The organism is Pseudidiomarina indica, assembly GCF_900104245.1.
Lineage (GTDB): Bacteria > Pseudomonadota > Gammaproteobacteria > Enterobacterales > Alteromonadaceae > Pseudidiomarina > Pseudidiomarina indica.
Genome location: NZ_FMXN01000001.1, coordinates 1 through 57,671 on the forward strand (window position 1 = coordinate 1; position 57,671 = coordinate 57,671).

Sequence of the window (57,671 nt, forward strand, 5' to 3'; positions counted from 1 at the left end):
GTTAGGGGCCAAGCCTAGCTATCGGCAATATAACTTTTGGAGAAAAAAATGGCATATAGAAACGGAAATTACGCGGCCTTTTATGTTGCGGAACCTTTCAACGCAAGCGCACTAGGGGCACATGCCACAAAAGACTTTTGCTATTACAACATGCTACGAGCTTGGAAGGGTAAGGACTCTTCTTTCCCTTTCAATGACTCGCATGACAAAACATACAACGTCCGCGATAACAGTGACTGGGAATTAACGTTAAAACCAAGGCTAAGAGAACGACTTAGAAGTTCAAAAAACATCGTTCTTTTCCTTAGTTCCAATACAGTAAGTTCAAGGGCACTAAGGGAAGAAATTGATTATGGGATTAATGACCAAGGGCTGCCAGTCATTGTGATATATCCCGAATATGACTCCAAAGAGAGTCTTCTAACAAACGGAAACCTTAAAACAAGCGTTAAAAACCTATGGGATAAGCTTCCGATATTCAGAGATTCAATGGGTGAAGTTCCAACACTCCATGTGCCATTAAAACAAAGCCTCATTAAGAGCGCCCTGAATGACACGGACTTTATGCTAGCAACCAAAGTTGATCCAGGCATTTTTCGGTATAACCCTTAATTATCTGACGGGCACATAATCAAGTGATGACAAAAGTAAGCTTCTTTGACAAAAGGGTTTTTGAAAACTTTCTCAAGGTCACTTCATATATAAGTGTAACCTTGTCTCTCATTGTCTTATTCGTTGATATTCCGAAGGACTGTAAATCTTTATATGGATGGATTTTTGTAGGATTGTTGGTGGTAATTTATATTTTAATTTGGATTTGGGCCAATACCTTAAACAAGATTGATATCAAAGTTGAAGGAAGCGATGTAACAATTAAAGTTGGTGATATTTTTCAGCAGAAAGGTCTGAAAGCGATTGCATTTAACGAGTATTTTGACACGCAGGTAGACAATAAAATAATTGCCGAGAACTCGCTTAACGGCATATTTATCAATAACCATCTCGGTGTCCCAGTTTCTGATCTGGATGACTACATTAGAAACTATGCATTTGAAAGCGATGAATTTATTGAAAGCAACCCAAATAGAGCGCAGGGCAAGGTTGATCGTTACCAAATAGGAACCATTTGTATACATGGCGACTATCTATTAACTGCATTCTCCAAGTTCGATAAGAATAACAAAGCCTTGCTCACTATGCCTGAGTACTTAGAGTTCTTAATTAACTTTTGGGATAAGGTCAATAATGTATATGCCCAACAAAATGTGTCCACGCCAATATTTGGTTCAGGAATTACTCGAATAAAAGGCCATAAATCCATATGTGATGAGGACCTCTTGAAGATCATGCTTTGGACTTTCCGGATTAGCGAAATGCGATTCAAATATCCAGCACGGCTTACTATCATCATTCATAAAGACAAGATTAATCAGATAAATCTTCTCGATATTAAATCAGCAAGGAACGGGGTATGAATGCCCCTAACAAGCGCATGTTGTCGGACTGGTTTTCCGCTGCGCTCCAAACCAGCCGCAAATGCGGGCGTTAGGTGAACAGGGAACCCCTTGAAAATATTGAAATCTTTTATATTTGGTATTGCACTTGTTTTAGTTGGGTGTACTACAGGCCAACTTTATTACTTGGATAAAAATGGTGAAAGAAAGCTAGCTTGCGATGTGGAGTTTACAGGGCTCCCGTGGGTAGATAAGTATGCAGTAGAATACTCACTTAGTCTGTGCGCAAAAAGTGTCGTGAAAAAAGGTGGCACGGTTAAAGAGGTACATCTCTTAGAGATTGATACTTCAATTCCCAGTCCACCGTGTGGAGCCAAATGGAATCATGCCATTGCTAAACAAATGTACAGATCTGATGAATTGACTAAAAAGGAGTACGGCTACATAGTGGCACATATAGATTTGGGCTTGGCAAAAGCTAATAAATGTTCACCTAACAAGCCAAGTCAGTCGGATTCGTAACATTGGCGCGCTTTTTTCTCACCCGCTCCGCGGGCAAAAATCCCGCCAATGTTCCTCACCGCTGCTTGGGGCGTTAGCTGTAATCGAGAGAAATGTGTCACCCAAAAAAATTGGTTTAATCAACGGGCTATTTACTTTAATAACTTGGTCAGTAATAGGGATGTCGCTCGCTTCTTACTGGTGGGGGGCTTTACCTATTATTTTATTTATTTTGGTGCCTGTATCAGCGTTGGTATCTTATCGTACATCGGCACTAGCTCAGATATTGCTCCAGGGTAAAGCTACTGTATCTTTGTATGCAATAGACGGATTTAAGTGGGCTTTCATAGCTAGCTGTATCTTTTGGGGTTGGTCTATATCCTCTGAGGCGCTTGCTGCTGGCGGTCCGCTACTTGGTGCAAACGGGTGGCAAGTATTGGAGTACATTTTCACTATTGCAATACCTTCAAGTTTGGTTGCTGGACTTATTGGCAGTTTGCACGGTGTTGTATTTTATTATCTAAATCGGTGGCAAATTACAGCTAACAATCAACTAAAGCGGGACTTCTAACAGTTGGCTCGGTTCCGCTTCGCTTCACATTATAGCCAACTATTAAAAGCCCCTTAGTGTGGGCGTTAGATTGCTAGGGAGTACGAAGAACGAATGAGGTTTCGAAACTTAAAAAAATGGACCGCTCCCGATCAAAGCAAGGAGCTGATCTACTTCGCGCAACTTTTAGAAGAAATGCTGTTTGATTACTCTTTAGATACATACAAGCCGTCGGCATTAAATACAAGTCTTCTATGTAGAGAAGCCTTGTACGTAATTGAAGACATAGAGAGTGGGGTGATTAAAAGGCCGAATCTAGATCATGTTCTTGAAGAGCTAACGAGTAACTTGAAAAGTGATGAAGTGGCTCAGTCCTTAATGTTGCTTGATGTTTCGACAGTGCTCGCAACCCTTCAAAACAAAACCAAGCCACTGGCAGAGCATCGTGTGGTTCTGGAGCTACTTTGGTCGCAGATTGAAATGCCATCCTATCGTAGGCGAAATGAGGAGTTACTCATAGCGGCCATCAACGAGAAGCGTGACATCAAGGCGATCAGAGCTCTAGCCAGAACATATGTAACAACACTCAAGAATTTTGGTTTTAGCTCTAAATGGCTGCACGATACTACCCTAGACTTCTTCTACACTGGAAGAAATAAAATTACCGGAAACAGTGCAGTTAGCGAGTACATCGAAGCTTTTAATATTGATCGACGAGAGTATCTGGCAATTTTTAGGGCTTCGGGGCTGTTCCGAACGATTGCCGACTCTTGTGAGAAGCTGAATATTGAAGTGTCAGACAATCCCGAAGGGCATCAAGACCAGATCGCTGCTAACAATTTCGTTATTGGAGGCGATGAGACATACGTTGTCGTAAAGAAGCTGAGCGAAAAAGAACCACATTCAGCCCGCGAATCGGCCGACGCACGGATGGAGGTGATTCAAACACTCTTAACTCTCTTCCATCACAAAGAGCACCCAAGTTGGTCAGATGAGTGTTTGCTCATAAACGTGGAGAACAACGAAAGTAAGATCGTTAGCAAGCCAGTCAACCCCATGCACAAATGTATTGATCTGCGCGCCCAAAAAGCTTCAAAAAGGCTGAACAGCTTTATCTCAGAGTTTTCAATGGATCATCAATCTTTTCCAAAGTTTATTCGTAGCTCAGAGTTGCATTCGCTTGCGCTTAGTAGCGAGTCGGAAGAGAATCAGATGATAAATTTATGGATAGCGCTTGAATCGCTCGTGCCGCCATCGTCTGCAGATAGATCAACAATTGAGAATGTTATTGAATCCTGCACCCCGTTCTTCACACTGAATTATATAAATAGATTGCTGGATCGCTTTAGCGCAGACCTGCTTAACTGGAATAAGATTGAGCTGAATCGCTGCCTGCGTGGTATAGCTGGAGATAATATTCGAGCGAAGCTCGCAAAGTTTCTTGTGCTAGATGAGTACGCTGGTAGGCGTCAGGCTCTGGATATAGCGATTAGGGACTTCCACTTGCTGCGCTCAAGGTTATTCTATTTAAGCTATGTGCTGGCAGATCCCAAGAATATTCTTGATTTGTTATCCTCTCATAAGCAAAGAGTTGGTTGGCAGATGAGACGGATATATAGAGCGAGAAACGTAATTGTACATTCGGGAAGAACTCCTCCGTATACAGGGACCCTTATTGAGAACGTGCATGATTATCTAGATCTGGTTATGTCGACCTTGGTATCGCTCGCTTCAGAGAACGGCACAATAACCTCTGTTGAACAAGGCTTCAAATTTATTGAAATCAACTGTTCTGCTTTCGAGAAGTCGTTGAAGAACATGAGTCGCGAGACGTACGTAACCGATATTGATGCTGCCATCTTCAAGTTCGCAATCTAACAATGCCAAGCACAGCGACGCCTTTTTCGCTGCGGCTGCGCCTCCACTACAAAGCCGTGCGTGTTGGCGGCGTTAGTTTTTGTAGAGATGGAGCTTAGTATATGTTTAAGAAGTTTATTTTTGCACTAGGCATTATTGTGTCACTTACTGGTTGTAGCGCAACAGGACCTAAGTTTACTGAAACTGAAGCACCAGAGGTAAATAAGGCTAAAGTGTATTTTTATCGGCCTTGGGCTATGTTAGATGGTGCTGCATCGCCAGTAGTGCAGATAAATGGCGTAGATAGTTTTGAGATAGGTAATGGTGGCTTCCATGTAATAGACCTTAGTCCAGGCAATACAATAATTGCAGTTAAAGAGGGTGGCTTTATGTCCAATTGGCGTGCCGGTCCGTTACAGATATCTTTCGATGCACAAGCCAATAACACTTATTTTGTTCGCTTAACTGCGGCTCTTGATAACGCAGCTTATGTTGGTGGCGTAGCCAGTATTTCTGGTAACTACTCGCTTGGATTGGTTAATCCAGAAATCGCCAAGCAAGAACTGCGTGAAACTAAGAAAAACTAACAAGGCAAGTCAGCATCGCACCTTCGGTGCTGGACTCGCTAACGCTCGCCGCTGCTTGCGGCGTTATGTGAATAAAGCGAGATCGTAGAATGGATTTTTCACCAATCGTCAATCAAATAGTCAGTGCGCTTTGGTATCTTATACCAATTGCGATTCTCGCTGGAGTTCTTAAATCACCTTGGTTCAAAGGCGTTGTTGGCGAGTTTATCGTCAATTTATCAGCAAAGTTTTTACTGGATAAAGAAAAATACCAACTGATCAAGAACGTAACCCTGCCAACAGAAGATGGAAGCACACAGATAGATCACATCATCGTTTCTGAATTTGGCGTTTTCGTTGTTGAAACAAAAAATATGAAAGGCTGGATATTTGGGGGCCCCAACCAGAAAACATGGACTCAGAAGATTTATAAACATTCAAACAAATTTCAGAATCCATTGCGTCAGAACTATAAGCATGTAAAAACCCTTGAGTCATTGTTGGGCCTAAATGAGCAGCAAGTACATTCGGTGATTGTTTTTGTAGGTGACAGCACATTTAAAACAGAAATGCCTGAAAATGTGACCTATGGCAGAGGCTATGCGAGGTATATCAAATCAAAGAAAACGCCAGTTCTAAGCGAATCACAAGTAATAGAAATCGTGAAACAAATAGAACAGGGAAGGCTTACTCCATCATTTAGAACAAATCGCGAGCATGTTAGACACGTAAAGAATATCGTGTCCGAAAAAGAAAATAGAAATGTCCCGAGTTGCCCAAAATGCGGTAGTGAAATGGTTCTGCGAGAAACCAAGAAAGGTCAAAATATCGGTAAGAAATTCTGGGGTTGTACAATGTTTCCTCAATGCAGAGGAATCATGAATGTCACATAACAATCACATACACTCGGACAACCAAAAGCGCCGCTCGTTCCTCGCTCTGCTTTTGGTTGCAGGTGATGTGAAGCGTTATGCTCTTAAAAATCAGGGATACCAATGTCAAAACTTAATGTAGATCAGAAGGCCATTATCGACCCAGGGTGAGATCACGAACGTTTTTTGACCAGTTGGGCGAAAACTAAACGATCCGTTTGACGATCTAATTTAGTCGTGATCTTATACTCTCTTTTAGGAGAGTAAAGCCATGTACATCGAAGCCTTCACCACACACTTTGGCGAATTATCTGACACTCGTCAATCAGCTAAAGTAACCTATCCACTTGAGGATATCCTGTTTATTACCTTGTGTGGTGTTGTCGCCGGTGCCGAGGGCTGGAGCGAGATCCGTGACTACGCCGACGGCCACATTGAATGGTTTCAGCAACATGGTTACCTGCACCATGGCGTGCCAGTTGACGACACCATTGCTCGGGTTATCTCGCGTATCGACCCAGAGCAGTTCAGAGCCTGCTTTATCAACTGGATGCAGGCCGTTCACGAACGCACTGAAGGGCAACTGATTGCGATTGACGGTAAAACGTTGCGTAGTTCGTACCAGCGCGGTAACCGACAATCAACGATACATATGGTTAATGCGTTTGCGTGCGCTAATAAGGTGGTGCTTGGTCAGGTCAAAACCGCTGAGAAATCAAATGAAATCACGGCGATACCAGAGCTTATTCAGTTACTTGATATCCAGAATACGTTGATATCGATTGACGCCATGGGCTGTCAGACCAGCATTGCAGAGCAAATAGTCGAGCAAGGTGGTGATTACCTGTTCACGCTCAAAAGCAACCAAGGGAAGCTCTGCAAAGTGGTGGAAGATGCGTTTACTGAGACGCGCAAAGCCCCACTTGGCGGCTTGAGCTTCGAACAAAAACATGGTCGCATAGATGCCCGCACATACTATGTGTTGAATGCAGATGAAGTGAGCAAAGCGTTCCCGCAATGGCCACAACTTAAAACGCTCGGCATGAGTATGAGTTTTCGCCAACAACAAGGGAAAGCGCCAGAACTGACGTACCGATATCATATCAGCTCAGCGGCTCTGAGTGAGAAGCAACTCGCCGAAGCCGTACGTTCCCACTGGGCTGTAGAGAACAGCCTACATTGGGTGTTGGACGTCAGCATGGGTGAAGACGATTGCCAAATCCATCAGAATCACGGCGCGGAAAACTGGTCGATGTTGCGTCACTTGGCGTTAAACATGTTGCGCGCTGAGTCGTCAAAAGGCAGCATTCCAGCCAAGCAGAAACGTGCGTGGATGAAAGCGAGTTACTTGGAAGCTGTATTAATAGCGGGATTTAGCAGCGTGGTTAATTAATGAACACTCATGCGGTTGCCCTGGTTGCATATTGGGTGGGGGGATTTGAATAGGCGCCCATTTAGAGCGCCTATTCGATGACTAATAGTTTGACGGGCTATTAATCGAAACGTTCTTAATCCTTACTTGATTATTTTTACTGAATAATGACTCCGGTGCAAGTTAAGATGCCGCGAAAACAATAAAAATATAAGGGATAACATCATATGGAAAAGAAGGTATGGCAGGCTGGACTGGATGTTTTAATGGAGACTACTCCCATTCTGGGGCCTGCAATTGTTGCGATGACGCGAGCGTCTCGTCAGTTGGAAGTCGCTTCTGATTCAAACAATATTGTAACTTTAAATGATGAGGCAAACCGGCAGCGAGTTGAGTTGTCAATGGCAGAAATGCAAGCAAAAGTAGCTCAAGAAGTGGCAATCGCACGTCGTATTGAAGAAGCTGATGAAGTCGAAATTGAAGAGTATTATGAGGGAGAAGCCCAGGGCAATGCTGGCTTAGAAACGGATGGCTCGAGCGTTTTATTCGGAGTTAGCGGAAAAGGGAGCCGAGTAACCAAAAGAGTCTATCGTTTCAAGCGTTATCCGTCATAATTAATCAAGCTATCTAGCTAGCACTGATAAGAATTTCGATGCTTGCCGCACATAAGCTCCTAATCCATTGATTAAAACCCGCTCCCGGCACATCCTTGATATTATCAAAATGATTGCATAACCCCATTGTAAGCATTAGAGTACGACATAGAGTAAGAACATAAACACAACAACTATAAATAGAAGGGAATCGGGGTGCTTAACGAGTTGAGTCACGGGCAACGAGAGCGGCTATGTTACATAGATTTTTGCCTGCAATATTATGGAGATATTGCACGTAGTGATCTCATTCAACGCTTCCAAATGGGCTTGGCGTCAAGCTCCCGTGATTTTGCAACCTACAAAGAAATAGCGCCTGACAATCTGATATTAAAGCACGAAACGAAGCGCTATCACCGAACTCAAAAATTTAAGCCGTTGTTTGCTCACAGCAGTGATAAAGCACTGGCTGAATTTGCAGAGAATAACAACTTTGGTAACTCCCTTAATAGCGACCAAGTTGTCAGTTCAGTGAGTTTAATCAACGCGCAGCCAGAAATCATTGCGGCTATTACTCGAGCTATGTGCTCCTCAAGCGCATTAAAAATGAAATACGCTTCACTCAGCTCCGGGGTGAGCGAGCGAGAAATTGTCCCGCATGCATTTTTGAATACTGGGCACCGTTGGCATGTGCGGGCGTTTGATCGCAAATCACAAGAATTCCGAGATTTCGTGTGCACCCGCATAATAAAAACAAGCGAAGCGAAACAGAACCCGAAAGAAAACGAGCTTCAAACGCAAGATTTAGAATGGCAAAGCCAAGTAACGCTGCAATTAGTGCCACACCCAAACCACAAATTTCCCAAAGCCATTGAGCTGGATTACCAGATGCAGAATCAACAGCTTGAGCTGACATTAAGAGTTGCTGAAGCAAAGTATTTACTGCGGTTTTGGAATGTGGATGTGACTGCGGAGCATTCGAACTCTCCTGATTTACACCATTTGTGGCTTAAAAATACTGAGGAATTGCGCCACAACAATAGATTAGCTCAGGCGCTTAGCCTAGCACTACCGACCGAACAAGCAGTAAACCAACAAAGAAGTACCTCATGAACGTAAAAGAATATATCGGAGATATCATTGGTGGCAGTTTATTTGTTGCCGAGAGTCGCACCATAGCTGAATTGCTTCTAGAAAAACCAAGCGAAGCAGAGTTTAAGCGTGTGGTGGAAGACGACAATGTTATGCAAAAAAACTCCGCGAAAACGGCAATACGCTATGCACGTACTATTCGGTTGCGTATTGAGCCTATGGGCGAAAGTTTTCTTGAGTTTCTTGTTCGAGCTAATGAAACCTGCGCTAAGCAACTGCTCATGGCCGCCTTCTTGCGACAGTCACCGATAGCCATCGACTTCATGCGACACAAACTGTCGGATGCGCGGCGTATGTTTGATGAGCGATTGTCTGACTATGCGTGGAGTGACTTTGTTGATGAGCGGATAAGATCTATTCCAGAACTTGCTAAGTTCAGCGAATCAAGCATAAAGAAAATGGGTAACAACATGATCAAGGCGTTATCCGACGCTGGTTATCTTAATAGTGCGCGGCAAAAGCGGTTGCAGGCAGTCTATCTCGAACCCGACGTACATGCGTGGTTAGTACAAAATGGTTTCGACAAAATAGCTCAAGTGATGGAGATTTAGTCATGTCTGCATCCGTAAAAGTATTAAAAGAACGATTGAATCAAGTACTTGAACAAATTGAGAGTCCGCGGTTTTTAAGTAGCGACGGCCTAGGTAACGAAATTGGTTTCTGGATCTTTGATTATCCGGCAGAGCATGAGCTAATTGTTCGCGAAGAACTGCAACATATTACCAAACGTCTGCAGAAGCGTTATAAATTTGAGCACTTAAATATCTTTCAAGAGATCGTGGCGCTTCTGGATGAGCGGGGCTTATTTGAAAGGGCTTGCGCACGCGAAAAACAGGTTGGCTTAGAAGCTTTAAAGAAAAATCTGTCGGGGCCGCTGCAACAAGACAAAATTGCCCGTTATTTGGCTGATAAATATAACTTTGCCGAACTTGATTTCGTTATTTTATCTGGACTTGGCAATGCATGGCCGCTTATTCGCGGACATGAGCTACTGAGTGCCTTACAAGACGTGATGGGGCATACACCCTTGATATTATTTTACCCAGGAACCTACAGCGGATTGAACTTGCAGCCATTTGGCGAAGTTGAGTCGCGTAATTATTACCGTGCGTTCAAGCTTGTGCCGTAAGTAAGTCACATAAATAAGTCACAGGTAAACAAGCCGCACGCTTAACGAATAATAAATAAAGAATTCACGAGAGCAGGAAGCAAGCAATGAATATCGAGCAGATTTTTACCAAGAAACTTACACGCAACATTAACGGCGTCGTTAAAGCCGAACAAAAAGACGAAGAAAGCGTGTTCGTTGAATTGGATGAGTATGTTGTAACCCAAGAGCTCAACCGTCATATCACGGATTTTTTCGATGCTTACACGCCAGAAGCTGGTGGTAAACCAAACGAAGGTGCCCGCGGTGGCAAAGTTGCCGTTTGGATATCTGGTTTCTTTGGCTCAGGTAAATCGCATTTACTGAAAATTCTAGGTTATCTGCTTGAAAACAAAAAAGTCTCAAAAGATGGTGCTAAGCGCGAAGCCATCGATTTTTTCCGTGAAAAAATCCAAGATGCATTGTTACTTGGCAACATTCAACGCTCAGTAGCACAAGACACCGATGTTATTTTGTTTAACATCGACTCGCGCGCCAATACCGAAGACCGCGAGGACGCTATTTTAAAAGTATTCCTGCGTGTATTTAACGAGCGAGTTGGTTACTGCGCTGAATACCCATTTATTGCGCATTTAGAGCGTGAATTAGACAAACGTGGCCAGTACGACAAATTCAAAACTAAGTTTAACGAGCTTTCCGGCTCAACCTGGGAGCAAGAACGCGATGCCTTTGACTTTTATCGTGACGATATGGCAGAAGCACTCGCATTTGCCAGTGAACAAACCCTTGAAGCAACGCTCAAATGGGTGGATGGACTTGAGAAAAACTTCCCGCTAGACATTCGCAATTTCTGTCGTTGGATCAACGAGTACAGTGAAGCCAACAACAATCGCAATGTATTGTTCATGGTGGATGAAGTAGGGCAGTTCATTGGTAAAAACTCCAAGATGATGTTGAAGCTTCAAACCATCGCAGAAGATCTTGGCACCTATTGTGGTGGCCGCGCTTGGTTAGTTGTAACCGCTCAAGCCGATATCGATAAAGCCATTGGTCACCTCGATAAAATACAAGGACAAGATTTCTCAAAAATTCAAGGCCGCTTCGCCACGCGCATACAGCTTTCGAGCACGAACACTTCGGAAGTTATCCAAAAGCGTCTGTTAGAAAAAACACCTGAAGCACGCGCTGAACTTGAAAAAGTATTCGCACAAAAGGGCGACATACTTCGCAACCAACTAACCTTTGATGACACCACCACGGCGACACTTAAACGCTACGAAGATGCCGAAAGCTTCGTCATTAACTACCCCTTTGTGCCATATCACTACGAGCTGGTGCAAAAAGTATTTGAAGCGATTCGAACCAAAGGCGCAACAGGTAAGCATCTAGCTATGGGGGAGCGTTCGTTGCTTGATGCTTTCCAGCACGCTGCAAAACAAATCAAAGACAAAAACTTAGATGTTTTAGTACCTTTTTACAGTTTTTACTCACCGATTGAGAGTTTCTTAGAGCCAGCAGTGAAACGCACGATTGAACAAGCAGTAAACAACAGTGCGTTGACGGAATTCGACGGTAAAGTGCTTAAGGTACTGTTCTTAATTCGCTATGTTGATGTGGTGAAAAGCACACTCGATAACCTCGTAACGCTTTGTATTGATCAAATTGACGCAGATAAAATCACCCTGCGTAAAACCATCGAAGAAAGCTTAAACCGTTTAGAGCGGCAGGTGCTGATTGCGCGAAACGGTGACGAATTTGTGTTCTTAACCAATGAAGAAAAGGAAATAGAGAACGAAATTCGTCATACGGATATTGAAGGTGCGGAAGTTACTAACAAGCTGTCTGAGATCATTTTTGACGAAGTATTAAGACGTCAAAATAAATATCGTTATCCAGAAAACAAACAAGATTTTCCGATTGCTCGTTACTGCAATGGCCATCCGCGAGATGGTAGTTTGCAGGCTGACTTAATACTCAAAGTCATTTCGCCGCTCGATTTAAGCTATGACCAATATAGTCATGATCAAGCGTGCCGAACCGCGAGTAACAACGAGGGCGCAATTTTGGTGAAATTGCCCGCGCATGATCGGATTTACGATGAACTGCGCATGTTTATTCAAACGTCGCGTTTTATTAGCTTGACCGGTGGACAACGACCTGAGCAAGAGCACTTGCTGCGTGATAAGCAACTTGAAAACTCACAACGAGGCAAACGTTTAGTTAGTGAAATTGAAGAGTTGTTTAAAGAATCTGAAGTATTCGCGATTGGTGAAAAGCTACAAATTAAAGCCAATAGCCCACAGGGTATCGTCGAAGAAGCTTACAAGTATGTTATTGAGAATAGTTTCAGCAAACTACGCATGCTCAAACCAACACCAGGCGATGTATCGCACGAGTTAAGAGCGGTATTAACTTCTGATGATACGGCGCAAGAGTCACTAGACCTTGATGATGAGGGCATAAACCCAGAAGCGATTAAAGATATTGAGCAGTTTTTAACAATCAAGAATGATCGCAACGAGAAAATATTTTTAACTGACATTGAAAACCGATACACCCGTCGGCCTTACGGTTGGCCAACAATTGAAGTGTTGTTAATTATTGCGCGTTTGGGGTTAGCTGGGCGTATAACTTTGATGCGTCGCGGTGAAAATCTAAGATTGCGTGATGCCTTTGACCCCATGACCAGTGTGCGACAGCGCGCAGAAGTTCAAGTAGTTAAAGTACGCCAGCACAACGAAGCTCAATTACGCAAGGCCACGGCACTTGCTAAGCAAGTGTTTAATCGCAGCTTTACTGGTACGCAAGAAAAAGAACTTGCGACCTTTATTCGAGACAACTTAACCAAATATCAGACTGATTTAAACAAATTCAAATCGAAATCAGAAACCGGCAAGTTTCCGGGCAAAGACCTTATCGAAAGCTCACTCACTGTTGTAAACGAAGTGCTTTCGAACGACAACCCATATGCCGTGGTTGAAAGCTTTGTTGAGCAACAAAATGATTTACTGGATCTGGTTGAAGATTTTGAAGATCTCGATGATTTTTATAACGCGCAGTTCCATACATGGCAAAGCCTTGCAAAAGCACTCGGGCATGAGTTTCAGGTCAACGACACTATGTTACGTCGCGACGACCAAGCGGCTCAAGCGCTTGAAAAACTGCAATCAATTTATGACAACAGCCAACCATACAGCCAATTGAACCAAGTTCAACCGCTTATTGAACAAGTACGAGCTGTGAACGATAAACTTGTACAAGAGCAACGCGAAAAAGCATTGATTACTGTGGATGCATGCATTGATAGAGTGCAGAAGGTTTTAGATAACGCTGATGCTGATGCAGAATTCAAAAATAAAGCCCTGCGGCCATTGCAACTAACCAAGCAGCGCATGCAAGCAAGTCATTCTATTCCAAGCTTAATTGCCGCTATGGCTGAGTTGCCAGACCAAGAAGAAAACGCTTATGACAGCATTAATGATTTGATTGATAGTCGAGCAGCGCTGCTTGAGAAAGCTAATCAGCAAGTCAATCAAGCTCAACAAGATCAACAAGATCAATCAAATAGAGCTTCTGGTATACAAGAGGAAAGCCCAGTTGTACAACCTGAGCCAGCGAAGCCGCGCCCAGTCATCAAGAAAATTGTTACCGTAGAGCCAGGTAAGGAAGTGCCAACGGCACAATTTTTAGAGTCAGAAGATGACGTAAAGGAATATCTAGAGGCTTTAGAAACCAAGTTGCTTAACGAAATTCGCAGCGGCAACCGCGTGCGCTTGAAATAATAAGAGGGATTTTAAGACATGAATACCAAGCACGTAAAAAGCTATGCACCAAAAGCTCGCAACCAATTTAAAAAGGCAGTTGAGCAACGCTTGAATTTATTAGGTATTTTTGCGCCCGAGAAACCTGCTAAGGGGACAAAAGCGGAAGATGCACCCAAAGCCAAGGTAACTGAAGCCGTGCAACAAGGCTCTGTGCTAACAATTGGAAGTACCACGCTAGATGCAAAGCTGGCACCACAAAGAGAACGCCTCGCAAAACGCGCGTTGAATATCGGATTTGATACCTTATTAGAGAACGTAGCTTATACATGGTTTAACCGTTTCTCGGCCATTCGTTTTATGGAACTCAAAGAAGGCTACCTTGAGCATGGCTTGCGCGTGTTATCGCACCCAAACAAAGAGCAAGGCTATGAAATTCTTGACCATGCCATTGATGCAGCCGCTAGCTTAGGTCTCGATAGACAACAAATCGAAGAATTAAAGTTAGAAGGCGACCAAGACGAAGCTTTGTACCGCAAACTAATTCTTGGGCAGTGCCATCAGTTGCATGAGGCCATGCCGTTCTTATTTGAAAAGATCGACGATGAAACTGAGCTGTTATTACCAGATAACCTGACTCGCACCGATTCAGTGATTCGAGGCTTAGTCGACGACATTCCAGAAGAAGACTGGCAAGACGTCGAGATTATTGGCTGGTTATATCAATTTTATATTTCTGAAAAGAAAGACCAAGTGATTGGTAAAGTGGTTAAAAGCGAAGATATTCCGGCTGCCACTCAGTTATTTACTCCGAACTGGATCGTTCAGTACTTGGTACAGAACTCGCTGGGGCGTCATTGGTTATTAACTTATCCAGACTCACCACTTAAACAACAGATGCAGTATTACATTGAGCCAGGTGAACAACCTGAAGAAGTGATGGCTCAGTTGAAAGAAATAACACCAGCAAGCATTGAGCCGGAAAGTATAAAAGTACTCGACCCTGCGTGTGGTTCAGGCCATATCTTGGTTGAAGCCTACAAGGTGCTTAAAGCAATTTATGAAGAACGAGGCTATCGTACCCGTGATATTCCGCAGCTTATTCTCAAACATAATTTATACGGACTAGACATAGACGACCGAGCAGGGCAGTTGGCTGGGTTTACCCTAATGATGCTAGCCCGAGAAGATGATCGTCGGTTATTTAGTCGCGTTGCAACTGGTGATGTTCAATTGAACATTGCAGCGCTGCAAGAAACCAAACACTTAAACGTTGATAAATTATGGCAATCACTCAATTTGAGCGGCGATTGGCACAAGGGTACCTCACAAGGTTTGTTTGAGGATGACCAGCAGTCGCTAAGCAGTGCTAACGCTGACTCGCGTTATAAGTTACTTAAAGAAACACTTGCGCGTTTCCACGATGCTAAAACCTTTGGCTCATTGATTGAAGTACCAAGTGAGCAAACGAAAGACCTAGCAGATTTACTAACAGAGCTTACACGTTTAAGCACTGACGGCGATGCCATGCAACGCAGTGCTGCGAGCACGCTGTTGCCATATATCAAGCAAGCTTGGATTCTGGCACTACGCTACGATGCTGTGATCGCTAACCCACCGTATATGGGCAGCAAAGGAATGAATGCCGCGTTGAAAGACTTTGCTAAAAAAGAATACCCGAACAGTAAGTCGGATTTGTTTGCGATATTTATGGAGCGCGCGTTCAAGTTACTTAATGACCGTGGCTACAACGCACAAATCAATATGCAGTCATGGATGTTCCTCTCGAGTTACGAAAAGCTGCGTGGCTGGCTACTAAGTTCAACAACAATCCTTTCTATGGCTCATCTTGGTGCTCGAGCATTCGATAGCATTGGTGGAGAAGTTGTATCAACAACAGCTTTCGTAATAGAAAACCGTCATTTCCCTGGCTACCAGGGGGCGTTCTTGCGCTTAATTGATGGGCGCTCGGAAGCTGAGAAGCGAGAGATGTTCCTCAACGCCATTAAAGGCACAGCATGAAAAAGAAAATAAAAGTATTCGTTTCTTACGCCAAACGTAACAAAACTGCCAAGGAGCAGTTTATGGCCATGCTGAATGATTATGCTGGGGCGGATGCGCGCTTTGAATTTGAATTTTGGCAAGACAATCAAATAGCCATAGGCGCTGATTGGGATGAGAGTATTCACACTGCTATGGCACAGTGCGATGTTGGTTTATTGCTTTTATCGCCAGCGTTTTTGCAATCTCAGTACATCACCGAAAAAGAACTGCCAGTATTGGTGAAGAAGCCAATGCTGTTTCCTATCGCATTGGCACCTATCGACTTTAAACGACATGATTTGAAAGGGCTGCAGGCTAAGCAAATATTCCGCCTCGATGCAAAAGGACTGGAACAGCCCCGTGCATTCAGTGAGCTCAAATCCAAGCGTCGCCAAGAGTTTGTCATGCGCTTGTACGAGGCTGTGCATGATAAGCTGGTTGAGCAGTTAGGTGACAGCAAAAGCTCGGCAACGAAAAAGAACAAGGATTAAAGCCATGGATATCAGCTTCAGCAGATTGGTAACAGCCTACCGCAAGGCAAAAGTGGACTTGTATTACTCCAGTAACCCATCGTTGCTCGCGATCGCGGATTATGAAGATGATCTTGAAAACAACCTCAAGAGATTGCAGAAAAAGATTAATGGCAAATCTGTTGCTTGGACAAAAGAAGAAAGCTTTTTGGGTTCCTGGAGCTTAATTCCGAAAAGTTATTCAGTTAACCAAGCTAAGCAAGATTGCAAAAAGTGTAAAGATCGTAGTGAATGCAAGTGTGAATTTGTGGCGAAAGATGAATCTGGCATCGTATTCGCTTCGTCTGCACGTTCGCAGGGTAAATATAAGCAATGTGAGGGCGGATCAAAGGAGCACACCGCAACATTTCGTTTGATGGCCGAGTGTACGATGGATTTCCACGTGCTTGCGGCACTTTGGATTATGGAAGTTGGTGCCGAGTTTGATTCAAAGTTAAGTGATAGTGTTCGTGGTAGTCGCTTGCGTAGGCAAGAAAAAGGCGAGAAGAAGTTCAATGAGTTATCCCTTGGTTCCTTTAAGCCTTATCTTAAGCCATTCAAAGACTGGCGCGATGATGGCATTCAAGCGATGCAAGAGGGCTTAAAGGCAGATAAAAAACTAGTAGCTTTGACAGCTGATGTCACCAGCTATTACCACTGTCTTCAGCCGGACTTCATGCTCGATGAGAAGTTCCATAAAGTCATTGGTATTCAGTTAAGCCCAGATCAAAGTGCATTAAATAAGCTATTTATTGGTGCATTGAAAGCTTGGGCTCAACTGACCCCACTGGGGAAAGGCCTTCCAGTCGGCTTACCAGCCTCCGCCATTATCGCGAACATGGCGTTGTTTGAACTCGACCAAATCATTGAAGAACAGCTGCGGCCCATATACTACGGTCGATATGTCGATGACATTATGCTGGTGTTGGAGAACTCGACACAAATTACTAATCAAGCTGACCTTTGGAAGTTGATTGCAACTGCAGCGGCAGAAAAGTTAGAGCTTACGGACTATGAGACGAACGCAAGCTTCTCGGCCGGCTACTTGGGCGATTCAGAAATCATCTTCAAAAATGATAAAAATAAGGCCTTCGTGCTTGATGGCCTTGAAGGTAAAACGCTAATCAATGCAATCGCCGAACAGATTAATCATCGTGCGAGTGAATGGCGCTCGTTACCCAAGTTACCAATGAACACCATTGAAGTGGCTACTGACTTAATGAAAGCGACAAACAGCAATGGTGAGCATGCCGACAGCTTGCGAAAAACGGATGCGCTATCGCTTAACAGAGCCAGCTTTGCCTTAAAGTTACGTGATTTTGAAGCCTACGAACGTGACCTACCGCCAAATGCTTGGGAAGATATACGTCATGCTTTCTACGAAGCAGTCATTACCCATGTATTTGTGCCTGAAAAGTATTTTCAGTTGGCCGCTTATGTACCGCGCATTATTCGCTTGGCAGCAGTTTGTGAAGACTTTAAGTACCTCGGCAAAATGATGAAATCACTGCTCGATCTTATCGGTAGCGTGTCCGACCTCGATAAAATCAAAATTGCAGGTGTTGAGAACGACTCGGGCACTGACGACAAGAGCCAACGAATTAACCGGTGGAAGAATAAGCTGTTGAGTGAAGTGCTTGAGCACATCATTGCAGCATTTCCATTTAAGATAAGTGCTACCGCGAAGAAAGTTTGGTACGAAGAAATTAAATTCGATTGGTTTAAAGTTAACGAGCATCTATGGTTTTATTTTGGCTATAACGAGCACTTCATTACTTCAATAGTAGAGCTCCAGAAGCAAACGCTACGGTTATTCGCATACGACCTTGCTCACAATCCGCTTCGGTTTATTGGCTTGCCGCGAGAGCTTATTCAAGCTAGGCATGTGCCAGCAAAACGAAAGCTTAAAGAGTCCGTTGAGTTAACTTTTGCTCAACTAGATCATGAGCGCTTCGAACCTGTCAAAGCACTTGCGAACTGGATGAAAATGAAAGTTGTGCCTTCTGGGCTTGTATTCAGCACAAGACCGTATTCATTAAATGAACTCAGTCTGATTTGCCCAAATCCATTCGACAGCAAACAGACAGAAGAGCTGAAGCGCGTTATGCGGGCGCTACGCGGTTTTGATCTTGGTGAGAAGATGCCGACATTTAAGACTGAAAAAGGCAATCAAGTGCTGTCCGTTCCGGACGGTGAAATCAAGAGCAAACAAACCATTGCTGTGTCGAGCTGGAAAACCGAGGATGAAAGTTTAATTGCTGCGGTTACCAAGAATGTCGATCCGGACGCACTGGGTCGGTATCAGCGGTTGAACCGCATGCTGAACCATTTGCTTGATTATCCTGATGGCGCAGGCTATTTGGTTTTGCCTGAACTGGCCTTACCCGCGAAATGGTTTATTCGTGTTGCGGATAAGCTCAAAGGCAAAGGTATTTCTCTCATTACTGGTATCGAGTATTTGCACGACACTAAAAAGCGAGTCCAGAATCAGGTTTGGGTATCATTAACTTATGATGGCTTAGGCTTTCCTTCACAAATAATTTATCGCCAAGACAAGCAATCACCAGCGTTGCATGAGGAGCGTGAAATTTATCGGTTAAGTGGCGTGACCATGCAACCAAAGCAGACTTGGAAGACACCACCCATCATAGAGCACCGAGGCTTTCGCTTTGCATTGATGATTTGCAGCGAACTAACCAATATTCACTACCGAGCGGCGTTGCGCGGTAAAATTGATGCCTTGTTTGTACCTGAATGGAATTCTGATACAGAAACATTCAATTCATTGGTTGAAGCCACAGCGCTAGACGTTCATACCTATGTTATTCAGGCCAATGACCGCAAGTATGGTGATAGCCGAGTACGGTCACCTGCCAAAGAACGCTACCAGCGTGACGTATTACGAGTAAAAGGTGGCATTTACGATTACTGCGTAACCGGTGAAATTGATATTCAAGCATTGCGTGAATTCCAATCAAGCCACAGGTCACCATCGAAACCATTTAAACCTGTCCCCGACGGTTTCAATACCGATATGGCGCATGACCGCAAAGCATTACCCAAAGGAGAAGCATAATGAGCGAACAAACAAATACGGACATGAGCAAACACTTTTATCGCGCTTCTGCTGCGGATTTTATGAAGATACCGGGGAGTCCGGTGGCTTATTGGTTAACAGAGAAATGGCTTGAGATGTTTGAGTCAACGTCTGCAATTTCAGAGTACTCATATGCATCCGAGGGGATAAAAACTGGCAATAATGATCGATTTCTCAGATATTGGTTCGAAGTTAATTGGAATGATGTAGGGGCCTTAAATCAAGAGAATTCGAAGTGGGTATTTCACCACAAAGGTGGGGAATATAGGAAGTGGGCTGGTAATAGAGAGTTTGTAATCTATTGGCTGAATGATGGGAAGGCTGTACGAGAAATGCCAAACTCGGGAATTCAAGGTGAAAGACTATTCCGCCAAGACGCCGCTGTTTGGTCAGATATAACTTCCGGAGGATTTTCCGCCAGGTTAAAAAACAAAGAACATTTATTCGATAGCGCTTGTCCCGCAGCTGCATTTATAGACGGTCAATCTATCGAGGTATTGCTCGGATTCCTCAACTCCTGTGTAGTCAAATATTTAACACCGATAATTAATCCTACGCTACATTTTAAAGTAGGAAACTTTAGAGCTTTACCATATGTAAGGGCCCATGCGGACGTCGTTAATAAACTGATAGATATATCACTTTGTGATTGGAATTCAGCTGAAACATCTTGGGACTTTACATCACTTGATATTTCTAAGAATGTGTCAGATGACTATTCCATGATTGCGTCAGCATATGATGATTTTAAGAAGAAAGGTGATGCTACCATTCAAGAAATGAAACAATTAGAGGAGAGTAATAACAGGACATTAATCGAACTCTGTGGTTTACAAAAAGATCTAATTGCAGAGGTTCCAATTAATGAAATAACGATAAATTGTAATCCTTATTACCGATATGGGAATAAGCTTCGTGATATAGAACTTGAAAATCTTTATAGGTGCGACACTCTGAAGAGCCTTGTATCTTTTAGTGTTGGCTGCATGATGGGGCGTTATTCTCTCGACAAGCCTGGCTTAATTATCGCCAGTCAAGGCGAAACGATCCAAGATTACTTGGCGCAAATCCCATCACCGAAGTTTATGCCGGATGACGATGCAATTCTGCCATTAACAGATCAAGAATGGTTTGCGGATGACGTCACTAATCGTTTCCGTGAGTTTGTCAAAGTGGTGTGGGGTGAAGAAACCTTGCAAGAGAACTTAGATTTCGTCGCTGAGTCACTTTACTTGCATGCGATTAAGCCCAAAAAAGGCGAAACGTCAATGGAAGCCATTCGTCGTTATTTGTCGACGCAGTTCTACAAAGATCACATGAAAACCTACAAGAAGCGGCCGATTTATTGGTTGTTTAGCTCAGGTAAACAAAAAGCATTTGAGTGTTTGGTGTATTTGCATCGCTACAACGAAGGCACGCTTTCGCGTATGCGTACCGAGTATGTAACCCCGCTGATGGGCAAATACGAGAGCCAGATTCGTCATATCGAAGAGCAGCAAACGAGCGCAAGCGCCGTTGAAAAGACCAAACTCGACAAAGAACTCAAAGATTATCAAAGCAAACTCAATGAGCTGCGTGAATTCGACAGCAAACTCAAGCATTATGCGGATATGCGTATCTCGCTCGATTTAGACGATGGGGTGAAAGTGAATTACGGCAAGTTTGGTGATTTGCTTGCGAACGTGAAAGACATTACAGGAGAAAAGCCAAATGTTACCTGAGATTGATTTCACACCTGTTTGGGCTCTAGTGGGAACAAACCTTATTGCGATCCTTGCTGCGGTATTTTGGTTGCCTAAGCGAATTTTCGAACATCAGCTCGCCAAGCGTATGGCGGAGATAGAGCAAAAGCATGATGTTTTGATAAAACAATACGATCATTATGCAAGTTTTTCTCAATCAACATTTGAGCGGCTTTTTGAGAAGAAGGTAGCGACTTACGAAAAATTGATGAATTTACATCAAGAGCTTATAGGGATTCTGGAAGAGGGGAAGCGAGGAGACGAACCCGAGGACATTCAAGAAGGCGTTACTAGAGTGATGCTTGAGACTCGTTCTGTAATTGAAACATCGAGACTTTATATTTCATCATCACTAGCGAATGCTTATGAGACTTGGTACGAAGCTGGGAAAACTATTTTTGAATCAGCGAACATCGCTAGTATCGATGCATTTCGGTATTCATATGGTAATGCAGAAGATGAGATGAATGCTGCGATGGTTGAGGACATTACTCTGCAAGCGTTAGCAGATAAATCCATCGTCGAGTTTCTCGATCTCTTCAAGCAAGTTGATGAAGATGTACAAATGATTCGTAAAAACCTCGAACAATCGCTTATTCAGGAATAAAGGCTATCTGGCAATGCAATTAGAAAAACTCGCAGAAGGCATTAAAAAGAAGTTTGATCAGGGCCGTATCGTGTTTTGGCACGATCCAGAGCAAAGCTTTGTCGACGACTTGCCAGAACTCACTAACGTGCTGGAAAGTGGCATTGATAACTTAAGCGTGGTGAATTTAGCTGAAGTCTCAGTGTTTGGTACCAAAAAGCGTATGGAGCTAGACGAACCAACACAGAAGTTTCTGTTGTATTCACCAGAAGCCGCGCCCGCTGTCACTAACGATTGGCTGTTTGATATTCGTAAATACAGCCCTGAGTTTTACGCTGACCAAAGCTCGATATTGATCACCGAACTTGGGTTGCAACGCATGTCCTTGCGAAGCCACATTAGCCAGCGTAAAGAGTTCTTCGCTAGTAAAAAACGTACTAGCGACCTGCAGAAGCGTTTAGTCGGTGACGAAGACGAGTTACAGTTTGATTTGCGCATGATGGCCGTGCTGACTAAAGCTGAGGGCAATAGCTTTGAGTCAATCCTGTTTAGCTTATTTGCGCATTATGCCGAGGTGGTTGTTGCTCCTGAAGTTCAAGAAGAAAGCGCTGACAGTACCGATCAACGCCTACCAATGCTTAAGCAGCTCGCCCGTTTTGAGCTTGATGTGCCGCTGTTTGAGTTGTTGAATAAGCATTATGGCTACGAAAGTGATAAACCGAGTATCAAAGAGTTCGTGCTACGTTTATTTTGCACTGAATTTTATACCCAGCTGCAAGCTGCCGAATCAGAGAAATCGTGGCTAAAACATAATGTATTAAAAACACCGGCAGGGCGCGCAACGGCCAATGCTCTTATGAGCAGTTGGCGTGATAGTAAAAAGCACTCGAGCTCCTATGAAGTGATCGCTCATGAGTTACAGCGCATGTTAGAACTACCACGCCAGTTAGAACGCTATGAACCCACTGCGTTGTTAGAGTGCGAAACTTTTGAAGGCATTGAACAAGCGCTTATTCGGGGCTTAGTGCGCGTCTTGTTAACCGAAGGCGAGCGTTTAGAGCGGGTAGAATTTGAGGCTGTATTATCACGGCGTTTGATGGCCCATTGGCCGCAGAGCAAACCTGAGTACAGTTCGATTTACCAAGCATTGCGCTACGGTGAATTACTGCTTCATTTGCGTCATACCCACAATGATGGCTTTCATTATGATAGCGCCAAAGCCATGTATCGTGCCTATGAGCAAGACTTGTATCAGTTTGACCAAGCCTACCGCTTGTTTAACGAATACGCCCACCACGTGCAAAGCAAAGGCGCGGATATTCTTAGGGCCCTCGACGATGAGGTGGAGCGAATCTATTCCAACTGGTATTTGGCGCAATCAGCGATGGCATGGGATGGGTTGCTGGAAAAAGAACAATTGCTCAGCCATTGGAAAATTACTGGCATAAATAATCAGTATGACTTCTACCAAAACGAAGTGCGTGAGCGTTTAACCAACACCCAAATCAAACGCATGTTCGTGATTGTTTCCGATGCGCTGCGTTACGAAATTGCCGATGAGTTAGCGACAGCTATTAATGACGAAAAACGCTTTAAAGCAGCGCTTAACAGTCAATTAGGAGTACTGCCAAGTTACACCCAGCTGGGCATGGCCTCTTTGCTTCCGCGTCAAGCGGGCGGCACTGGCATTGCCTATGAAGAACGCGCAGGCTCTGCAGTTGTGACCGTTGACGGTATGTCCGCGCAGGGCTTAGACAACCGCGGTAAAATATTAGAGCGCGTAAACGGTATGGCGGTAAGCTTTAAGGAGCTTATGAGCTGGACCAATCAACAAGGTCGTGATGCCGTGCGAGACGCTGAGATTGTTTACATCTACCACGACACTATTGATGCAATCGGCGACAAAGCAGCCACTGAAGAACGTACTTTTCAAGCCTGTCGAGATGCCATTGGTGAGTTAAAAGACCTAGTTGGCCGAGTGATTAATCGTTTGAATGCTAGCCGTGTCGTGATTACCGCTGATCATGGCTTCTTGTTCCGTCAGCAATCGCTAGAAGAACACGAAAAAACCTCGCTGGATATTAAAAAGCCTGAAGGCGCGCGTGAAGCGAAGAAACGTTTTATCGTTGGTGAAGGCTTACCGGTTGCAGATGCAACTTGGACAGGCTTGCTGAAAAACACCGTCGGCGGTACTAGCGAAACCCAGTTTATGTTGCCTAAAGGCATGCAGCGTTTCCATTTTGTCGGTGGTGCAAAGTTTGTACACGGTGGTGTAGCGCTGCAAGAGATTTGTGTACCTGTGCTTGAAGTACGCGAGCTTGACAAAAAACAAGCTGAAAAGCACGAGCGTAAACCGGTAGATGTTATGGTGGTTGCAGCGCAGCAGCTTAAGCTAGTGAATAACATTGATTCGATACGCTTTATTCAAGCCGATGCCGTAAGCGAGCGCTTAAGTGCACGCCAGCTTAATATTTTTATTCGTGACCCAGACGGCAACGTCGTTTCCGCCATAGAAACGGTGAACTTTGACGGCACTGGTAGTAAAGTGGAAGAACGCACCAAGAACGTCATGATCAAGCTAAAAGGCTCGAACTTTGACCGCACTAAAACCTATACGTTGGTGCTACAGAACGATGATGCAGCGAAGACTGAATACAATACTTACGCTGTGCGCATAGATTTGGCAATTCAGGATGATTTTTTCTGAGAAGAATAAGAGACCAAGCATGGAACAAATCGAAACACATGATGAGCAAAGCGGCTTAGATCTCGATAAAAAGTTAAATAACTTTTTCAAAGGCCGAGTGGTTCGCAAAGATCTGACCAAACAACTCAAAGAAGGTGCAAATGTGCCCGTATATGTACTCGAGTATTTGCTCGGGATGTATTGTGCGTCTGATCACCCTGACATTGTCGAAGAAGGCCTTAAAAACGTCAAAAAAATACTCACTGACAATTATGTGCGCCCTGATGAAGCTGAGAAGATCAAGTCGCTTATTCGTGAACGCACGATTTATAAAGTAATTGATAAAGTCGGCGTGAAGTTAAATCAGAAAAAAGATATCTACGAGGCTCAGCTTTCAAACCTTGGCGTGAAAGACGCGGTAATTCCAGCTCGATTAGTAAAAGAGAACGAGAAGCTATTAACCGGCGGTATTTGGTGCATTATTACGGTGAAATACTTCTACGAAGAAGGCCAAAAGACGTCACCGTTTACGATTGAAAAACTCGTACCGATTCAAATGCCATCGATGGATATGGACGAGGTGTTTCAGGCTCGTTCGCAGTTTAATACTGACGAATGGATGGATGTGTTGTTGCGGTCAGTCGGTATGGAGCCAGCCAACCTTGAGCAGCGCGTAAAATGGCACTTGATTGCGCGCATGATCCCGTTTGTTGAGAATAACTACAACGTCTGTGAACTTGGACCGCGAGGCACGGGTAAATCTCACGTTTATAAAGAATGCTCACCGAATTCGATACTGGTTTCAGGTGGGCAAACCACCGTTGCAAACTTATTTTATAACATGAGCTCTCGCCAGGTCGGTCTGGTAGGTATGTGGGATATCGTAGCTTTTGATGAAGTAGCTGGTATTAACTTCAAAGACAAAGACGGCGTGCAAATCATGAAAGATTACATGGCATCGGGCTCGTTTGCTCGCGGCCGTGACTCCATTGAAGCTAAGGCTTCGATGGTATTTGTGGGGAATATCAACCAGAGCGTGGATACGCTGGTTAAAACCAGCCACTTGCTGGCCCCATTCCCTGAGGCCATGATTGATACGGCTTTCTTTGATCGTTTTCATGCCTATATTCCGGGTTGGGAAATTCCTAAAATGCGGCCAGAGTTTTTCACAAACCGCTATGGCTTGATCACCGATTACCTTGCTGAGTACATGCGCGAGATGCGCAAACGCGGCTTTGCCGATGCTATTGATAAATTCTTTAAGCTGGGTAACAACCTGAATCAGCGTGACGTGATTGCTGTGCGCCGGACAACGTCTGGCTTGTTAAAGTTGATGCATCCTGATGGCGCGTTTACTAAAGAAGATGTGCGCACCTGTTTAACGTATGCGCTTGAGGTTCGCCGCCGCATTAAAGAACAGTTGAAAAAGCTCGGTGGTATGGAATTCTTCGATGTTCACTTTAGCTACATAGATAACGAGTCATTAGAAGAGTTTTTCGTTAGCGTACCAGAGCAGGGCGGTAGCTCGTTAATACCTGAGGGAATGCCGAAGCCGGGCGTCGTACATGCTGTGGGTCGCGGTGGTCCAACCGACCAACTTGGCTTGTATCGTATTGAAACCCAAATGATGCCAGGCAATGGCAAACATTCAGTCTCTGGTGTTGGTTCAGGCGCTTATGCTTCGGCTGCTAAAGAAAGTATCCGTGTCGGTTATGAGTACTTTAAAGGCAACTTATCGCGTATTAGCGCTACGGCTAAATTTTCTGAATCTGAGTTTCATTTACATGCCGTTGAGCTACACCATACCGGGCCTACGGCGAGTTTAAGCATTGCAAGCCTGATTGCGTGCTGCTCGATGCTGTTGAAAAAGCCGATGCAAGAGCAAATGGTGGTGCTTGGCAATATGAGCTTGGGCGGTGTGATTTCACCGGTAGAGAGCCTAGCAGACACTTTACAGCTAGCCTTTGATAGCGGCGCTAAACGCGTGTTGCTGCCCATGGCTTCTGCTTCTGATATTCCAACGGTGCCAGCCGAGCTGTTTTCTAAGTTTCAGATTAGCTTTTATTCTGACCCTGTGGATGCGGTTTATAAGGCTTTGGGTGTGAGTTAATGATTGGGAGGGTATTAAGCGACAATTACGGTGACCGGTCTAGCGTCAATTACTTTGGCCGGCCACCGTAATTGTCGCTTAATAAGAGGGAATGATTATGACGAATACACAGGCAACATTGATGCTAATTGCTCCGTTGATAATGATTGTTGGCGATGTTTTATTGGTCGAGAAAAAATAAATAACATCAAGCCAACCAACACGGCTGCAAGTCAATAAAATTGAGGGATTTGAAACTTCAAGAAGATGGTGCGTCCGAGTAGACTCGAACTACCGACCCCTACCATGTCAAGGTAGTGCTCTAACCAACTGAGCTACGGACGCACTTTATTGATGGGTTCGTCTGGTGACGAACGGCCGCTATATTAGTCATTTGGTTGCGGGGGTGCAAGTACTTTTTGCGCCCCCGCGGTTCGACTGGGCAAGTTTTAGCCAGAATGGGTGAGAACTAGAAGCCGAGGGGAATTCCGAAGCTGAAGAACGTGACTAATAGGGCGCTCCACACGACTAAAAATGCGAGTGAGTAGGGCACCATCATGGCAATCATCTCACCGAATGTGAGTTGGGGGTTGTATTTGCGCATGAACGCTAAAATAATTCCTGCATAACTCATCATTGGGGTAATAATGTTGGTGGATGAGTCTGCCACGCGGAAGGCGGCGGCGACTAAATCTGGGGTCATTTGGTTGTTCACCAGGTACAACATTGGAATGAAGATGGGGCCTAGCAGCATCCATTTTGAGGTTAAACCGCCCACGAACAGGTTGATGATGGCGGTCACCAAAATAAAGCCAATGAGTAACAAAATGGGGTAGCTTTGAAGTCCTAAATGGGTCAGCAAGGTGGCTCCCAAATAGGTCACGTAGGCACCTAAGCCGCTATAACTCAGTATGCCTAAGAAGTTATAACAGAAGAACGTCAGCACTAAAATGTAGCCCATGGTATCCATTTGCTTCACCATGGCGGTGACTACGTCTTGCAGCGATTTAAAGTTACCGCTGGCCACTCCAAAAGCAACACCCATGGCAATAAAGACAAAGGTGATTAATAAGATCACGTTGTTTAGGTAGGGCGTTACCATCACCCCTTGGGCGTTTTCATAGGGCGCTAAGGGACCAACAGCAAGGCCGTAAACACCAATTAATGCAAGGACCAGTGCGATACCGGCGGCGCGTAATCCTCTTATTTCAGCCGCACTGACTTCAAAATCTGTCAGCTCTAACTCTTTAGGAATTATAAAAGGTTTTTGCTCTAAACGAGGCTGCACAAATTTTAGAGTTACCCAGGCACCAACGCCCCCTAAAACAAAGGTTGAAGCCAGGATGAAATAGTAGTTCATGGTGGCTGGGGTCAACGCTTCGCCGGCTGCGTTAACGAATGGAATGCCTTGCGCTTCGGCGAATACTTTCGCATTCACGCCTATAATCACATCAATGGGGGTGGCTGGAATTAAGTTGGCACTAAACCCTGCGGATACCCCAGCAAATGCGGCGGCCATCCCGATTAATGGGTTTTTGCCAAGCCCGGCATACAAGAGTCCGGCTAGGGGAATAAGAATGAGGTAGCCGGCGTCAGTCGCAATGGAGCTCATGATGCCAATAAAGACCAAAAATAGGGGCAACCAGTTTAACGGCAGGCTGCGTGATACTTTTTTGAGAACGGCAGAAAATAAGCCAGAGCTTTCTGCGACGCCAACCCCCAACATCACAATTAGAATGACGCCTAATACGCCCCCACCAAAACCGAGCCAGTTGGTAAGCAGTGCATTATCAAACAGCCAGACCACGTTTTCGCTGGCTAACATGTTCCGAATTTCGTATTGAATGGGTTGCCCATCGCCACCGTAAGTGGTGAATCCTAAGTCGCCGATGGCCCAAGTAAGAATGAGGGCTGCGGCTAAGAAGTAAATAAAGATAATGATGGGGTCGGGAATGCGCTTGCCAGCACGTTCAATAAATGCAATAAAGCCACCGGTTTCGGTGGCTGGCGTTGGTTTTGATGACACGGGAGTTTCCTATTATTGTTATCGAATCTGATTAAAATGTGGTTCGATAATATTAAAGATTCTTTGGGGTGTCGAGAACTGCAAAGCTGAATGCAACGTAATGAGTGCTGAATCATTAAATTATGAGGTGAAAGCATGGCATATGCTGGAGTGTGGTTCCGCGGCGATGTGCGGTTAGCGGCAAATCCTGCGGTGGCGGCAGCGAGTCAAGTTAATGGAGTTGAACGGCAAATTCCTGCGTTGCTGTTGTTGGCGCCGGGGCAAATGCGTGAGCACAATTGGGCGCCACGTAAGTGGGATTTATTACGGCGTCATTTGGATCATTTTGTGGTGGATGCGGCACAACATGGGGTTGCGCTCACAATCAGGGTCATCAATTCGTGGGCTGAGGCGCCCGCTGCTGTGGTGCAGTTTGCGCAAACCCATGGGTTAACGGAGGTTCACGTGAATGCTGAGTATCCGGTGGATGAGCAGCGTCGCGATCAGGCCGCCGAGCAAGGGCTCGCTGAGCAGCAGATTATCATGCGCTACCATCATGGGAGTGTGGTGGTTCCTCCTCGATTAACCACGGGGTCGGGCGGGATGTATCAAAAGTTCACCCCCTTTGCGCGGGCGTGGCGGGCAGAAGTAGCAGCCGTGGGCGTGCCGCGAGTACCGAGTTTGCCACAACGGTCGCCAGTGACCGTGGCCGATATACCTCCCATCGATTATCCACGTCAAGACTCCAGTGCTTGGGTGGTGGGGGAAGCTGCGGTACGGCAATTGTTGGCTGATTATGTGGCACAGCAGGTGGAGCGTTACGCGGCGGAGCGCGATTATCCAGGGCTGGAAAGCACCTCCAGACTTTCCCCTTATTGGGAGCTGGGTATTTTATCTCCTTGGCAAGCGACGCAAGAGTTAGCGCAATGGAGCCCGCACTTTCCCGCAGCGTTAGAGCAGGGCGCTGACGTGTGGCTCAACGAGCTGATCTGGCGTGAGTTTTATTTGCATTTAATGTGGCATGTACCGCGGTTGAGCTACGGCAAAGCCTTTTTAGAGCACACGGATCGCATGCGGTGGCGTCATGCTCCCGATGAGTTTGCAGCTTGGTGTCGGGGTGAAACCGGCTATCCCATTGTGGATGCGGGCATGCGGCAATTGGCAACCGAAGGGTGGATGCATAACCGCGTGCGTATGATTGTGGCTAGCTTTTTAGTCAAGGATTTGCTGATTGATTGGCGCTGGGGCGAGCGGTTTTTTATGCAGCATTTAATTGATGGCAGTTTTGCGGCCAACAATGGCGGCTGGCAGTGGAGCGCCTCAACAGGAACGGATGCGGTGCCGTACTTTCGCGTCTTTAATCCTACTCTGCAAAGTGAGAAATTTGATCCAGAGGGGCACTACATTCGCAAATGGATCCCTGAGTTGGCAACTTGCCCAAGCAAAGTGATTCATACGCCCGCAGCATGGCTGCAGGCGCACGGTCGCAGTGATTATCCGCCACCTATGGTGAATCATAAGTTGGCCCGTGAACGCTTTTTAGCCGCGTTTAAAGAGCTATAACGCCTTCGATTTAACCCCGTAACTCATGCTTCAACACTTTGCCGTTGGCGTTGTGGGGCAGGGAGTCACGAAATTCATAACTGCGCGGGCGTTTGTAATCCGCTAACCGAGTGGCCACATAATCTCTCAGGGCTTCCTCGGTGAGTGGTTCTTTGAGTACCACAAAGGCTTTGACTGATTCGCCCCATTGGTCGTGAGGCACGCCAATCACTGCGGCTTCAAGAATGGCTGGGTGGCTGGCTAACACGTCTTCAACTTCACGGGGGTAGACGTTGACGCCGCCGACAATGATTAAATCTTTCAAGCGATCTTTGATCCAGAAAAAGCCATCCGCATCTCGTACGCCAATATCACCGGTTTTAATCCAACCGTCATCGGTTAGGGTTGTGGTGGTGGCATCCTCGTTGCGCCAATAGCCGCGCATCATGCCTTCGCCCCGAATCTGAATTTCACCGGGTTCATCCACTGCGGCGATAACGCCGGCGTCGTTCACCACCCGCATTTCGGTAAACAGAGCGGCACGGCGTCCTACCGATCCGGCTTTTTCTGCGTGATCTTGAGGGGCCAAAAAGCTGCCGGTGGGGCCTGCTTCCGTTAATCCATAAACGCAGTAAAACTGGTCGCTGTTAAATGCTTTTTGGACCAGCTTGGCATGGTCAGCCGCCATGGGGCCGCCACCATAAATCCAATGGGTCATGCTGCTTAAATCGGCCTTTTGTATGGCTGGGTGTTGGGCCGTCAGTAAGTAGGCCACGGGCGCTCCGAAAAAGTGCGTGGTACGTTCTTGTTGGACCAGCTGTAAGAGTAAATCCGGTGTGAACGTTGGGGCGATTACGTGGGTTGACCCGACAATGCTGCCGCCCACTAAAGTAAGGTTCAAGGGAGCGGAGTGAGTCAATGGCATCAGTGACAGTAAACGGCTTGCTGGGGTGTACTGCATTTCGGTGGCAAACATCATGCCGACGAACAAAATCGCTTGATGATCAAACAAGACGCCTTTGGGGCGGCCGGTGGTACCCGAGGTGTAGAGCAGGGTGGCTGGGGTTTTTAAGGCGCTATCGCTCAGCTGATGAAATGAACGCCCTTGGCTATGGCTGGCTGCATAGGTGGGCATGTCATTGATAATGAGCAGGGGCAGCTCCAGTTGCTGGGCCGCGAGCTCGGCTTGTTGCTTGGTGAGGTCGCAGCTAATAATGAGCTTGGTTTCGGCGTCACTAAAGATATAGTGCAGCTCGTCGGCAGTTAATTTGACATTAATGGGGGCCACAATGGCACCAATGCGCTGCACCGCAAAATGGGCGACAATAAAGGTGTAGCTGTTAGGCAGAACTAAACAAACGCGATCACCGGCTTGAATGTGATGGTCACATGCTAAGTGCTCGGCAAACTGCTCCACATGGTCATTGAGCTGGCTCCAGTTGATGCGCAAGGTGCCGTCAATGACGGCTTCTTGTTGTGGGTATTTGCGTGCATTGCGAGCAATGTAAGCTGGAATAATCATAGTGCTTCCTTGATGTTTTTCTTCTTATAAGTGGTACGAAAAGCTACGTTCGATCATGGCATCGGCAGCAATACCGGTTGGTAAACAGCCGTAATTCGATGCGGTTTCTGGCGTTAATCGAGCGGTACAGAATGCATCAGCCACTTCGTTGGGTGCATGTTGTAACAGCAAGGCACCTTGCATGACTTTGGCTAAATGATCGGCTAAATAGCGCGCACGGTATTGATACTGATCCGCCAACGTCGCGCTGAACAAGGTTTTTAGCGCAATCACGGCTTGGTCAAATTGAGCATGGCTGCCCATGGCTTGTTCGACTTCGGCAAAATAAGCATCGAGCACAGCGGGCTCTTTTTCAATGGCGCGTAAAATATCAAGGCACTGTACGTTGCCGCTGCCTTCCCAAATAGCGTTGATGGGGGATTCGCGGAACAGCCGCGGCATAATGGTATTTTCCATCACACCCATGCCGCCAATCACTTCCATGGCTTCATAGGCGTGTTGCGGGGTGCGTTTGCAAATCCAGTACTTGCCAACTGGGGTCAGAATACGAGTGAGCAGCCGTTCATGCTCATTTTGTTGATGATCAAGGCTGCGCGCCACACGCATGGTGAGGGCGAGGGCGGCTTCACTTTCTAGCGCTAAGTCAGCCAACAGGTTTTGCATGAGTGGCTGGTCCACTAATTTCGCACCAAATGCATGGCGGTGGCGGGCGTGGTGAATGGCTTGAACCGTTGCTTGGCGCATGCCTGAGCTGGAGCCAATCATGCAGTCGTAGCGTGTCATGGCAACCATTTCGATAATGGTGCGGACGCCCCGTCCTTCTTGCCCCACCAACCACGCAAATGCGCCGCGTAATTCACATTCGCTGGAGGCATTGGCCACGTTCCCCATTTTATTTTTTAGCTGTTGGATCTGCATGGCATTTTTGCTGCCATCGGGTCGCCAGCGCGGCATTAAGAAGCAGGATAAGCCGCCCGGCGCTTGAGCGAGCACTAAAAATGCATCACACATGGGGGCAGACACGAACCATTTGTGCCCCACTAATTCATAAGCTTCGCCGGGACCATGGCGGCCGATAGGAATTGCCCGCGTGGTGTTGGTGCGCACATCCGAGCCACCTTGTTTTTCGGTCATGGCCATGCCGATGGTGAGGCCCCGCTTTAGCGTATCGGGAACGTTACGGCCATCGTAATGATTGGCCATAATTTTAGGGCCAAAGCAGTCCAACAGTTCGGGTTGATGTTGCAGGGCAGGAATGGCAGCAAAGGTCATGGTAATCGGACAACCGTGCGCAGCCTCCACTTGGGTATGCAAATAATATTTCGCCGCTCGCGCCACGTGTGCGCCTGGGTTGGGCTTGACCCAGGGGCTGGAATGCAGGCCTTCACTCAAGGCAATGTCCATTAGCTCGTGGTAGCTGGGGTGAAACTCAATGGCATCAATACGATGCCCAAAGCGGTCATGAGTATGCAACTGCGGGGCATTGGCATTGGCGGCAAACCCGAGAGCAATGCGTTCGGGTAGCCCGCACTCAGCGCCAAACCGTGCAATATCTTGTTCGGCGGCACTGGCACCTTCGCGATGAACGGCCTCTTGCAAGGCTTTATCTTCGGCATACAGGTTGTAATCTTCGAGTGCAGAAGGCTGATTTTCGACTGCGTGCGTTTGGGCATAGTATTTATCAAGGTTGCTCATGCTAACACTCCTGGTCTGGGAAAATGGTTGGGTAGGGCTTGGCGGTAATAGCTTGTAAGCAAAATTGCACCGCAGCGGCAATGGTTTGGTTGAGATGTTGCGGTTGTTGCTGTGCTAAGGGGCCAATCAATGCTTCAGCAATGGCTCCAACGAGCGCATGGCTGCTAAGGGTACTGTTCTGCGGAGGCAGGGACTGCTGGGCAATGCCGTCATCAATCGCGCGGCTAAATAAGGTTGCGTATTGTTCACGATAACGCAAGCGGGCATGGTTCACCGCGGGCTCCACCGGCTCGGCAATTAAGGCCCAAGCGGCAATGGGAGCACGGAGTGCGCGTTTGGCAAAGGTCGTGAGGGCGGCGGCAATGTGTTCAGGGGCAGTGAGCTGTGGCTGTTGCAGCTGGGCAGCAACACGGCCTATTTCGATATCGGTGGCATACTCAAACACCGCGGTGCAAAGCGCTTCTTTGGAGCTGAAATAGCGGTATAAGGTGCCGGTGGCGAGCTGACACTGACGTGCCAGCGCTGCCATTTGAAGGCCGCTGAATCCTGATTCATTCAGCATGCGTAAGGCATTGTTTAAAATGGCCTGCCGCGTTGCTTGTTTACGTTCACGAACCCGTGATGTTTCACGATATGCCATGGTAGTTCTCGGTAAAGGATCATCGCTTTACCAAGAAGTGAACCATGATTCAGTTCTTAAATCAATGGTTAAATAGTATCCATAATTGCTGATAACCCCCTCGAGGTGGTTGGGCTCTTACGGCATCCGTTGGGGCCATTTCAATGCGTTTAAATTGCTGTAATAAGGCATGGGTTATTTGGCAGAGTTCTTGTTGCGCCAGAGCTTTGCCGGGGCAATGATGAGGCCCAGAGCCGTACAGTAAATTTAGCTCAGGATCCCGCGTTAAAGAGAAGTGCTGGGCATGATCAAACACGGCTGGATCGGTATTCGCGGCTTGCCAATCAATCTGTAAGATCTGTTCCGCGGGCCATTCTTGATCAGCGAGTCGTACAGGACAGGTGGTGCGTCGCCGATTATGAAGCAACGGCGCATCGATGCGTAAGATTTCTTGTATGGCGGCATCAAGGAGCTTTGGCTGTTCGCGTAACGAGTTTTGAATTGCAGGGTGCTGGGCTAAAAACCCAATGATGGAGCCAACAGCAGCGGCAATGGTTCCCAGTTCACCCACGGTCCAGTTGCGAATAATGCTGACCAAATATGCGTTGGGCAGAGGTTCGCCATGCAAGCGCAGCTGCGTGAGTTGTTGGGTGATGGAGGGTGCCGCATCTGGAGCGGTAGTGGCCTGGTCTAATTGGGCGGTCACGAGGTCTGAGAACTCTTCCGCAAGTTGTTTGAGGCGAACTCGGTCCATCGCTAGGCTGGCTTCGTTTTGTGCCTGCATCCACTGCGTGAGCTGTTGTGCCATCTGCGCCGGCCACCCCATAAACGCGCATTGCGCTTGGACGGCAAAAGGGTGGGCGATAACGCTCATCACCTCAATGGGTTGGTTGGGTGTGAGCGGGGTTATCAGCCCTTCAATAAGCTGCTGCAGTCGCGGTTGAAAGGCAGCCACTTGGCTGGTGTCAAAAAACGGTTCGATCAAGTCCCGATACACGCGGTGTTCCTCACCATCCATGCCATTGGGAACATTGAGGTGTTGGGATACTACATTGCTAAATAGCTCGGGCGAATGCAGGGCTCTCAGTACATCGTGGTGACGACTTAATGTTGCGGACATAACTTCCTCCCATCGTGTGTCACTGCAGTATAACGCGATAGCGAGCAGAAACCTTGATGTTGGTCAAACCATTTGCCCAGCTTGGATTAATGAAGCGGTTGCCCGAGTTGGTTTTGGGCTATCAAACGCACCACATAGGCCAATTTAAAGAGTCCCGCGAGGAGAATTTGCAGAAAATGGAGAATGGCCGTGAGCAAGAGCGGAAGGTTCGCTTCCAGACCCCACGCACAATAGGCAACGATGAGAAACAAGGCGAGAAAGATCACCATGGCTCGGTTTGCACCCTTCAATAATTTATCGGCAAATTGTACTTCGATCATAACCCACATCTCCAATGTATGTTTATAAGACGCATTATGAATGTATGATTGATGGAGATCAAGGTTTCTTGTACTATAATGCGTAGAAAATGCATCTTTTGGATACTTTTATGCAGCTCAAAAAATACACGGATTATGGGTTACGAATATTAATGTATTTAGCCAGTCACGATGCGGATGAATCGCAGGAAGGGCCTAAATTGGCGACCATTCGCGAAATATGTGACACCTTCGATTTGTCTGCAAACCATGTGAATAAAGTGGTTCATCACTTGGGACGGCTTGAACTGATTGAAACGCGACGAGGCAAAAACGGTGGGTTTGTTCTCGCACAACGGCCAGAAGATATTTCGTTGGCGTTTGTGATTCGTCAGTTAGAAGGAGATGAGCGCTGGATTGAATGTGAAAATCCATACTGTGTGGCACTGCCAGCGTGTGAGTTACGCGGCATTGTCGCGCGTGGGAAAGAGTTGTTTTATGAGTATCTGGATCAATACACGCTGAAAAGCTTGATGGTTAAAGCCCCGCAGCTACGACAAATTTTTGCTGCAGGGCGCTAAGGATTACTTCAGACCTTTCACTAACTGGTTCGAGGCTTCGATGTATTTGGCGCCTTTCGCCTTCACTTTATCGAAGTCCATGCGCTCAGAACCTTTATGAACATCTTCAAGGTCATCTTGCATGTCATCGATTTCTTCTTCGATGCGCTCTAGCGCATTTTCCAGGGTGTAGGTGAGTTGATGAATTTCAGCCATTTTTTGTGGCGTTAATTCACCGTTTAAGATCTCAGCTAACTTTTGGTTGTACTCTTGTAAGTTGGCTAAGGCTTCAGCCAAGTTGGCTGCTGCTTTGCCTTCAAAGTGATCGTGACGATCGTCGTGACCTGCAGCGAAGCTAGGCATAGAAACGGCCATGGTTAAAGCGACTGCAGCAGAGAGGAAAGTCGGTTTCATAAATACTCCTTGTCTATCGTGATGACATTGTTAATGAGAATCGTTATCAACAAATTAGCACTTTTTCCAGCATTGTGCCAATCCTTTATTGTGAGCCTGGTGTAAAGCCACAATCGCTAAATAGCTGTTGCCAATAATGCACATGCTGCTTGGTGGTGGCGGTTAAGGTGTCATCAAGCTGCATGAGCTGCGTTAAATAATCATTCCAACTGGCAAAGTTCGGATAACTCTGTAGCACGCTTGACGGGGCGTGTAGCTCAGATAAATAGGGTTCAAGCTGCTGTGCTTGATGGGTCAACGTGCTGATATGGTGTTGCACGGGGCCGCCAAAGCGACTGACAAACACCTGCCGCAGTATTTGCGCACGTTCAGGAACGGCAACGGCCGTGCAGCCGGCCTGGACACTCAAGGTGCGCGCGCGGGGAGCCATTCGCGTGAGATATTGCTCGTTGTCGATTAACGCCCGCCACAATTGACCGGCATAAGGGCTTTTCTCAATCAGTTCGAGCGCTTGCAGTAATTCTTGTTCGTCAGGAAGCTCTTGTTGTGGGTCCAAGGTTTTTAAAATAGGAGGGAGGGCTGCCAGCAGCGGTGCGAGCACGGCCGCATCGGGGTTTGCTAAGGGGCGATCGCCAACCCGTAGCAACTGTTGCAAGCTGTTATCCGTGATAATGGCTTGCATGCGTAATAACGGTAATAACTCCGTTTTTGCATCAGCCTGCGCCAAAATGCGCTCAGCAAGCTCTGCTTGTTGACCATCCATTTCGGCCACACATTCATAGAGCGCCGCTAACAACTTACGATCGTGGTAGTGGCGTTGTACACCGCGCATTAAGCGGCCTAAACTGCTGTTGCGCTCGGCAATCAGAGCCCCGGCGGAGCAGGCATCGAGGCGCATTGAGTCGAGCAAAGAAATCTGAATGCTGGGTAATTCCATCCGAAATTGGCGCTGGGTGGGTGCTCGTAACGGGCTGACCGGAGTAAAGGTAATGGGTTCTTGTTCCAGCGTGTTGGAAACTCTGAGTTGGTAGTCATGCAAATCTTCTAAGCCCACCGGCGCGGGGTGACAGCCAGCTAAAGAAAGCGACGGTATCACGAGTAGTAACGCCTTTTTGGCATGGTCAAAGCACGCTTTAATCGGTACAATCGGTTGCATTGGTCAGCCTTGTCTCGAGTGATTATGTTTACAGGAATTGTGCAAACCCAGGGTACGGTCACCCAAATTCAAGAAGGCGAGTCGTTTCGCCAAATTACTGTTACGGTCGCACCTCGTCATTTGGAGCAGGTTGCGCTCGGTGCCAGTATAGCGATTAATGGTTGCTGTTTAACAGTCGTTGCCTTCGATGAAACGAGGGTTATCTTTGATATTATTGACGAAACTCTACGTTTAACCAATTTAGGAGAACTCAAAGAAGGGGACCTCGTCAATTTTGAGCGCTCCCTGAAGGTTGGTGATGAAATTGGCGGGCATTATGTCTCCGGGCATGTGCATTGCACCGGGCAGGTTGTTGAACGCATCGAAAGCACTGACAATTTAGCCTTATGGATTGAGTTTCCTGAGCAGTATCAAGCCTATGTGTTGGCAAAAGGGTTTATCAGTGTCAATGGGGCCAGCCTCACTATCGGCCAAGTGATAGGAAACCGCTTTAGCTTGCATCTGATTCCAGAAACCTTGCGGTTAACTAATTTGGAGCAAGCACAACGGGTGAATCTTGAGTTTGATCAACAAACGATCACTATTGTGGAAACCGTTGAGCGGGTGCTTGCGGCTCGTCAATAGTAGTTTTCATCATCGCTGGCAACCCGCACAAAAATCTTTTCGTTCACTTCATCGAGTCGAACTAGCAGGTGGATGTCGGCCCCACAGGCACGGCATTCATCTTGGTAGTCTTGGTCGCCCCCCGATGCGTCAATACTGATGTGAACATGGTGACCGCAATAGGGACATCGTAAGCTGGTATTATATAATTTGTCGGCGTTCATTTGAGCCTCCTCAACAATGCGAAAGAATTGCTATGAGTATGGCTCAAAATTCAAATATTGCGCACTGGTGAAGGGTTTTCATGGCCCGTGTCATGCGTTATAGTGTCGCCTTTCGTAAAGACAAGTGACACTTGGTAGGTGTCACCACTGTATTAAAGGATAAGCACTCATGCCCGTAGTAACACTCCCTGACGGTAGTAAACGTTCGTACGACAACCCGGTATCGGTATTGGATGTGGCGTTAGACATTGGTCCAGGCTTAGCGAAAGCCACCGTGGCAGGCCGCATCAATGGTCAATTGGTGGATGCTTGTGAGCTGATCACAGACAACGTTGACCTGCAAATTATCACCCCTAAAGATGACGATGGCTTACACATTATTCGTCACAGTTGCGCTCACTTGTTAGGTCATGCGCTCAAGCAACTGTTTCCGGATGTGAAAATGGCTATCGGCCCGGTTATCGACAATGGGTTTTACTACGACGTTGATATGGAGCACACGCTCACCGCTGACGATCTGGAGCGGTTAGAGCAACGGATGCTTGAGTTGGCGAAAACCGAATATGACGTGGTGAAAAAGAAAGTCAGCTGGGCTGAAGCGCGGGAAACCTTTGTGGCGCGGCATGAGCCTTATAAAGTGGAAATTTTAGATGACGACATCAGCAAGGATGATCGTCCTGGCTTGTATCATCACGAAGAATACGTGGATATGTGCCGTGGCCCGCATGTGCCGAATATGCGCTTTTGCCAACATTTGAAAATCATGAAAGTGGCGGGTGCCTACTGGCGTGGTGACTCGAAAAACAAAATGTTGCAGCGGATTTACGGCACCGCATGGGCTGATAAAAAGCAGTTAAAAGCATACCTGCAACGGTTGGCTGAAGCAGAAAAACGCGACCACCGTAAAATTGGAAAAACCCAAGATTTGTTCCATTGGCAAGAAGAAGCACCAGGCATGGTGTTTTGGCATCACAATGGCTGGACGGTATTCCTTGAGCTGGAACGTTTTGTCCGTGAAAAATTACGCGAGTATCAGTATCAAGAGGTGAAAGGCCCCTTGATGATGGACCGCGTGTTGTGGGAGCGTTCAGGGCACTGGGATAAATTCTCGGACTTGATGTTTACCACGGCATCCGAAAACCGCGAATATGCCATTAAACCAATGAACTGTCCTGGCCACGTGCAAATTTTCAATCAAGGGTTGAAGTCGTATCGTGATTTGCCGTTGCGGATGGCGGAATTTGGTTCGTGTCACCGAAATGAGCCGTCAGGTGCGTTACACGGATTAATGCGGGTGCGCGGCTTTACTCAAGATGACGCTCATATTTTCTGTACTGAAGAACAAGTGCAAGAAGAGGTGAGCGGCTGTATTCAGATGGTTTACGAAATCTACAAAACCTTTGGATTTGAAGATATCGTGGTGAAACTCTCAACCCGCCCTGAACAACGCTTGGGAGACGATGCTACGTGGGACCGTGCGGAGCAGGCGTTAGCGGAAGCTTTGAAGAATCACGACATTAAGTTTGAGTACTTGCCCGGTGAAGGGGCGTTCTACGGCCCGAAAATTGAATTTACCTTGCATGATTGCTTAGGCCGAGCGTGGCAATGTGGCACCGTGCAATTAGACTTTGCACTGCCAGGTCGTTTGGGCGCCACTTATGTGGGTGAAGATAACGAGCGTCACACGCCGGTGATGATCCACCGCGCGATTTTAGGTTCGCTCGAGCGTTTCATGGGAATTATTATTGAAGAATACGCTGGTTATTTCCCAACTTGGCTAGCACCGACGCAGGTGGTTGTCATGAATATTACGGATAATCAGCGTCAATATGCCATCGAAACTGTAAAAGAATTGAATAAACTTGGATTTAGAGCCATTGCCGACTTGAGAAATGAGAAGATAGGCTTTAAAATCCGTGAGCACACATTAAAGCGTGTTCCATACTTATTGGTGGTCGGCGACAAAGAAGTCGAGAACCAAGCCGTTGCGGTACGTACTCGTCGGGGTGAAGACTTGGGTGTCAAAACGCTGCAGCAATTTATTGCTGAGCTCACCGACGAAGTAAATACGCGCAAAATTACTTAATTGATTGGAGGAATGACCCATTAAAGGCGGAAAAAGAACTCAGAAAGCTAGTGACAAAAATCGGATTAACGAAGATATTCGCGTTGATGAGGTACGACTCATTGGCGTTGAAGGTGAACAGATTGGCGTCGTAACTATTCAAGAAGCTCTTACTGCAGCCGAAGAGGCTGGTGTCGATCTGGTGGAAATTAGCCCCAATGCGGAGCCACCAGTTTGTCGTCTGATGGATTATGGCAAGTTCCTCTACGAGAAAGCGAAAAACGCTAAAGAGCAAAAGAAAAACCAGAAACAGATCCAGGTGAAGGAAGTTAAATTCCGTCCTGGAACTGATGAAGGCGATTATCAGGTAAAACTGCGCAACCTGAGTCGTTTTCTGGAGGGAGGTGACAAAGCGAAAGTCACCGTCCGTTTCCGTGGCCGGGAAATGGCACACCAAGAGTTGGGAATTGAACTGCTAGAGCGCATTCAACAAGATCTAGCCGATATCTCAACTGTGGAATCGTTCCCAAAACGTGCTGAGGGTCGCCAGATGATTATGGTGCTGGCCCCTGGTAATAAGAAGTAACTGTGGTTTCAAGTAGGGCGGTACTTGGTACTTCTCTCACCCTGTTACACTTTTAATTGACAATGCGGAGTAATTTCATGGCTAAAATGAAATCCAAAAAAGGCGCGTCAAAGCGTTTTAAGAAAACCGCTTCAGGCGGCTTTAAATGTAAACAGTCTCATTTGCGTCACATCCTGACCAAAAAGAGTTCAAAGCGGAAGCGTCACTTACGTGCCAAGAGCATGGTTGCAGCTTCTGATGTTGGCTTAGTTCAGCGTATGTTACCGTTCGCCTAAGGGAAGGAGATAGCAAATGGCACGAGTTAAACGTGGTGTGATTGCGCGCGCGCGTCACAAGAAAGTCCTGAAGCAGGCGAAAGGTTATTATGGTGCTCGTTCACGCGTATTCCGCGTAGCGAAGCAAGCTGTTATCAAAGCAGGTCAATACGCATACCGTGACCGTCGTGCGAAGAAACGTCAATTCCGTCAATTGTGGATTGTACGTATCAACGCTGCAGCGCGTCAAAACGGTTTGTCATACAGCCGCTTTATCAATGGCTTGAAAAAAGCATCAGTAGAAATCGATCGTAAAATCCTTGCAGATATCGCAGTTCATGACCAATCTGGTTTTGCTGCGTTAGTAGAGAAAGCGAAAAGCGCTCTATAAGCAAGTTGAATGATTGAAAAAGGGAGCCTAAGCGCTCCCTTTTTTTATGCTTTTTCGGTATCATTGAACCCTTTATTAAATTTTGAAAATCTTCATCAATTCGCATGAGTCATATCTGAGGACGAACATGGCGTTATCTGACATCGTTACTGCTGCTGAAGCAGCTGTTGCAACAGCGACGACCGCGCAAGAACTTGAAAACGTTCGCGTGGAATTCATGGGTAAGAAAGGCCTTCTTACTGAACAACTGAAAAGTCTCGGTCAATTAAGCGCAGAAGAGCGTCCGGCGGCAGGGCAAGCTATCAACGAAGCCAAGCAAAAGGTGCAGGCGTTGATCCAAGCACGGACGCAGGAGTTGAAGCAAGCTGAGTTGCAGCAAAAGCTCGCCGCTGAACGTATCGATGTAAGCTTGCCGGGGCGCCGCAACCAAGTGGGTGGGTTCCACCCGGTCACCAAGACCATTCAACGCATTGAAGCGTTTTTTGGTGATTTAGGTTTCGCCGTGGTTGAAGGTCCTGAAGTTGAAGATGATTTTCATAATTTCGATGCATTAAATATTCCTGCTAATCATCCTGCGCGCGCGGATCATGATACCTTTTATTTTACGCCAACCACCATGTTGCGAACGCAAACCTCTGGGGTGCAAATTCGGACCATGCAAAAGCAGCAACCACCGCTACGGATTATTTCTCCTGGCCGCGTTTATCGAAATGACTACGATCAAACCCATACCCCGATGTTCCATCAGGTGGAAGGGTTGATGGTGGACACCGATGTAAGCTTCACCCAGTTGAAAGGTATTTTGGAAGATTTCTTGGTGAACTTCTTTGAAGAAGAGCTTGAAGTCCGTTTCCGTCCGTCTTACTTCCCATTTACCGAACCGTCTGCAGAAGTTGATGTGCGCCGTAATAATGGTGAGTGGTTGGAAGTATTAGGCTGCGGGATGGTGCATCCAAGCGTGCTGCAAGCAGTGGGTATCGATAGTGAAAAATACACTGGGTTTGCGTTCGGTATGGGCGTCGAGCGATTAACCATGCTCCGCTACGGCGTGAACGATTTACGTGCATTTTTCGAAAACGATGTTCGTTTCCTGAAACAATTTAACTAAGAAGCCGGGTAAGCAGATGAAATTTAGTGAACAGTGGTTACGTACCTGGGTCAATCCTGCATTAGATAGCGTGGCGTTGTCAGAGCAGCTTAGCATGGCGGGGTTAGAAGTGGATGGCATGGCGCCGGTGGCAGAAGCCTTTCATGGCGTTGTTATTGGTGAAGTGCTCAAGTGCTGGCAACACCCTGATGCAGATAAGTTGCAAGTCACCGAAGTGAATGTCGGTGCTGAGGAGCCAGTGACGATTGTTTGTGGTGCACCGAATTGCCGCACCGGTCTAAAAGTGGCTGTGGCGACCGTGGGTGCCGTGTTACCCGGTGACTTTAAAATTAAAAAAGCCAAGCTGCGGGGGCAACCGTCCCATGGCATGTTGTGTTCCAGTTCAGAGCTGGGCCTGAATGATGATCATGATGGCATCATTGAACTGCCTGCTGATGCACCCATTGGCATGGATTACCGCGACTACTTACAGCTGGATGACACGGTTCTCGACGTGGATTTGACGCCGAACCGCGCGGACTGCTTGGGGCTTCGTGGTATCGCCCGTGAAGTGGGAGTACTGAATCGGTTACCAGTCAATGCGCCAGAAATACTGCCTGTCGCGGCCCAGCATGACGAGCAGCGTGAGATTGTATTAGATGCACCGGCGGCGTGCCCGCGCTATTTGGGTCGGGTGATTCGCAATATCAATATTGCGGCGACTACGCCGTTGTGGATGCAAGAACGCTTACGTCGCAGTGGCATTCGTAGCATTGATCCCGTGGTGGATGTTACCAACTATGTGTTGCTAGAGTTAGGGCATCCAATGCATGCCTTTGACTTAGACCAGTTGCAAGGTGCCATTCATGTGCGTCATGCGGTTGCCAATGAAAAGCTTACCTTATTGGATGGCCAAGAAGTGACGTTGGCCGATGACGTGTTGGTGATTGCGGATGAACAAAAACCGCTGGCGATGGCCGGGGTATTTGGCGGTGAAGGCAGCGGTGTCACGGCAACCACTAAGCATGTGTTTTTAGAGAGTGCTTTCTTTAGTCCGGCGGCAATTGCGGGGCGTGCGCGCCGTTATGGCTTGCATACGGATGCTTCTCATCGCTATGAGCGCGGTGTGGACCCAGAGTTACAACGCACTGCCATGGAACGTGCCACTGCGTTATTGTTAGAAATCTGCGGGGGCGAAGCAGGGCCGATTACTGAAGCGAAAAGTGATGAGCACCTGCCGGTTGCACCGCGGGTATCCTTACGTGCAGAGCGTTTAAACAAAGTATTAGGCATTGAGATTGCGGCGGCAGAAGTCACTGAAATTTTCGAACGCTTAGACTTTACCGTCACAACCACCGAACAGGGATGGGATGTGGTGGTGCCTAGCTTCCGCTTTGACATTCAAATTGAAGAAGATTTAATTGAGGAAGTTGCTCGTATTTATGGGTATCACCGTATTCAAGCAGCCGCACCAGCAGCCCAGTTACGGATGATTCCGCGCCGTGAGGGCATGTTAACGCCAACGCAATTGAAGCGGGTGCTGATTGATCGCGGCTATCAAGAAGCAATTACCTATAGCTTTGTCGACCCCAAACACCAAGCCATGTTGTTCGACGAAGCGGCAGCATTGACCTTACCTTTTCCAATTTCGTTGGAAATGTCCTCCATGCGCGTCAGCTTGTGGCCAGGTTTAATTGGGGCCGTGGCTCACAACCAGAAGCGTCAGCAACAAAGCTTGGCTTTCTGTGAAACAGGATTACGTTTTATTCCTGATGAACAGGGTGAGAATGGCGTGATTCAGCAGCCAATGATTGCTGGTATTCGGGCCGGGAAAGCCTTCCCAGAGCACTGGCAAGAAGGGGAGCGAGCGGTCGATTTCTTTGATATCAAAGGGGATGTCGAAGCTTTATTGGCCTTAACAGGCAATGCGGCTGAGTTCCGTTTTGTGGCGGATCAACACTCCGCGTTGCACCCTGGCCAAAGCGCTGCCATTTTCCGTGGCGAACGCCGAGTGGGTTACGTGGGTGCGGTGCATCCCCAATTTGAGAAAGCGTTAGGCTTAAATGGGCGCACCTTTGTGTTTGAAATGGAGTTAGATGCCATCACCCAACGGTCGATTCCTGTGGCTCAACCGGTGTCGAAATACCCATCCATTCAACGTGACTTAGCAATTGTGGTGAAGGCCTCGATTCCGGCTGGGGAAATTTTTGCTGCCATTGAAAATATTGGCGTAAATCATTTAGTTGACCTACACTTATTCGATGTTTATCAAGGTGCTGGAGTGGCGGAAGGTTATCGGAGTTTAGCCTTATCCTTGACCCTGCAACATGCAGAACGCACCCTTGAAGACAATGAAATTAATGCAGCCGTTAAAATGGTTGTTGAGATGTTAACATCTGAATTTGGGGCAACCCTAAGGGAGTAAGCTATGGCGCTGACCAAAGCAGAACTAGCTGAGCACTTATTTATGAAAGTAGGAGTAAGTAAGCGCGACGCCAAAGATCTGGTCGAAAACTTCTTCGAAGAAATTAGACGTGCGCTAGAGAGTGGTGAAGAAGTCAAGTTATCGGGGTTTGGTAACTTTGAATTGCGTACAAAAAATGAACGACCAGGTCGCAACCCTAAAACGGGTGAAGACATTCCGATTTCTGCGCGCCGCGTGGTGACGTTCCGACCAGGACAAAAGCTGAAGCAGCGGGTCAGTAACGCAAAAATCTAATGGCCGTAACACCTTTTAAAAAGCCGCTTGATGCGGCTTTTTTTTCATTCGAACCTGGAACTAAAACCTAGAGGAGAGAGCTGCGTTGACGATTCAAGTAGGCATTAGTGCCTGTTTGCTCGGTGAACGGGTGCGCTATGATGGCGATCACAAACGCTCGAGTTTTTGTGCTGACGAACTGAGTCAGTGGGTGCAGTATGTGCGGATTTGTCCGGAAGTATCGGCTGGAATGTCGGTGCCACGGCCCACTATTCGACTTGAGCAACATCAGGATAGGGTGCTGGCTGTTATTCCATCCACGGGGGCGGATGTTACCGATGCGCTTATCGCGGTGGCGGATCGTCATCAACCTCAGCTAGCCGCGCTTAGTGGTTACATCTTATGTACCAAATCGCCAAGCTGTGGCATGGAGCGGGTTAAATTATTTGATCCTAAAACCAACGCTTATGAACGCGTTGCTCAAGGATTGTTTGCGCGCCGCTTGCAACAGCTCTTTCCTGCGCTTCCAGTGGAAGAAGATATTCGCTTAGAAGATGCCGTATTACGGGCCAATTTTATGTTGCGGCTGTTTATTTATGCGGGCTGGCAACGGCTTGAGCAGGGGCTGAGTGCGGCTCAATTGAGAGAATTTCACGCCTGCGTGCGCCCATTACTTACGGCTCAGCCACAGTCATTGGCAGCTTTGGATGAGCTCACAGAGAAGGCTGCGGCGATGACTCCAGCGCTGCGGGTGAATTATCTAGAGAGTTTGATGAAGGCGTTGTCGAATCCGGCGAACCTTCCTGCGGATTCGAGCAACGCCTTGGTGCCATTAAACGAGTACTTTGAACGGTATTTACCGCGTGAGCAAGCCGCTGAACTGGCGTGCCTTATTCGTGATTTTCTACCGGTGGCGTAATCCAGCGGAGCGCCACATCCCGTGCGTGAGAAAGATTTCGACAATAGGTCAAGCGCCCGGTCTGTTTTTTAATGCCAGCACGACTGAGTTTTACCATAAGCCGTGCTGGTAGCCCCACCATGATTAAGCCCACTCGATCGTGTTGTAACTTATTGACCAATGATTGCAGCGCCACAATGGCAGTCGCATCGATGGTCGGCACATCCTGCATATCAAGAATGACCGTTTGGACTTGTTGGTCAATGCCTTGAATGGTAGTGATGGCTTTTTCTGCAACACCAAAGAACAAAGGACCATTCACATCGTAGACCATCACTGAGCTAGGTAAACCTTGCGTGGCAGGGTGGGATTCATTACTGCGCGATTGTGAATTGGTAATGGCGGCCATGCGCTGAATAAAGAGCGCGCCGGCAAGACCAATCCCCACTGCCACGGCAACCACCATGTCAAACAACACGGTTAAGCCGAAACAGACCAATAAAATTGCCACATCACCACCGGGGGCGTTGCGTACCACTCGCACTACATGGCGTGCTTCACTCATATTCCAAGCGATGATAAAGAGCAGTGCAGCAAGGGCGGCCATTGGCACCATGCCCAGTAAGCCTGCGAGCGCAAGCACTGCACCCAGAACCACCAGCGAGTGAATTACGGCGGCAATGGGCGAGCGTGCTCCACTGCGAATGCTGGTGGCAGTTCGTGCCAACGCCGCCGTTGCGGTAATTCCTCCGAAGAAGGGGGCAACAATGTTCCCAAGCCCTTGGCCAACTAACTCCGCATTAGGGTCGTGCTTGGTTTTGGTTAAGCCGTCGGCAATCACGGCGCAGAGGAGTGATTCAATGGCCCCTAAAATGGCGATGGCAAAGGCCGGTCCTGCTAAGTCGACAATTAAGCTGAAATTAACCACGAGTGGCTGGCCATCCGGACCGGGTAAGGTCCAGGGGGCGGTAAAGCTGGGTGGGATTGGCGGGATCCCATAGCCAGTTACACCATCTACGCTCCAGGTGAAGCGCGAGGCAATGGTATCGATGAGTTGTCCATCAACACTTGAATTCAGCCAATACCCTAAAACTGCTGCCGCAACTAAGCCAATTAAGGGGGCGGGGATCGGCAGGTTTAATCGTGGCCAAAAAATCAATAGCGCCAAGGTCGCCACGCCAATGCCAAGCTCGTAATAATCGAGTGATGGCAGGGCGAAGACGAGATGAATCATGTTGGCTAAGAAGTGATCGCCATTTTCATCCACGGTTAATCCTAGAAAATCGGGGATCTGCATGCTGGCAATGACCACGGCAATCCCGGCGGTAAAACCGAGTACCACGGGGTAAGGCACAAACTGAATCAAGCGTCCCATGCGGGCGAGGCCTAAGATCACTAAGATGAGTCCTGCCATCATGGTGGCGATTAACAAACCGCCTAGGCCATATTGCTGCACAATGGGGAACAGGATCACCACGAAAGCCGCTGTGGGGCCTGACACGTTATAGCGTGAGCCACCGGTGATGGCGATAATGGCCCCCGCGACAATGGCGGTGTAAAGCCCGTGTTGGGGCGGCACACCGGTGGCGATAGCAAGAGCCATTGACAGGGGAAGTGCCACGGTCCCGATGGTCAACCCCGCGAGAATATCTTGACGCAAATCAGCGAGGCCGTAACCACTTTGCCAGGCTGCTCGAATCCCACTAAAGATTGGAATAGAAAATTTCGAACGACGTCGTTTTGCCATAGGGTGTGCTACTTCCTGTACCAGAATGAACGAAAATTGGGGTGAAAACAGAGTCTTATTATAGCAAATTCGACAAAAAAGCCGACCTCTTGCGGTCGGCTTTTGAACATCACGAGCACTGATCGGCCCGAGTTATTTTAAGAGTCATAGCCGCGCGGTAGGCGGGAAAGTGTCGGTTGTTCTTCGAGCCGTTGGAGCCATAGCTCTTTTGCCGTCAGCCCATCTTTGTTGCTGCTGACAATTTTGACGCTAGCCGGTGGCGTCGTTGCCACTGGTTTGGCGGCTGCTTTTTTAGCTGGAGCTGCTTTTGGCTTAGCTGTTTTAGTAGCAGCATTACCTGCCTCGGCGGATAAAGCACTCGCTTCTTCTGCTAATTGCGCTAGGCGCATATTTTTGCCACCATTGACGCTATACCATCCAGCATTGGCTTCGATGGTTGGCTTCGTGCCATGACGTTGTTGGTACGCTGCAGTATAATCAGCAAGTACTTGGTCCTTATCAAGTTTGCTCATGGATTTTATCCTATCGCTAAGTCAAGAATGAATGTGTAGCTTTTTTATACCGTGTTTTTAACGAATTGTCTAATTTACGCTCCTAAAATGTAGGAAATTAGCAAAAAATGTGGTGATCACCCACTAAAAGATGAGAAGAGGTCAACGTGCGACGTTCTGAATTGCAGGATTATCTCAATGAATTGCTCGACGTGGAGCGGATTCGTGATTATTGCCCCAATGGTTTACAAGTGGAAGGGCGGGACGAAATTCAAACCATCGTCACTGGCGTGACGGCGAGCCAAGCCTTGCTTGATCAGGCGGTGGTACTACAAGCTGACGCGGTGTTGGTTCACCATGGTTACTTTTGGAAAAGCGAACCTGCGGTGATTGTTGGCATGAAACAGCGCCGGATTAAAACCTTGCTGCAAGCTGACATCAACCTTTTTGCTTACCACTTGCCCTTAGATGTGCACAGCGATTTGGGCAACAACGCACAACTGGCGAAATTATTTGGTTGGGGAACCCCGCAACCTTTGCATACGGCCGATCCATTAGGGGTGGTGATGGGCAGCACCTTGCTGGACCCCATGAGTTCGGTGGAATTAGCGCAGCACATTGAACAGTGCTTGCAGCGTCCATTAACGGTACGTATTGATTGTGACCAGCCGATCCGTCGCATCGCCTGGTGCTCCGGAGGCGGGCAAAGCTACATTGACCATGCCGCTGCCGCAGGCTTTGATGCCTTTTTAAGTGGCGAAATCTCGGAACAAACCACCCATAGCGCGCGTGAGCAAGGGGTGGCGTATTTCGCGGCAGGTCACCATGCTACTGAGCGCTATGGCATTCGTGCGTTAGGGGAACATCTGGCCCAACGCTTTGGCTTGACCCATCACTTTATCGATATTGAGAACCCTGCTTAATGAAACAGCGTGATCAAAGTTTTGATGGGATCACTCAAAAGTTCTCCAAGAGTATCTATCACACCAATAAAGGCCGCCTTCGGTTGGCGGTCTTACAGCGTGACTTAGCGTCTTGGGTGCCTGCTGCAACTCAGGAACGCCTGCCCCGTGTACTTGATGTGGGCGGCGGCTTGGGGCAGCTATCCATGTTGTTTGCCGCAGCGGGCTGCGAAGTCACCCATACTGATATATCGGCAGAAATTGTGGCCCAAGCGCAGCAGCTGCATGCTGAACATGGCCTGAGCGAGCGTTATTGTTACGAAGTGGCGCCGCTGCAGCAATTGCCTGATTGTTTAACCGATCAGTATGACATTGTGTTGTGTCATGCGGTGCTTGAATGGTTGGCGGAGCCAGAGGCTGCAATTGCCACTTTAAAGCAGTTATTGGCACCCCAAGGGCGGCTGTCGCTTATGTTTTATAACCGCGATGCCAAGGTGTTAGCCAATATTATTTTCGGTAATTTCGATTACGTAAAAGCCGATTTAACGGTGAAGAAAACCGTGCGCATGAGTCCGCAGCAACCGCTGGAACCGGGAGCCGTGGCCGACTGGTTGGCTGTCCAGCAGCTGCAAGTGGTGGCGAAAACAGGTGTTCGCTGTTTTCATGATTATTTGCGCAACCAAGCCGATCAACAGCGGTTTGACGAATTATTAGAATTGGAATTGTGCTACAACCAACAACCGCCATTTGTTGATATCGGGCGTTATCTCCATTGGCAGATTATCCATGCCTGATCGGGTTGTCGTTATTTATACCAACCAACTCAGTGCCAAAGCGCGCCGCTATCGTCAACGTTACGATGACTTTTTTCGTGCTCAAGGCAATCGAGTTGTGCAGCTGGCGAGTACGGCTGATCGTGCCGTCGATCATGAGCAGCTGCTCACCTTGTTGTCGACTGCCCATGAGTGTGTTGCCATTGGTGGCGATGGCACGGTAAATATTGCGGTGAATGCGTTGTTGGCCAGTCAGCGCAGTGCCGCTGTCTCGTTAACGGTCATTGGGGTTGGTACGGGCAATGACTTTGCGCGCGATCACGGGTTGCAACACTGGCGGTGGCGGCTGGAACAGCCTGTGCCGAACTGCCGTTGGGAAGCGCTGGGCTTGGTTCAAACTCCACAAGGTTCACGGTACTTTGTCAATCATGTTGGTACTGGGTTGAGTGTGGATGTGATGAAGTTACAACCCCGCTGGATGAAATATCAGTTGGGGGCATTGAGTTACTTTGTCGCATTGCTGCGTTATTTGTTTGGGCCGCGAGCGAACCGTAGCCGAATTCCGCGCCAGTCGAGTTGGGACCAAGGCCAATTTGTTGCGCTAGGTCGCTACTTGGGTGGCGGATTTTGTGTGCATCCCACGGCGGATCGCACCCATGCCTCCTTGCGTGGCATTTTTATTCCTGAGCTCTCTCGTTGGCAATTATTCAAAGCGTTGCGCTGCGTATTGCAAGGGCGTTTGGAGCAAGCCGAAGCGATTGAGTTGCAGCATGCGGCGGATGGGGCTCATATTACTATTGGTGCCGCTGGGGCGCTGCTGGAACTGGATGGGGATAACTACGAACAAGGTCCTGCCCAAGTCACAGTGGTCCCGCAAGCAATCCAAGTGAATTATATCAATCAGAGGAGAGGCTAATGGCAATCACATGTGCGTTTATTGGATTGGGGGTGATGGGCTACCCGATGGCGGGACACCTCCAACAAAGTGGCTATGCCACCACGGTCTACAACCGTACTCAGGCCAAAGCAGAACAGTGGGTGCAAGAATATGGGGGCACGATGGCAGCAACCCCAGCCGCTGCAGCTGAAGGCAAGCAAGTGGTGATGCTCTGTGTGGGCAACGACGATGACGTGCGGAGTGTGGTTTATGGCGAGCAGGGCGTGCTGAGCAGCATGACCGCTGGTAGCATTTTGATTGACCATACCACCGCATCCGCTGAGTTGGCGCGTGAGTTGAGCCAGGCGGCAGCGGAGCGCGGCATCCTATTTTTAGATGCGCCCGTATCGGGTGGTCAACAAGGGGCGGTGAATGGGGTGCTGACTGCCATGATTGGCGGTGATGAAGCAGCCTTGGAGCAAGTTCGCGAGGTGTTGGCCTGTTACGCAAAAACAATGCAATACATGGGTAGTGCGGGAAATGGTCAATTGGCCAAAATGGTCAATCAGGTTTGCATTGCCGGGGTGGTGCAAGGGTTGGCGGAAGGGCTCCAACTGGCGCGTAAAGTCGGGCTCGACCCGGATGCGTTGATTCAAGCCATCAGTCAAGGTGCGGCTGGTTCTTGGCAAATGGTCAATCGTTATAAAACCATGTGGCAAGGCGAGTATGAGCATGGATTTGCCGTGGATTGGATGCGGAAAGATTTAAAAATTGTGCTCGAAGAAGCCGAACGCCAACGTATTAGTATGCCGCTCACAGCTTTGGTGGATCAGTTTTACGGCGAGGTGCAGAAAATGGGCGGCTCTCGTTGGGATACCTCAAGCTTATTAGCACGACTGGAAAAATAAGCATAAAAAAACCCCAGTTTAAACTGGGGTTTTTGTTTATCGTCAAGCGATGCTTAGCGGATACCCATCCGACGTAAAGCACCGGTCGAGAAGTCCGCACGGACTGGGCTGATATCGAAGTTCATGTATTCACGCTCTTCGTTCGCTAAACCGAGCAGGATGTAACGACCTGAGTTTAAGTCGTATAAGGCTTCGGCTGCCATCCACGGGGTATCGTGGTAGTAGAATTGCATATTGTACGCTTCTGCTACACGCCACAATTCGCCGCGACCGTCGTAGTGGTCAATGACGGTTGCCGTCCAAGTATCTTCATCAAAGAACATATGACGAGTTGCATAGATATGGCGCTCACCGTCTTTCAAGGTACCTTTTACTTCCCAAACACGGTGTTTTTCATAACGCACGTAGTCTTGATTCATGTGGCCAGGACCGATGATATCCGTGTACTTAAGATTGGTATCGAGCAGCTTGAAGTTGTTGTATGGAATCAACATTTCACGCTTGCCAACGAGTTCCCAGTTATATTTGTCTGGCGCACCGTTGAACATATCAAGACCGTCTGAGGTACGCAGACCGTCAGAAGCGGTACCTGGACCATCATAAGCAACCGAAGGTGCTTTACGTACACGACGTTGGCCAGCGTTATATAACCAGGCACGACGAGATTCTTTAACTTGGTCGATGGTATCGTGAACCAATAATACGGTACCTGTCATTCGTGCAGGCGCTAATACTTCTTGTAAGAAGTAGAACAGAACGTTGTCATCAGCTGCTTCACGACCGGTTTTTAAATACTCAGGGAATACCAGAGACTCACGTAATAAAACAGGAACAAATGATCCGTTTTCTAAGACAGGGAACTGGTTAACGAGGCGTTGTACCGCACCACCACGATAACGGGTTACGTGGTTCCAGATAACTTCTAAACCACTTTGCGGAATTGGGAATGGGATGTGCTTTTGGAAGTTTGCTAATCCGTTACCACCTGATACCAATTCTGCATTGACCGCGTTCTCTGCAATCACATCATAAACGTGTTGTGGGTACGCAGCAGTACGATGCGACGGATAAACGTGCATCTTATAGTTAGGGTACTTCTTAAACATTGCCACTTGGCCTGCTGAGAGCAGATCTTTATATTGGTCAACGTTAGCAGGAGTAATTGTGTAAAGAGGCTGTTCGTCGGCGAAGGGGTCAGCAGGGCGTGATGGGATTTCACCATCCGCTTTCATACTTAAGCCACCAGTCCACGCAGGGATTGACCCATCTGCGTTGCCAGCACGCTCAGCGCCAACCGGAGTTAAATCACTTCCCAAACGAGCCGCTTCTTCTGGGCTAACTTTCGCCATGACCGTAGCGGACACGACAGAAAGCGCGAAAATACCGGCTTTTAGCATCATTTTTTTCATTGTGCTTTTCCTTGTTATTCTGGATATGCTGACTTTACCGCAGTAAAACTACACCAAAACGAAACAAATTAAAATGGCCAACAGATACTAGCGTTCAATCAGCGTTCGTTGTAAGGTATCAGCTGGTTTGACCTCTAGTTATTTTCCCATAGCATGTATCGCTAATAGGAATTTTGCAACTATTACGACAGTTAAAATTAAGATTTGTTACGAGGTTTTCATGAATAAAGCGGCAGTTCATGTGAGTGCAGTAGTACTGACAGCCTTGCTTAGCACAGCAGTCATGGCGAACAGCGCCATCCATCGTGATTACGAAGTCATGCACGCTCCCGCCATGCTTGCTAAAAAAGCACCGCAAGCGGTATTGACAGAAATCACTCGCACGGACACTCGCACCATTGCTGTGGGAGATTATGGTCTGATTATTTTCCGCGATGCAGCGCAGTCAGCGTGGCAGCAAGCGGAAGTTCCTACCAGTATATTCTTTACCGGCATCGATTTTGCTGACGCCGATCATGGTTGGGCCGTGGGTCATCATGGGGTGATTGTTGCTACCATCGATGGTGGCAAAACGTGGCAATTACAACTCGATGGTTTTCAATATGTTGAGCAACAAAAGGCTCACTTCTCTCAGTTAGTCGCTGCACTCGAAGAACAACTCGAAAATTTTGATGGCAGTGAAGATGAAGAAGAAGAGCTCTTGTTTGCCCTAGATGATGCTTCGTTTCAATTAGAGAATGCTGAGCTTGCGCTCACAGAAGGTCCAACCAAACCCTTCTTAGATGTGCATGCGGTCTCGAATGACGACGTGTATGTGGTTGGCGCGTATGGCAGCATGCTGCGTAGCCAAGACGGCGGCAAGCATTGGGACATTCTGGATGAACGCATTGAGAATCCAGACGGCTACCATTTGAATACGGTGATCAGTGATGACCACTATTTGTATGTTGCCGGTGAAGCGGGGCAAGTGTTCCGTAGTGCTGACGCTGGAGAAAGCTGGGAGCTACTGGATTCTCCTTATAATGGTTCCTTCTTTGCGAGCTACGTCGATAAACAACAACAGCTATGGTTAGTGGGCTTACGTGGCAATATTTTTGTCAGCACCGATCAAGGCGACAGCTTTGAGCGCATTCGTTTAGAAGACAACGTAAATATCAATGCGGTGGTCGATGCTCCGCAGGGGGGTGTTTATTTAGTGGGTAACGCAGGTGTTATCGGCTGGGTGGACGCCAATCGTAACGTGATGCAAATGACCCATCCTTCAGCTGCTGCATTGAGTGGCGTCATGACCGATGCAGACGGGCGCCTGCTTGCAGTTGGACAGCGTGGTGTTATCGAAATTGATGACTTCCAGCGCGCAGTACACGAACAAGAATAACAAAGGAATTATTGCTGTATGTCGAAGCCATCTATCGCCACACAAAGCGTGTTCTTAGAGCGTCTGTTATTTAACGTTCGCCCGCTTTGGTTATTGATTTTTACTCTAATTACCATTTTTCTTGGCTGGCAGGCGAGCCAAGTAAGGCCTGAAGCAAGCTTTACCAAAATGATTCCGACGGAACATGAGTTCATTCAGAATTATTTTAAATACCAAAATGATTTAGCCAGTTTAGGAAACGTTGTTCGGATTGCGGTTGAAACAACCGATAACGATATTTTTACTGCTGAATTTCAACAAACACTGCAACAAATCACGGATGAAGTGTTCTTTATTCCTGGAGTGAACCGCAGCGGCTTGAAGAGTATCTGGACACCGAACGTGCGTTGGAGTGAGGTGACGGAAGAAGGCTTCGTCGGTGGACCTGTCATCCCTGACAATTGGGACGCATCAGCAGCATCACTTGAGCAATTACGTACGAACGTTTTACGTTCGGGCGAAGTCGGTAACTTAGTTGCCAACAACTTCAAATCCGCCTTAATCGTTGTGCCGTTGAATGAAGTGAATCCCGACACAGGTGAAGCACTGGACTATCAGCAATTTTCACAGCAACTCGAAGAGCGAATTCGCGATAAATACCAGTCAGATACGGTGAAAATTCATATCACGGGCTTTGCCAAAGTCATTGGTGATTTAATTGAAGGTGCCTACCAAGTCGGGATCTTCTTTGTAGTGGCTATTACCATCACGCTAATCATGTTGTTCTGGTATAGCCGCTGTTGGCGGAGCTCATTTGCTGTGCTGGCCTGTTCCTTTATTGCGGTGATTTGGCAGTTGGGGATTATCAAACTTATTGGCTCCGGCATTAACCCATACTCCATGTTGGTTCCTTTCTTGGTCTTTGCCATCGGGGTCAGTCATGGGGTGCAAATCATCAACGCAATTGGTAATAACAGCGTTGCTGGGCACAGTAAAATTGATGCCGCACGGATTGCCTTTCGGTCGTTGTATATTGCTGGTTTAACCGCATTGGTGTCAGATGCGATCGGCTTTACCACGCTCATGGTGATCAACATTGAGGTGATTCAAGAGCTGGCGATTGCGGCAAGTATTGGTGTAGCAGTGGTGGTGCTGACCAACTTAGGACTGTTACCCATTATTATGTCCTATGCGGGCGTTTCGAAGCGTGGTATTCGCCATACCGAAAAACAGCAAACCAAAAAACATCAATTACTGGGCTTTTTTGCGAACTTCACCAAACCGAAGTGGGCCTATACTGCAATTGCATTGGCTATCGTTGGTTTGGGCTGGGGTTTGGTGTACGGCCAACAAATGAAAATTGGTGACTTGGATGCGGGTGCGCCAGAATTACGCCCTGACAGTCGTTATAACTTGGATAACCAATTTATTGTCGACAACTATAGTTCCAGCACCGATATTTTTGTGGTCATGGCAGAAACAGCGCCAAGCCAGTGTATTGCGTATGACAACTTAGAGCTGCTCGATCGCTTTAGTTGGCATATGGAAAATACCCCAGGCGTACAAGACGTTAAATCGGTGGTGTATGTGGCCAAAATGGGTGCCTTTGGATTAAACGAAGGAAACCTGAAATGGTTCAGCCTGAACCGGAACCAATACGTGTTGAACGCCAACACCAGCCGAACCCCACCAGGGTTGGTGAATGCGGATTGTTCCATGGCGCCGGTGATCATTTACTTGAATGACCATAAAGCGGAAACCCTTGAGACTGTGGTTGCTGCCGTGGAAGAGTTTAATCAACAGTATCAACAAGACGGCTTAGAATTGTTGATGGCGGCGGGGAACTCAGGCATTGAAGCAGCAACCAACTCGGTGATTGAGTCTGCCCAAAACAAAATGATGATTTGGGTGTATAGCGTGGTCATTGGTCTCTGCTTGCTGACATTCCGCAGTGTGCGGACGGTCACCTGTATTATTCTGCCGCTTATGTTGACCACGGTGATGAGCCAAGGTCTGATGGGAGTTCTCGGTATCGGTACTAAGGTGGCGACGCTGCCAGTGATTGCCTTAGGCGTTGGGATTGGCGTGGACTACGGTATTTATATCTATGCGAAGCTCAAAGAGGGGTTAGCGGCTGGTATGAACTTGGATGAGAGTTACCAATATGCGTTATCTCATACGGGTAAAGCCGTTGGCTTCACCGGGTTAACCCTAGCAATTGGGGTCGCAACGTGGATTTTCTCACCGATTAAATTCCAAGCGGATATGGGAATATTGCTGACCTTTATGTTCTTATGGAACATGTTGGGGGCGATGATTCTTATCCCATCATTGGCACGGATGTTTGCGAACTTAAGTCGCAAACGTCACGCTTAGTCTGAACCATTGGCGTCGGCTAAAATAAAGTCGGCGCCAATATCTGCAATGACCATGGTTGGAGCGTTGGTGTTGCCGCTTAAAATAGTGGGCATGATTGACGCATCAATCACCCGCAACTGACTGACTCCATTCACGCGTAATTCTGCATCCACCACAGCGTTGGCATCATTGCCCATGCGACACGTACTTGTAGGGTGATAAATTAAGCCCACTTGCTGCTCAATCAGTTGCCACAGTTCTGCGTCCGAGGTTGTCGGGCCAGGCCAAGCTTCGCCACCATGATGTTGGCTGAGTGGTGCTTGAGCCATGATGGTGCGTACAATTTTGACGCCTCGTAGTAAGGTTTCACGGTCCGCCTCATTGTCTAAAAAGTTATAGTTGAAGCGGGGCGGTACCATCGGGTTGGCGCTGGCTAAGGTGAGTTCACCGCGAGCTTGTGGGCGTAAAATACAAACATGGCAAGCAAACCCATGATGAAATGCTGGGCGCAGGTCCCAGCCACTATCGTTAAAGCGACAGGACACAAAATGGAGCTGTAAATCGGGCTCAGCC

General features: G+C 47.4%; 50 protein-coding genes and 1 tRNA gene (1 of these 51 running past the window's edge). 37 read left to right on the top strand and 14 right to left on the bottom strand.

What is annotated here, in order from left to right; genetic code table 11:
• The first annotated feature begins 48 nt into the window (after positions 1 to 48).
• The 20 genes from BLP64_RS00005 to brxL all read left to right on the top strand — a co-directional run bounded on the left by BLP64_RS00005 (position 49) and on the right by brxL (position 26,559).
• Entirely contained in the window at positions 49 to 612 is a 564-nt protein-coding gene (locus BLP64_RS00005; RefSeq protein ID WP_092590456.1) for a TIR domain-containing protein, read from the top strand.
• 26 nt (positions 613 to 638) lie between these two features.
• Positions 639 to 1,475 (top strand): macro domain-containing protein, encoded by an 837-nt coding sequence (locus tag BLP64_RS00010; RefSeq protein ID WP_092590459.1) that lies wholly within the window; start codon positions 639 to 641, stop codon positions 1,473 to 1,475.
• A 90-nt stretch (positions 1,476 to 1,565) separates the two neighbouring features.
• The gene (locus BLP64_RS00015; RefSeq protein ID WP_092590461.1) at positions 1,566 to 1,976 is read left to right on the top strand and encodes a hypothetical protein; all 411 of its coding nucleotides are present in this window, start codon (positions 1,566 to 1,568) and stop codon (positions 1,974 to 1,976) included.
• A 94-nt stretch (positions 1,977 to 2,070) separates the two neighbouring features.
• On the top strand, positions 2,071 to 2,526 hold the full coding sequence (locus tag BLP64_RS00020; RefSeq protein ID WP_092590463.1) for a hypothetical protein: 456 nt from the start codon (positions 2,071 to 2,073) through the stop codon (positions 2,524 to 2,526).
• Between the two features lie 93 nt (positions 2,527 to 2,619).
• On the top strand, positions 2,620 to 4,383 hold the full coding sequence (locus BLP64_RS00025; protein ID WP_092590465.1) for a hypothetical protein: 1,764 nt from the start codon (positions 2,620 to 2,622) through the stop codon (positions 4,381 to 4,383).
• Between the two features lie 101 nt (positions 4,384 to 4,484).
• Positions 4,485 to 4,949 (top strand): DUF2846 domain-containing protein, encoded by a 465-nt coding sequence (locus BLP64_RS00030; protein WP_055439928.1) that lies wholly within the window; start codon positions 4,485 to 4,487, stop codon positions 4,947 to 4,949.
• Between the two features lie 89 nt (positions 4,950 to 5,038).
• Positions 5,039 to 5,821 (top strand): nuclease-related domain-containing protein, encoded by a 783-nt coding sequence (locus BLP64_RS00035; protein ID WP_092590467.1) that lies wholly within the window; start codon positions 5,039 to 5,041, stop codon positions 5,819 to 5,821.
• A gap of 250 nt (positions 5,822 to 6,071) precedes the next feature.
• Positions 6,072 to 7,193, top strand: coding sequence for an ISAs1 family transposase (locus tag BLP64_RS00040; RefSeq protein ID WP_092590469.1), 1,122 nt, complete (start codon positions 6,072 to 6,074; stop codon positions 7,191 to 7,193).
• Positions 7,194 to 7,399: 206 nt separating this feature from the next.
• Positions 7,400 to 7,786, top strand: coding sequence for a hypothetical protein (locus BLP64_RS00045; protein ID WP_092590471.1), 387 nt, complete (start codon positions 7,400 to 7,402; stop codon positions 7,784 to 7,786).
• Between the two features lie 195 nt (positions 7,787 to 7,981).
• Positions 7,982 to 8,878: a WYL domain-containing protein gene (locus BLP64_RS00050; RefSeq protein WP_092590473.1), complete on the top strand. Its 897-nt coding sequence runs from the start codon at positions 7,982 to 7,984 to the stop codon at positions 8,876 to 8,878.
• Positions 8,875 to 9,468 (top strand): DUF1819 family protein, encoded by a 594-nt coding sequence (locus BLP64_RS00055; protein WP_092590475.1) that lies wholly within the window; start codon positions 8,875 to 8,877, stop codon positions 9,466 to 9,468. Before BLP64_RS00050 ends, BLP64_RS00055 begins: the two co-directional genes overlap by 4 nt.
• On the top strand, positions 9,417 to 10,046 hold the full coding sequence (locus BLP64_RS00060) for a DUF1788 domain-containing protein (protein ID WP_233340062.1): 630 nt from the start codon (positions 9,417 to 9,419) through the stop codon (positions 10,044 to 10,046). The genes BLP64_RS00055 and BLP64_RS00060 overlap by 52 nt, the downstream gene beginning before the upstream one ends.
• Positions 10,047 to 10,132: 86 nt before the next feature.
• Complete coding sequence (brxC, locus tag BLP64_RS00065; RefSeq protein ID WP_092590479.1) at positions 10,133 to 13,807, top strand: BREX system P-loop protein BrxC; 3,675 nt, start codon at positions 10,133 to 10,135, stop codon at positions 13,805 to 13,807.
• A gap of 18 nt (positions 13,808 to 13,825) precedes the next feature.
• Positions 13,826 to 15,808: a BREX-1 system adenine-specific DNA-methyltransferase PglX gene (gene pglX / locus BLP64_RS00070; protein ID WP_092590481.1), complete on the top strand. Its 1,983-nt coding sequence runs from the start codon at positions 13,826 to 13,828 to the stop codon at positions 15,806 to 15,808.
• Positions 15,805 to 16,320, top strand: a complete 516-nt coding sequence (locus tag BLP64_RS00075; RefSeq protein ID WP_092590483.1) for a toll/interleukin-1 receptor domain-containing protein — start codon at positions 15,805 to 15,807, stop codon at positions 16,318 to 16,320. Before pglX (BLP64_RS00070) ends, BLP64_RS00075 begins: the two co-directional genes overlap by 4 nt.
• 4 nt (positions 16,321 to 16,324) lie before the next feature.
• Positions 16,325 to 19,414, top strand: a complete 3,090-nt coding sequence (locus BLP64_RS00080) for a reverse transcriptase domain-containing protein (protein WP_092590485.1) — start codon at positions 16,325 to 16,327, stop codon at positions 19,412 to 19,414.
• Positions 19,414 to 21,156 carry a BREX-1 system adenine-specific DNA-methyltransferase PglX gene (pglX, locus tag BLP64_RS00085; protein ID WP_092590487.1) on the top strand — a complete coding sequence of 581 codons (1,743 nt, stop codon included), beginning with the start codon at positions 19,414 to 19,416 and terminating at the stop codon, positions 21,154 to 21,156. The genes BLP64_RS00080 and pglX (BLP64_RS00085) overlap by 1 nt, the downstream gene beginning before the upstream one ends.
• On the top strand, positions 21,146 to 21,784 hold the full coding sequence (locus BLP64_RS00090) for a hypothetical protein (RefSeq protein ID WP_092590489.1): 639 nt from the start codon (positions 21,146 to 21,148) through the stop codon (positions 21,782 to 21,784). Before pglX (BLP64_RS00085) ends, BLP64_RS00090 begins: the two co-directional genes overlap by 11 nt.
• Before the next feature lie 13 nt (positions 21,785 to 21,797).
• The gene (gene pglZ / locus BLP64_RS00095) at positions 21,798 to 24,470 is read left to right on the top strand and encodes a BREX-1 system phosphatase PglZ type A (protein WP_092590491.1); all 2,673 of its coding nucleotides are present in this window, start codon (positions 21,798 to 21,800) and stop codon (positions 24,468 to 24,470) included.
• 19 nt (positions 24,471 to 24,489) lie between these two features.
• Complete coding sequence (gene brxL, locus BLP64_RS00100; RefSeq protein WP_092590493.1) at positions 24,490 to 26,559, top strand: protease Lon-related BREX system protein BrxL; 2,070 nt, start codon at positions 24,490 to 24,492, stop codon at positions 26,557 to 26,559.
• 247 nt (positions 26,560 to 26,806) lie between these two features.
• On the opposite strand, the gene BLP64_RS00105 is transcribed toward brxL, so the two are convergent.
• Positions 26,807 to 26,883 (bottom strand) — tRNA-Val (locus BLP64_RS00105).
• Between the two features lie 124 nt (positions 26,884 to 27,007).
• Positions 27,008 to 28,564, bottom strand: coding sequence for an AbgT family transporter (locus tag BLP64_RS00110; protein ID WP_092590495.1), 1,557 nt, complete (start codon positions 28,562 to 28,564; stop codon positions 27,008 to 27,010).
• Between the two features lie 135 nt (positions 28,565 to 28,699).
• Here BLP64_RS00110 and BLP64_RS00115 point away from each other — a divergent pair, with 135 nt between their 5' ends.
• Entirely contained in the window at positions 28,700 to 30,106 is a 1,407-nt protein-coding gene (locus BLP64_RS00115; RefSeq protein WP_092590497.1) for a cryptochrome/photolyase family protein, read from the top strand.
• Positions 30,107 to 30,116: 10 nt separating this feature from the next.
• On the opposite strand, the gene BLP64_RS00120 is transcribed toward BLP64_RS00115, so the two are convergent.
• From BLP64_RS00120 to BLP64_RS00140, 5 genes are all read right to left on the bottom strand, one after another.
• A complete protein-coding gene (locus tag BLP64_RS00120) occupies positions 30,117 to 31,607 on the bottom strand; it encodes a class I adenylate-forming enzyme family protein (RefSeq protein ID WP_092590499.1) in 1,491 nt (496 codons plus the stop codon).
• Between the two features lie 24 nt (positions 31,608 to 31,631).
• Positions 31,632 to 33,302 carry an isovaleryl-CoA dehydrogenase gene (locus tag BLP64_RS00125; RefSeq protein WP_092590501.1) on the bottom strand — a complete coding sequence of 557 codons (1,671 nt, stop codon included), beginning with the start codon at positions 33,300 to 33,302 and terminating at the stop codon, positions 31,632 to 31,634.
• 1 nt (position 33,303) lies between these two features.
• The gene (locus BLP64_RS00130; protein WP_092590503.1) at positions 33,304 to 33,942 is read right to left on the bottom strand and encodes a TetR/AcrR family transcriptional regulator; all 639 of its coding nucleotides are present in this window, start codon (positions 33,940 to 33,942) and stop codon (positions 33,304 to 33,306) included.
• Between the two features lie 61 nt (positions 33,943 to 34,003).
• The gene (locus BLP64_RS00135) at positions 34,004 to 35,041 is read right to left on the bottom strand and encodes a cytochrome P450 (RefSeq protein ID WP_092590505.1); all 1,038 of its coding nucleotides are present in this window, start codon (positions 35,039 to 35,041) and stop codon (positions 34,004 to 34,006) included.
• A gap of 86 nt (positions 35,042 to 35,127) precedes the next feature.
• Positions 35,128 to 35,361 carry a hypothetical protein gene (locus BLP64_RS00140; protein ID WP_092590507.1) on the bottom strand — a complete coding sequence of 78 codons (234 nt, stop codon included), beginning with the start codon at positions 35,359 to 35,361 and terminating at the stop codon, positions 35,128 to 35,130.
• A gap of 110 nt (positions 35,362 to 35,471) precedes the next feature.
• Here BLP64_RS00140 and BLP64_RS00145 point away from each other — a divergent pair, with 110 nt between their 5' ends.
• A complete protein-coding gene (locus tag BLP64_RS00145; protein ID WP_092591100.1) occupies positions 35,472 to 35,921 on the top strand; it encodes an RrF2 family transcriptional regulator in 450 nt (149 codons plus the stop codon).
• Between the two features lie 3 nt (positions 35,922 to 35,924).
• Here BLP64_RS00145 and BLP64_RS00150 read toward each other — a convergent pair whose 3' ends face one another.
• Together BLP64_RS00150 and BLP64_RS00155 are read right to left on the bottom strand one after the other, a co-directional pair.
• Entirely contained in the window at positions 35,925 to 36,314 is a 390-nt protein-coding gene (locus BLP64_RS00150) for a DUF6746 family protein (RefSeq protein ID WP_092590509.1), read from the bottom strand.
• 85 nt (positions 36,315 to 36,399) lie between these two features.
• The gene (locus tag BLP64_RS00155) at positions 36,400 to 37,470 is read right to left on the bottom strand and encodes a DUF3080 family protein (protein ID WP_092590511.1); all 1,071 of its coding nucleotides are present in this window, start codon (positions 37,468 to 37,470) and stop codon (positions 36,400 to 36,402) included.
• Positions 37,471 to 37,494: 24 nt separating this feature from the next.
• On the opposite strand from BLP64_RS00155, the gene BLP64_RS00160 reads away from it, so the two are divergent.
• Positions 37,495 to 38,094, top strand: coding sequence for a riboflavin synthase subunit alpha (locus BLP64_RS00160; RefSeq protein WP_092591102.1), 600 nt, complete (start codon positions 37,495 to 37,497; stop codon positions 38,092 to 38,094).
• Here the strand turns inward: BLP64_RS00160 and BLP64_RS00165 are convergent.
• A complete protein-coding gene (locus tag BLP64_RS00165) occupies positions 38,088 to 38,297 on the bottom strand; it encodes a CPXCG motif-containing cysteine-rich protein (RefSeq protein WP_092590513.1) in 210 nt (69 codons plus the stop codon). The two genes, BLP64_RS00160 and BLP64_RS00165, sit on opposite strands and share 7 nt — an antisense overlap.
• Positions 38,298 to 38,466: 169 nt before the next feature.
• Here BLP64_RS00165 and thrS point away from each other — a divergent pair, with 169 nt between their 5' ends.
• The 8 genes from thrS (at position 38,467) to BLP64_RS00205 (ending at position 46,297) form a co-directional block, all read left to right on the top strand.
• Positions 38,467 to 40,383: a threonine--tRNA ligase gene (gene thrS, locus BLP64_RS00170; RefSeq protein WP_092590515.1), complete on the top strand. Its 1,917-nt coding sequence runs from the start codon at positions 38,467 to 38,469 to the stop codon at positions 40,381 to 40,383.
• A 19-nt stretch (positions 40,384 to 40,402) separates the two neighbouring features.
• Complete coding sequence (infC, locus tag BLP64_RS00175; RefSeq protein ID WP_092590517.1) at positions 40,403 to 40,948, top strand: translation initiation factor IF-3; 546 nt, start codon at positions 40,403 to 40,405, stop codon at positions 40,946 to 40,948.
• A gap of 77 nt (positions 40,949 to 41,025) precedes the next feature.
• Complete coding sequence (rpmI, locus tag BLP64_RS00180; protein WP_092590519.1) at positions 41,026 to 41,223, top strand: 50S ribosomal protein L35; 198 nt, start codon at positions 41,026 to 41,028, stop codon at positions 41,221 to 41,223.
• A gap of 16 nt (positions 41,224 to 41,239) precedes the next feature.
• A complete protein-coding gene (gene rplT / locus BLP64_RS00185) occupies positions 41,240 to 41,593 on the top strand; it encodes a 50S ribosomal protein L20 (RefSeq protein WP_092590521.1) in 354 nt (117 codons plus the stop codon).
• A gap of 127 nt (positions 41,594 to 41,720) precedes the next feature.
• Positions 41,721 to 42,701: a phenylalanine--tRNA ligase subunit alpha gene (gene pheS, locus BLP64_RS00190; protein ID WP_092590522.1), complete on the top strand. Its 981-nt coding sequence runs from the start codon at positions 41,721 to 41,723 to the stop codon at positions 42,699 to 42,701.
• A gap of 16 nt (positions 42,702 to 42,717) precedes the next feature.
• Positions 42,718 to 45,105 (top strand): phenylalanine--tRNA ligase subunit beta, encoded by a 2,388-nt coding sequence (gene pheT, locus BLP64_RS00195; RefSeq protein WP_092590524.1) that lies wholly within the window; start codon positions 42,718 to 42,720, stop codon positions 45,103 to 45,105.
• A 3-nt stretch (positions 45,106 to 45,108) separates the two neighbouring features.
• Positions 45,109 to 45,399: an integration host factor subunit alpha gene (locus BLP64_RS00200; protein WP_092590526.1), complete on the top strand. Its 291-nt coding sequence runs from the start codon at positions 45,109 to 45,111 to the stop codon at positions 45,397 to 45,399.
• A gap of 85 nt (positions 45,400 to 45,484) precedes the next feature.
• Entirely contained in the window at positions 45,485 to 46,297 is an 813-nt protein-coding gene (locus BLP64_RS00205; RefSeq protein ID WP_092590528.1) for a DUF523 and DUF1722 domain-containing protein, read from the top strand.
• On the opposite strand, the gene dauA is transcribed toward BLP64_RS00205, so the two are convergent.
• On the bottom strand, positions 46,269 to 48,023 hold the full coding sequence (gene dauA / locus BLP64_RS00210) for a C4-dicarboxylic acid transporter DauA (RefSeq protein WP_092590530.1): 1,755 nt from the start codon (positions 48,021 to 48,023) through the stop codon (positions 46,269 to 46,271). The two genes, BLP64_RS00205 and dauA, sit on opposite strands and share 29 nt — an antisense overlap.
• 137 nt (positions 48,024 to 48,160) lie before the next feature.
• Positions 48,161 to 48,535, bottom strand: a complete 375-nt coding sequence (locus tag BLP64_RS00215; RefSeq protein WP_092590532.1) for a hypothetical protein — start codon at positions 48,533 to 48,535, stop codon at positions 48,161 to 48,163.
• Positions 48,536 to 48,681: 146 nt separating this feature from the next.
• Here BLP64_RS00215 and BLP64_RS00220 point away from each other — a divergent pair, with 146 nt between their 5' ends.
• Genes BLP64_RS00220 through BLP64_RS00235 form a run of 4 tightly spaced genes read left to right on the top strand, consistent with a single transcriptional unit; the run spans position 48,682 to position 51,974 of the window.
• Positions 48,682 to 49,437 (top strand): Nif3-like dinuclear metal center hexameric protein, encoded by a 756-nt coding sequence (locus BLP64_RS00220; RefSeq protein ID WP_092590534.1) that lies wholly within the window; start codon positions 48,682 to 48,684, stop codon positions 49,435 to 49,437.
• On the top strand, positions 49,437 to 50,210 hold the full coding sequence (locus tag BLP64_RS00225; protein WP_092590536.1) for a methyltransferase: 774 nt from the start codon (positions 49,437 to 49,439) through the stop codon (positions 50,208 to 50,210). The genes BLP64_RS00220 and BLP64_RS00225 overlap by 1 nt, the downstream gene beginning before the upstream one ends.
• Positions 50,203 to 51,105: a diacylglycerol/lipid kinase family protein gene (locus tag BLP64_RS00230; protein ID WP_092590538.1), complete on the top strand. Its 903-nt coding sequence runs from the start codon at positions 50,203 to 50,205 to the stop codon at positions 51,103 to 51,105. The genes BLP64_RS00225 and BLP64_RS00230 overlap by 8 nt, the downstream gene beginning before the upstream one ends.
• On the top strand, positions 51,105 to 51,974 hold the full coding sequence (locus BLP64_RS00235; protein ID WP_092590540.1) for an NAD(P)-dependent oxidoreductase: 870 nt from the start codon (positions 51,105 to 51,107) through the stop codon (positions 51,972 to 51,974). The genes BLP64_RS00230 and BLP64_RS00235 overlap by 1 nt, the downstream gene beginning before the upstream one ends.
• A 53-nt stretch (positions 51,975 to 52,027) precedes the next feature.
• Here BLP64_RS00235 and BLP64_RS00240 read toward each other — a convergent pair whose 3' ends face one another.
• A complete protein-coding gene (locus BLP64_RS00240; RefSeq protein ID WP_092590542.1) occupies positions 52,028 to 53,383 on the bottom strand; it encodes a DUF1329 domain-containing protein in 1,356 nt (451 codons plus the stop codon).
• A gap of 220 nt (positions 53,384 to 53,603) precedes the next feature.
• On the opposite strand from BLP64_RS00240, the gene BLP64_RS00245 reads away from it, so the two are divergent.
• Both BLP64_RS00245 and BLP64_RS00250 read left to right on the top strand, forming a co-directional pair.
• Positions 53,604 to 54,761 (top strand): YCF48-related protein, encoded by a 1,158-nt coding sequence (locus BLP64_RS00245; protein WP_092590544.1) that lies wholly within the window; start codon positions 53,604 to 53,606, stop codon positions 54,759 to 54,761.
• A gap of 18 nt (positions 54,762 to 54,779) precedes the next feature.
• On the top strand, positions 54,780 to 57,116 hold the full coding sequence (locus BLP64_RS00250) for an efflux RND transporter permease subunit (RefSeq protein WP_092590546.1): 2,337 nt from the start codon (positions 54,780 to 54,782) through the stop codon (positions 57,114 to 57,116).
• On the opposite strand, the gene BLP64_RS00255 is transcribed toward BLP64_RS00250, so the two are convergent.
• A protein-coding gene (locus BLP64_RS00255) for a GMC family oxidoreductase (RefSeq protein WP_092590548.1) crosses the window boundary here: on the bottom strand, positions 57,113 to 57,671 show its 3' end. 1,094 nt of this gene lie beyond the right edge of the window; 559 of the gene's 1,653 nt are visible here — the last part of the coding sequence; the start codon falls outside the window, past its right edge; it ends in the stop codon at positions 57,113 to 57,115. The genes BLP64_RS00250 and BLP64_RS00255 overlap by 4 nt on opposite strands.

Excerpts from the sequence above, each read along its gene's own strand:
- BLP64_RS00005 (WP_092590456.1), top strand. The coding sequence starts at position 49 with ATGGCATATAGAAACGGAAATTACGCGGCCTTTTATGTTGCGGAACCT.
- BLP64_RS00010 (WP_092590459.1), top strand. The coding sequence starts at position 639 with ATGACAAAAGTAAGCTTCTTTGACAAAAGGGTTTTTGAAAACTTTCTC.
- BLP64_RS00025 (WP_092590465.1), top strand. The coding sequence starts at position 2,620 with ATGAGGTTTCGAAACTTAAAAAAATGGACCGCTCCCGATCAAAGCAAG.
- BLP64_RS00030 (WP_055439928.1), top strand. The coding sequence starts at position 4,485 with ATGTTTAAGAAGTTTATTTTTGCACTAGGCATTATTGTGTCACTTACT.
- BLP64_RS00035 (WP_092590467.1), top strand. The coding sequence starts at position 5,039 with ATGGATTTTTCACCAATCGTCAATCAAATAGTCAGTGCGCTTTGGTAT.
- BLP64_RS00040 (WP_092590469.1), top strand. The coding sequence starts at position 6,072 with ATGTACATCGAAGCCTTCACCACACACTTTGGCGAATTATCTGACACT.
- BLP64_RS00045 (WP_092590471.1), top strand. The coding sequence starts at position 7,400 with ATGGAAAAGAAGGTATGGCAGGCTGGACTGGATGTTTTAATGGAGACT.
- BLP64_RS00055 (WP_092590475.1), top strand. The coding sequence starts at position 8,875 with ATGAACGTAAAAGAATATATCGGAGATATCATTGGTGGCAGTTTATTT.
- brxC (WP_092590479.1), top strand. The coding sequence starts at position 10,133 with ATGAATATCGAGCAGATTTTTACCAAGAAACTTACACGCAACATTAAC.
- pglX (WP_092590481.1), top strand. The coding sequence starts at position 13,826 with ATGAATACCAAGCACGTAAAAAGCTATGCACCAAAAGCTCGCAACCAA.
- BLP64_RS00075 (WP_092590483.1), top strand. The coding sequence starts at position 15,805 with ATGAAAAAGAAAATAAAAGTATTCGTTTCTTACGCCAAACGTAACAAA.
- BLP64_RS00080 (WP_092590485.1), top strand. The coding sequence starts at position 16,325 with ATGGATATCAGCTTCAGCAGATTGGTAACAGCCTACCGCAAGGCAAAA.
- pglX (WP_092590487.1), top strand. The coding sequence starts at position 19,414 with ATGAGCGAACAAACAAATACGGACATGAGCAAACACTTTTATCGCGCT.
- BLP64_RS00090 (WP_092590489.1), top strand. The coding sequence starts at position 21,146 with ATGTTACCTGAGATTGATTTCACACCTGTTTGGGCTCTAGTGGGAACA.
- pglZ (WP_092590491.1), top strand. The coding sequence starts at position 21,798 with ATGCAATTAGAAAAACTCGCAGAAGGCATTAAAAAGAAGTTTGATCAG.
- brxL (WP_092590493.1), top strand. The coding sequence starts at position 24,490 with ATGGAACAAATCGAAACACATGATGAGCAAAGCGGCTTAGATCTCGAT.
- BLP64_RS00115 (WP_092590497.1), top strand. The coding sequence starts at position 28,700 with ATGGCATATGCTGGAGTGTGGTTCCGCGGCGATGTGCGGTTAGCGGCA.
- BLP64_RS00120 (WP_092590499.1), bottom strand. The coding sequence starts at position 31,607 with ATGATTATTCCAGCTTACATTGCTCGCAATGCACGCAAATACCCACAA.
- BLP64_RS00125 (WP_092590501.1), bottom strand. The coding sequence starts at position 33,302 with ATGAGCAACCTTGATAAATACTATGCCCAAACGCACGCAGTCGAAAAT.
- BLP64_RS00130 (WP_092590503.1), bottom strand. The coding sequence starts at position 33,942 with ATGGCATATCGTGAAACATCACGGGTTCGTGAACGTAAACAAGCAACG.
- BLP64_RS00135 (WP_092590505.1), bottom strand. The coding sequence starts at position 35,041 with ATGTCCGCAACATTAAGTCGTCACCACGATGTACTGAGAGCCCTGCAT.
- BLP64_RS00140 (WP_092590507.1), bottom strand. The coding sequence starts at position 35,361 with ATGATCGAAGTACAATTTGCCGATAAATTATTGAAGGGTGCAAACCGA.
- BLP64_RS00145 (WP_092591100.1), top strand. The coding sequence starts at position 35,472 with ATGCAGCTCAAAAAATACACGGATTATGGGTTACGAATATTAATGTAT.
- BLP64_RS00150 (WP_092590509.1), bottom strand. The coding sequence starts at position 36,314 with ATGAAACCGACTTTCCTCTCTGCTGCAGTCGCTTTAACCATGGCCGTT.
- BLP64_RS00155 (WP_092590511.1), bottom strand. The coding sequence starts at position 37,470 with ATGCAACCGATTGTACCGATTAAAGCGTGCTTTGACCATGCCAAAAAG.
- BLP64_RS00160 (WP_092591102.1), top strand. The coding sequence starts at position 37,495 with ATGTTTACAGGAATTGTGCAAACCCAGGGTACGGTCACCCAAATTCAA.
- BLP64_RS00165 (WP_092590513.1), bottom strand. The coding sequence starts at position 38,297 with ATGAACGCCGACAAATTATATAATACCAGCTTACGATGTCCCTATTGC.
- thrS (WP_092590515.1), top strand. The coding sequence starts at position 38,467 with ATGCCCGTAGTAACACTCCCTGACGGTAGTAAACGTTCGTACGACAAC.
- rpmI (WP_092590519.1), top strand. The coding sequence starts at position 41,026 with ATGGCTAAAATGAAATCCAAAAAAGGCGCGTCAAAGCGTTTTAAGAAA.
- rplT (WP_092590521.1), top strand. The coding sequence starts at position 41,240 with ATGGCACGAGTTAAACGTGGTGTGATTGCGCGCGCGCGTCACAAGAAA.
- pheS (WP_092590522.1), top strand. The coding sequence starts at position 41,721 with ATGGCGTTATCTGACATCGTTACTGCTGCTGAAGCAGCTGTTGCAACA.
- pheT (WP_092590524.1), top strand. The coding sequence starts at position 42,718 with ATGAAATTTAGTGAACAGTGGTTACGTACCTGGGTCAATCCTGCATTA.
- BLP64_RS00200 (WP_092590526.1), top strand. The coding sequence starts at position 45,109 with ATGGCGCTGACCAAAGCAGAACTAGCTGAGCACTTATTTATGAAAGTA.
- dauA (WP_092590530.1), bottom strand. The coding sequence starts at position 48,023 with ATGGCAAAACGACGTCGTTCGAAATTTTCTATTCCAATCTTTAGTGGG.
- BLP64_RS00215 (WP_092590532.1), bottom strand. The coding sequence starts at position 48,535 with ATGAGCAAACTTGATAAGGACCAAGTACTTGCTGATTATACTGCAGCG.
- BLP64_RS00225 (WP_092590536.1), top strand. The coding sequence starts at position 49,437 with ATGAAACAGCGTGATCAAAGTTTTGATGGGATCACTCAAAAGTTCTCC.
- BLP64_RS00230 (WP_092590538.1), top strand. The coding sequence starts at position 50,203 with ATGCCTGATCGGGTTGTCGTTATTTATACCAACCAACTCAGTGCCAAA.
- BLP64_RS00235 (WP_092590540.1), top strand. The coding sequence starts at position 51,105 with ATGGCAATCACATGTGCGTTTATTGGATTGGGGGTGATGGGCTACCCG.
- BLP64_RS00240 (WP_092590542.1), bottom strand. The coding sequence starts at position 53,383 with ATGAAAAAAATGATGCTAAAAGCCGGTATTTTCGCGCTTTCTGTCGTG.
- BLP64_RS00245 (WP_092590544.1), top strand. The coding sequence starts at position 53,604 with ATGAATAAAGCGGCAGTTCATGTGAGTGCAGTAGTACTGACAGCCTTG.
- BLP64_RS00250 (WP_092590546.1), top strand. The coding sequence starts at position 54,780 with ATGTCGAAGCCATCTATCGCCACACAAAGCGTGTTCTTAGAGCGTCTG.